Annotated in this window: 49 protein-coding genes (1 of these 49 only partly in view); 25 read left to right on the forward strand and 24 right to left on the reverse strand. The window is 69.7% G+C overall.

Going from position 1 to position 57671, the window contains the following annotated elements; genetic code table 11:
- Window positions 1-316 precede the first annotated feature (316 nt).
- Both AQI94_RS33180 and AQI94_RS33185 read right to left on the reverse strand, forming a co-directional pair.
- Window positions 317-1249 carry a M56 family metallopeptidase gene (locus AQI94_RS33180; RefSeq protein ID WP_031037845.1) on the reverse strand — a complete coding sequence of 311 codons (933 nt, stop codon included), beginning with the start codon at window positions 1247-1249 and terminating at the stop codon, window positions 317-319.
- Window positions 1249-1617 (reverse strand): BlaI/MecI/CopY family transcriptional regulator, encoded by a 369-nt coding sequence (locus AQI94_RS33185; RefSeq protein ID WP_031037848.1) that lies wholly within the window; start codon window positions 1615-1617, stop codon window positions 1249-1251. Before AQI94_RS33185 ends, AQI94_RS33180 begins: the two co-directional genes overlap by 1 nt.
- A gap of 118 nt (window positions 1618-1735) precedes the next feature.
- Here AQI94_RS33185 and AQI94_RS33190 point away from each other — a divergent pair, with 118 nt between their 5' ends.
- From AQI94_RS33190 to AQI94_RS33200, 3 genes are read left to right on the forward strand one after another with little or no spacing between them, the layout of a single operon-like run.
- The gene (locus tag AQI94_RS33190) at window positions 1736-2404 is read left to right on the forward strand and encodes a DedA family protein (RefSeq protein ID WP_037941102.1); all 669 of its coding nucleotides are present in this window, start codon (window positions 1736-1738) and stop codon (window positions 2402-2404) included.
- Window positions 2401-3006, forward strand: coding sequence for a phosphatase PAP2 family protein (locus AQI94_RS33195; protein ID WP_031037853.1), 606 nt, complete (start codon window positions 2401-2403; stop codon window positions 3004-3006). The genes AQI94_RS33190 and AQI94_RS33195 overlap by 4 nt, the downstream gene beginning before the upstream one ends.
- Window positions 3003-3731, forward strand: a complete 729-nt coding sequence (locus AQI94_RS33200; protein ID WP_031037856.1) for a phosphatase PAP2 family protein — start codon at window positions 3003-3005, stop codon at window positions 3729-3731. Before AQI94_RS33195 ends, AQI94_RS33200 begins: the two co-directional genes overlap by 4 nt.
- Before the next feature lie 197 nt (window positions 3732-3928).
- Here AQI94_RS33200 and AQI94_RS33205 read toward each other — a convergent pair whose 3' ends face one another.
- Complete coding sequence (locus AQI94_RS33205; RefSeq protein ID WP_031037858.1) at window positions 3929-4945, reverse strand: LacI family DNA-binding transcriptional regulator; 1017 nt, start codon at window positions 4943-4945, stop codon at window positions 3929-3931.
- Between the two features lie 281 nt (window positions 4946-5226).
- Here AQI94_RS33205 and AQI94_RS33210 point away from each other — a divergent pair, with 281 nt between their 5' ends.
- The 4 genes from AQI94_RS33210 to AQI94_RS33225 all read left to right on the forward strand — a co-directional run bounded on the left by AQI94_RS33210 (window position 5227) and on the right by AQI94_RS33225 (window position 10112).
- Window positions 5227-6537, forward strand: coding sequence for an ABC transporter substrate-binding protein (locus AQI94_RS33210; RefSeq protein ID WP_031037862.1), 1311 nt, complete (start codon window positions 5227-5229; stop codon window positions 6535-6537).
- A gap of 102 nt (window positions 6538-6639) precedes the next feature.
- Window positions 6640-7611 (forward strand): carbohydrate ABC transporter permease, encoded by a 972-nt coding sequence (locus AQI94_RS33215; protein ID WP_031037865.1) that lies wholly within the window; start codon window positions 6640-6642, stop codon window positions 7609-7611.
- Between the two features lie 13 nt (window positions 7612-7624).
- A complete protein-coding gene (locus tag AQI94_RS33220) occupies window positions 7625-8566 on the forward strand; it encodes a carbohydrate ABC transporter permease (RefSeq protein WP_031037868.1) in 942 nt (313 codons plus the stop codon).
- Window positions 8567-8651: 85 nt separating this feature from the next.
- Window positions 8652-10112, forward strand: coding sequence for a GH1 family beta-glucosidase (locus tag AQI94_RS33225; protein ID WP_031037870.1), 1461 nt, complete (start codon window positions 8652-8654; stop codon window positions 10110-10112).
- A gap of 912 nt (window positions 10113-11024) precedes the next feature.
- Here AQI94_RS33225 and AQI94_RS33230 read toward each other — a convergent pair.
- From AQI94_RS33230 to AQI94_RS33250, 5 genes are all read right to left on the reverse strand, one after another.
- Complete coding sequence (locus tag AQI94_RS33230) at window positions 11025-12245, reverse strand: MFS transporter (RefSeq protein WP_031037874.1); 1221 nt, start codon at window positions 12243-12245, stop codon at window positions 11025-11027.
- Between the two features lie 602 nt (window positions 12246-12847).
- A complete protein-coding gene (locus AQI94_RS33235; protein WP_031037876.1) occupies window positions 12848-14062 on the reverse strand; it encodes a cytochrome P450 in 1215 nt (404 codons plus the stop codon).
- Window positions 14063-14119: 57 nt separating this feature from the next.
- Entirely contained in the window at window positions 14120-15079 is a 960-nt protein-coding gene (locus tag AQI94_RS33240; RefSeq protein WP_031037880.1) for a PDR/VanB family oxidoreductase, read from the reverse strand.
- Between the two features lie 81 nt (window positions 15080-15160).
- Window positions 15161-15916, reverse strand: coding sequence for an IclR family transcriptional regulator (locus AQI94_RS33245; RefSeq protein WP_031037882.1), 756 nt, complete (start codon window positions 15914-15916; stop codon window positions 15161-15163).
- Between the two features lie 119 nt (window positions 15917-16035).
- Window positions 16036-16689 (reverse strand): TetR/AcrR family transcriptional regulator, encoded by a 654-nt coding sequence (locus tag AQI94_RS33250; protein WP_031037885.1) that lies wholly within the window; start codon window positions 16687-16689, stop codon window positions 16036-16038.
- Here AQI94_RS33250 and AQI94_RS33255 point away from each other — a divergent pair.
- Complete coding sequence (locus tag AQI94_RS33255) at window positions 16688-17188, forward strand: beta/alpha barrel domain-containing protein (protein ID WP_225890354.1); 501 nt, start codon at window positions 16688-16690, stop codon at window positions 17186-17188. The genes AQI94_RS33250 and AQI94_RS33255 overlap by 2 nt on opposite strands.
- 118 nt (window positions 17189-17306) lie before the next feature.
- Here the strand turns inward: AQI94_RS33255 and AQI94_RS33260 are convergent, their stop codons facing one another.
- The gene (locus AQI94_RS33260) at window positions 17307-17954 is read right to left on the reverse strand and encodes a TetR/AcrR family transcriptional regulator (protein WP_031037890.1); all 648 of its coding nucleotides are present in this window, start codon (window positions 17952-17954) and stop codon (window positions 17307-17309) included.
- Window positions 17955-18127: 173 nt separating this feature from the next.
- On the opposite strand from AQI94_RS33260, the gene mhpA reads away from it, so the two are divergent.
- From mhpA to AQI94_RS33290, 6 genes are all read left to right on the forward strand, one after another.
- The gene (mhpA, locus tag AQI94_RS33265) at window positions 18128-19738 is read left to right on the forward strand and encodes a bifunctional 3-(3-hydroxy-phenyl)propionate/3-hydroxycinnamic acid hydroxylase MhpA (RefSeq protein WP_037941104.1); all 1611 of its coding nucleotides are present in this window, start codon (window positions 18128-18130) and stop codon (window positions 19736-19738) included.
- Window positions 19735-20823, forward strand: coding sequence for an alpha/beta hydrolase family protein (locus AQI94_RS33270; RefSeq protein ID WP_031037895.1), 1089 nt, complete (start codon window positions 19735-19737; stop codon window positions 20821-20823). The genes mhpA and AQI94_RS33270 overlap by 4 nt, the downstream gene beginning before the upstream one ends.
- A 9-nt stretch (window positions 20824-20832) precedes the next feature.
- Window positions 20833-21696, forward strand: coding sequence for a dioxygenase family protein (locus tag AQI94_RS33275; RefSeq protein WP_031037897.1), 864 nt, complete (start codon window positions 20833-20835; stop codon window positions 21694-21696).
- Between the two features lie 23 nt (window positions 21697-21719).
- On the forward strand, window positions 21720-22748 hold the full coding sequence (locus AQI94_RS33280) for a maleylacetate reductase (protein WP_051831910.1): 1029 nt from the start codon (window positions 21720-21722) through the stop codon (window positions 22746-22748).
- 173 nt (window positions 22749-22921) lie between these two features.
- Window positions 22922-23365: a hypothetical protein gene (locus AQI94_RS33285; protein WP_031037902.1), complete on the forward strand. Its 444-nt coding sequence runs from the start codon at window positions 22922-22924 to the stop codon at window positions 23363-23365.
- 312 nt (window positions 23366-23677) lie between these two features.
- Entirely contained in the window at window positions 23678-24865 is a 1188-nt protein-coding gene (locus AQI94_RS33290; protein WP_031037904.1) for a fumarylacetoacetate hydrolase family protein, read from the forward strand.
- Between the two features lie 30 nt (window positions 24866-24895).
- On the opposite strand, the gene AQI94_RS33295 is transcribed toward AQI94_RS33290, so the two are convergent.
- From AQI94_RS33295 to AQI94_RS33310, 4 genes are all read right to left on the reverse strand, one after another.
- Window positions 24896-27277, reverse strand: a complete 2382-nt coding sequence (locus AQI94_RS33295; protein WP_031037905.1) for a beta-xylosidase/alpha-l-arabinosidase — start codon at window positions 27275-27277, stop codon at window positions 24896-24898.
- A gap of 62 nt (window positions 27278-27339) precedes the next feature.
- A complete protein-coding gene (locus tag AQI94_RS33300) occupies window positions 27340-28239 on the reverse strand; it encodes a carbohydrate ABC transporter permease (RefSeq protein WP_031037906.1) in 900 nt (299 codons plus the stop codon).
- Window position 28240: 1 nt separating this feature from the next.
- Window positions 28241-29143, reverse strand: a complete 903-nt coding sequence (locus tag AQI94_RS33305; protein ID WP_031037907.1) for a carbohydrate ABC transporter permease — start codon at window positions 29141-29143, stop codon at window positions 28241-28243.
- Entirely contained in the window at window positions 29140-30447 is a 1308-nt protein-coding gene (locus tag AQI94_RS33310; protein WP_031037908.1) for an extracellular solute-binding protein, read from the reverse strand. The genes AQI94_RS33305 and AQI94_RS33310 overlap by 4 nt, the downstream gene beginning before the upstream one ends.
- A gap of 533 nt (window positions 30448-30980) precedes the next feature.
- On the opposite strand from AQI94_RS33310, the gene AQI94_RS33315 reads away from it, so the two are divergent.
- The gene (locus tag AQI94_RS33315) at window positions 30981-32015 is read left to right on the forward strand and encodes a LacI family DNA-binding transcriptional regulator (protein WP_031037909.1); all 1035 of its coding nucleotides are present in this window, start codon (window positions 30981-30983) and stop codon (window positions 32013-32015) included.
- 39 nt (window positions 32016-32054) lie between these two features.
- Here AQI94_RS33315 and AQI94_RS33320 read toward each other — a convergent pair whose 3' ends face one another.
- The 3 genes from AQI94_RS33320 to AQI94_RS33330 all read right to left on the reverse strand — a co-directional run bounded on the left by AQI94_RS33320 (window position 32055) and on the right by AQI94_RS33330 (window position 35196).
- The gene (locus tag AQI94_RS33320) at window positions 32055-32939 is read right to left on the reverse strand and encodes a helix-turn-helix transcriptional regulator (protein ID WP_199814284.1); all 885 of its coding nucleotides are present in this window, start codon (window positions 32937-32939) and stop codon (window positions 32055-32057) included.
- A 39-nt stretch (window positions 32940-32978) separates the two neighbouring features.
- Entirely contained in the window at window positions 32979-33785 is an 807-nt protein-coding gene (locus AQI94_RS33325; protein WP_031037911.1) for an SDR family oxidoreductase, read from the reverse strand.
- 472 nt (window positions 33786-34257) lie between these two features.
- Window positions 34258-35196 carry a helix-turn-helix domain-containing protein gene (locus AQI94_RS33330; RefSeq protein ID WP_031037913.1) on the reverse strand — a complete coding sequence of 313 codons (939 nt, stop codon included), beginning with the start codon at window positions 35194-35196 and terminating at the stop codon, window positions 34258-34260.
- 141 nt (window positions 35197-35337) lie between these two features.
- On the opposite strand from AQI94_RS33330, the gene AQI94_RS33335 reads away from it, so the two are divergent.
- Both AQI94_RS33335 and AQI94_RS33340 read left to right on the forward strand, forming a co-directional pair.
- Window positions 35338-35733, forward strand: coding sequence for an MmcQ/YjbR family DNA-binding protein (locus AQI94_RS33335; RefSeq protein ID WP_031037915.1), 396 nt, complete (start codon window positions 35338-35340; stop codon window positions 35731-35733).
- Complete coding sequence (locus AQI94_RS33340) at window positions 35730-36131, forward strand: MmcQ/YjbR family DNA-binding protein (RefSeq protein ID WP_051831909.1); 402 nt, start codon at window positions 35730-35732, stop codon at window positions 36129-36131. Before AQI94_RS33335 ends, AQI94_RS33340 begins: the two co-directional genes overlap by 4 nt.
- 144 nt (window positions 36132-36275) lie before the next feature.
- Here the strand turns inward: AQI94_RS33340 and AQI94_RS33345 are convergent, their stop codons facing one another.
- A complete protein-coding gene (locus AQI94_RS33345) occupies window positions 36276-38489 on the reverse strand; it encodes a S1 family peptidase (RefSeq protein ID WP_031037920.1) in 2214 nt (737 codons plus the stop codon).
- 55 nt (window positions 38490-38544) lie between these two features.
- Complete coding sequence (locus AQI94_RS33350) at window positions 38545-39021, reverse strand: hypothetical protein (protein WP_225890355.1); 477 nt, start codon at window positions 39019-39021, stop codon at window positions 38545-38547.
- A 696-nt stretch (window positions 39022-39717) separates the two neighbouring features.
- On the opposite strand from AQI94_RS33350, the gene AQI94_RS33355 reads away from it, so the two are divergent.
- Entirely contained in the window at window positions 39718-43251 is a 3534-nt protein-coding gene (locus AQI94_RS33355; RefSeq protein ID WP_225890356.1) for an ALF repeat-containing protein, read from the forward strand.
- Window positions 43248-43646, forward strand: coding sequence for a hypothetical protein (locus tag AQI94_RS33360; RefSeq protein WP_158806373.1), 399 nt, complete (start codon window positions 43248-43250; stop codon window positions 43644-43646). The genes AQI94_RS33355 and AQI94_RS33360 overlap by 4 nt, the downstream gene beginning before the upstream one ends.
- A gap of 107 nt (window positions 43647-43753) precedes the next feature.
- Here the strand turns inward: AQI94_RS33360 and AQI94_RS33365 are convergent, their stop codons facing one another.
- Entirely contained in the window at window positions 43754-44692 is a 939-nt protein-coding gene (locus AQI94_RS33365; RefSeq protein ID WP_031055558.1) for a serine protein kinase RIO, read from the reverse strand.
- Between the two features lie 1035 nt (window positions 44693-45727).
- On the opposite strand from AQI94_RS33365, the gene AQI94_RS33370 reads away from it, so the two are divergent.
- The 3 genes from AQI94_RS33370 to AQI94_RS33380 all read left to right on the forward strand — a co-directional run bounded on the left by AQI94_RS33370 (window position 45728) and on the right by AQI94_RS33380 (window position 48310).
- Window positions 45728-46006 (forward strand): hypothetical protein, encoded by a 279-nt coding sequence (locus tag AQI94_RS33370; RefSeq protein ID WP_031055561.1) that lies wholly within the window; start codon window positions 45728-45730, stop codon window positions 46004-46006.
- On the forward strand, window positions 45999-47051 hold the full coding sequence (locus AQI94_RS33375) for a polyprenyl synthetase family protein (protein ID WP_031055563.1): 1053 nt from the start codon (window positions 45999-46001) through the stop codon (window positions 47049-47051). The genes AQI94_RS33370 and AQI94_RS33375 overlap by 8 nt, the downstream gene beginning before the upstream one ends.
- Before the next feature lie 98 nt (window positions 47052-47149).
- Window positions 47150-48310: an oxygenase MpaB family protein gene (locus AQI94_RS33380; protein WP_031055566.1), complete on the forward strand. Its 1161-nt coding sequence runs from the start codon at window positions 47150-47152 to the stop codon at window positions 48308-48310.
- 68 nt (window positions 48311-48378) lie between these two features.
- Here the strand turns inward: AQI94_RS33380 and AQI94_RS44825 are convergent, their stop codons facing one another.
- On the reverse strand, window positions 48379-48735 hold the full coding sequence (locus AQI94_RS44825) for a DcrB/PsbP domain-containing protein (protein WP_158806375.1): 357 nt from the start codon (window positions 48733-48735) through the stop codon (window positions 48379-48381).
- A 614-nt stretch (window positions 48736-49349) separates the two neighbouring features.
- Here AQI94_RS44825 and AQI94_RS33395 point away from each other — a divergent pair.
- The gene (locus AQI94_RS33395) at window positions 49350-50789 is read left to right on the forward strand and encodes an MFS transporter (RefSeq protein WP_051832681.1); all 1440 of its coding nucleotides are present in this window, start codon (window positions 49350-49352) and stop codon (window positions 50787-50789) included.
- A 40-nt stretch (window positions 50790-50829) separates the two neighbouring features.
- Here the strand turns inward: AQI94_RS33395 and AQI94_RS33400 are convergent, their stop codons facing one another.
- The 4 genes from AQI94_RS33400 to AQI94_RS33415 all read right to left on the reverse strand — a co-directional run bounded on the left by AQI94_RS33400 (window position 50830) and on the right by AQI94_RS33415 (window position 55652).
- The gene (locus AQI94_RS33400) at window positions 50830-52677 is read right to left on the reverse strand and encodes a glycoside hydrolase family 15 protein (RefSeq protein WP_031055579.1); all 1848 of its coding nucleotides are present in this window, start codon (window positions 52675-52677) and stop codon (window positions 50830-50832) included.
- 502 nt (window positions 52678-53179) lie between these two features.
- Window positions 53180-54025 carry an RNA polymerase sigma factor SigF gene (locus AQI94_RS33405; protein ID WP_031055582.1) on the reverse strand — a complete coding sequence of 282 codons (846 nt, stop codon included), beginning with the start codon at window positions 54023-54025 and terminating at the stop codon, window positions 53180-53182.
- 236 nt (window positions 54026-54261) lie between these two features.
- Window positions 54262-55053 (reverse strand): hypothetical protein, encoded by a 792-nt coding sequence (locus AQI94_RS33410; protein WP_031055583.1) that lies wholly within the window; start codon window positions 55051-55053, stop codon window positions 54262-54264.
- The gene (locus AQI94_RS33415) at window positions 55050-55652 is read right to left on the reverse strand and encodes an ABC transporter ATP-binding protein (protein ID WP_037944908.1); all 603 of its coding nucleotides are present in this window, start codon (window positions 55650-55652) and stop codon (window positions 55050-55052) included. The genes AQI94_RS33410 and AQI94_RS33415 overlap by 4 nt, the downstream gene beginning before the upstream one ends.
- 345 nt (window positions 55653-55997) lie before the next feature.
- Here AQI94_RS33415 and AQI94_RS33420 point away from each other — a divergent pair, with 345 nt between their 5' ends.
- Both AQI94_RS33420 and AQI94_RS33425 read left to right on the forward strand, forming a co-directional pair.
- Window positions 55998-57203: a flavin-containing monooxygenase gene (locus AQI94_RS33420; protein ID WP_051832684.1), complete on the forward strand. Its 1206-nt coding sequence runs from the start codon at window positions 55998-56000 to the stop codon at window positions 57201-57203.
- Between the two features lie 308 nt (window positions 57204-57511).
- Window positions 57512-57671: the 5' portion of a hypothetical protein gene (locus AQI94_RS33425; protein ID WP_031055589.1), read on the forward strand. Its footprint extends 1982 nt past the window's final position; only the first 160 of its 2142 coding nucleotides appear in the window; it begins with the start codon at window positions 57512-57514; its stop codon lies off the right edge, out of view.

The following is a 57671-nucleotide window of genomic DNA, read 5'->3' on the forward strand; positions in this document are numbered from 1 at the left end:
TAGCCCATAACCGATAGCCCACCAAGCAGCAGTATGTCTGGGGGCCCCGGAAACATCCGGGGCCCCCAGACATGTCTTGGACCACGATGTTTCTCCGGACCAACGGTGTGACTCCACTTTCCCGGGAACCCGGCCTCATGGCTGGGGCCCGGTGAAGCAGCGGAACCTGCGCCTCCACCCACCGGACCCCAGCCGGTCCGACACCCTCGTATGCGCGCGGGCACAGGGTTCTGGGACTTGGAGGGCGGGGGTGCGCCGGGTCGGACGGAGCACAACCCGTCATCAGAATGACGCCACAGCGGGGTACGGGAAGCGATCAGCGGGGCTCTTCGCCCTGGGCGACCTCGACGTCATGGTGGAAGGCGATTGCGCCGGTCGTCGCGGCGGTGGCGGACAGGACGGCACAGGCAGCGAGGAGGAGGGCGGCCCAGCACACCGACCACCGGGCGTGTCCCGCGGGAGCGGCGAGGAGCGCCGCCACGCGCCGGGGAACCGGGCCGGTGGTCGCGGCCGGAGCGAAGTCCGGACGGTTGGAGCGCGCGGCCTGGCCGGCGAGGGCGGCACGGGCGATGGCGCGGGCCAGCAGGCGGCGATCACCCACGGCAGTGGCGGCGGACTCGTCGGCGGCACGTTCCGCGGCCAGCCGGATGGCGGCGCGGGCCGGACGCAGTGCGGGATGGCAGTGGGCGGCGAGTTCGGCGGCGGCCAGGAAGTAGTGGTGCCCGCCCCGGTTGTGGGCCCGCTCGTGGGCGAAGAGCGCCTCTCGCTCGTCCGGACCGAGACTGCGCAGCATGGCGGTGGTGACGACGATTCGGTGCGGGCGCCCAGGCAGGGCGTACGCGTCCGGCTCGGGCGAGTCGACCACGCACAGGTCACCCGCGGGAGGCTGCCGGTCGGCCTCGGCACGGGCGGTGCGGAAGGCACGCGTCTGGCGCAGGGCCGAGCGGGCGAGGGTCCCGGCGCCGATGGTGAGCAGTCCGGTGGCGATCGCGGCCACGGGCAGGACCAGGTAGCCGGACGGCGTGCGCAAGGGGTGCACGAGTTCACCGAGCGACGCGAACGCCGGCAGCTTGAGCAGTCCGGTCAGCACGAGGGAGCCCAGGGCGGCCACACAGGCACCCGCCAGCACCAGGGCTGCGGCGGTGAGCGTCCACAGAGCGGTGACGGGGGCCAGCCGGTCGAGGGCTCGCCGGGCGAGCAGCGGCATCGCGCAGGGCAGCAGGAGCGGGATCAGCAGCAGGGTCGTCATCAATCGTCGGCCTCCAGCAGTTGACGCAGAAGCTGTTCGTCGTCCGGATTGAGCTGGGCGACGAAGCGGGCCAGGACGGTCTCCCGGTCACCGTCACGGTCGAGTTCGGTGTGCATGCGCCGCGCGGTGAGCCCTTGTGCGTCCTGCACGGGGTAGTAGGCGTAGCCGCGCCCCTGTTGGCGGCGGTCGACAACACCCTTGTCGTGCAGGCGCGACAGGATCGTGGTCACCGTGGTGCGGGCCAGGTCGGCGGCGAGTTCGGACTGCACCTCTCCTGGAGTCAGAGCCGCGTCGGCGGCCCACAGGGCGGCCATGACGGCTGCTTCCAGCTCGCCGGCCGGACGGCGTTCGTCCTTCGCGTCGGTCATGGGAACGATCTTCACCCCATCTTCGTCTACAGTTGAGTAGACCGTCTACAGAATTGTAGTCATCCGGGCGGCGTCTTCGCGCGCCGCCCGCACATCCAGTATGAGAGGGCCCGGGTCCATGACCGCACCCTTGTTCACAGCGTCCCAGCTCGCGGTGAACGTCCTGAGCGCGCAGTCCCTGCTGGCCGCCTTCGGTGTGCTGGGGGTCGGCGCGGTGCTGTTCGCGGAGACCGGGCTGCTGATCGGTTTCTTCCTGCCCGGCGACTCGCTGCTGTTCACCGCGGGGCTGCTGTGCACGGGGAGCGGCCAGCATGGGGTGAAGCTGTCGCTCGCCCCACTGCTGGTGGCCGCGGCCGTGGGTGCCCTTGCCGGTGCGCAGTGCGGCTACCTGCTCGGCCGGAAGGCGGGCGGGGCGCTCCTGGCGCGCAACCGCTCGGTCCGCCTGCATGAAGGTGCGGCCAGGGCCGAGGAGCTGTTGGAGCGGTACGGGCATGCGAAGGCGATCGTCCTGGCCCGGTTCGTGCCAGTGGTACGCACAGTGCTCAATCCGATGGCGGGCGCGCTGGGAGTTCCGGCGCGGACCTTCACCGTCTGGCAGGTCGTCGGCGGTCTCGTGTGGAGTCTGGGACTGGTGCTGGGTGGATACGCGCTGGGCTCCTCCATCCCCAGCGTGGACCGCTATCTGCTGCCCCTGGTCGCCGTGATCGTGGCCGTGTCGTTGGTTCCGCTCGCCGCCGAGCTGTACCGCTCCCGGCGCGCGGCCAAGGCGAAGGAGGCACACGGATGATCCTCGCCCTCGACGGCTCGTCGATCGACGGATCCGCCTACACGGACGTGGTCAATCTCGCTCACCGCTCGCCCGGCTGGCTGGACGACACGGTGTCGGCCTGGTCGACGTACGGTCTGGCGGTGTTCGCCGTCCTGATGGCCGTGGTCTGGTGGCGGGCACGGCGGGTGAGCGCCACGACCGCGCTCGTCGCACTGGCCGTGCCGGTGACCGTCGGAGCGGCGTACGCGGTCGATGCCGCCGTCAAGCTGCTGGTGCGCGAGGATCGGCCTTGTCAGAGCCTTCACGTGGCCACCCTGGAGGCGTGTCCGGCGCCGGGTGACTGGTCCTTCCCCAGCAACCACGCGGCCATCGCCGCCGCGGCCGCGGTGGCCCTGCTCTTCGTGTCCCGGCGGCTCGGTGCAGTCGCGGCCGTGGCCGCCTGCGCGATGGCGGTCTCGCGGGTCTGGGTCGGCGCACATTACCCGCACGATGTCGCCGCCGGAGTCGTCGTGGGAGCCCTCGTGGCGGCGCTCGGGATGACCGCCGTGCGCCGCCGTTCGGACCCCCTGGTCCGGCGGATAACCGGCACACGGCTGCGCCCACTGGTCCTGGCGTCATGAGGCGCGGCGACCTCGGCGACCTGGCCGGCAGCGTCGGCCTGGGCGCGTGGACGGCGTTCGGCGTACTGACCATGACCGTGATCGGCAACGGAAAGCCGCTGTACGGGGACGAGGACCTGCTGTCCTGGTCCGTCGGCCATCGCCCGGATGTGGTGGTTGCGCTGGCGCGCGGGCTGACCGCCACGGGAACCGGCGTCATCCCGTACGTCCTCTGCGCGCTTGCGGGGATCATCGCCGGGCGCACCCTGCGTCGACGGGCCGTCACCGCCGCTCTCTGTCTCGGCTGCCTCGGTGCCGGGCAGGCGGTTCGCTACGGCGTGATGGAGTTCGTCGCCCGGCCCCGCCCCTCCCGCGCGGAGTGGTCCACGCACGCCTCGGGGTGGGCCTTCCCCTCAGGCCACGCCTCCACGGCCGCCCTCACCGCAGGACTGCTCGTCATCGCCGTGTACTTCCGCGCCCCCCGCGGCAGGACGGTGCTCGCTCTCGTCTTCGGCTGCTGGGGCGCGCTGGTCGGGCTGACCCGTGTCTACCTCGGGGTGCATTGGTTCACCGACGTCGTCGGCGGCTGGCTCTTCGCCACCGGCTGGCTCGGGATGTGCCTGTGCGGCGCTACCTGGTTGCTGCCCAGGGGGTTCATCGCAGGTACGACGCACCCCGATCAAGAGCCGCCGGAAGACCATGCGCCACAAGTCCCTGGTCGTCGAGGACGATCACGGCCCGCGTGACATCCTGTTGCGCGGCCTGCGCGACGAGGACTTCGACTACCAGTTGCGGCAGAGGGTGGAGCTGAGCGGAGCCCCCGCAATCGCGACGCAGTTCCCCGAGTGCGTAACGCCGGCGGCGCCGGCACACTCTGACCGGACAGAGCAGCCCGACGATCCGTACACTCGGGAAGGGCCCTCACCAACACCCCCTCGTCGACTCACGACGAGTCGCGTACGACGAGCTCTGTGGGAAGCGTGACGCGCCGGCGCGGCCTCTCGGGATCGCCGATCTCCTCCAGAAGGATCTGGGCGATCATCGCGCCGATCTCCTCGACCGGCTGACGCACGGTGGTGAGGGGCGGATTGGTGTGCCGGGCGATGATGGAGTCGTCGAATCCGACCACGGCCACGTCGTCGGGGACCCCCCTCCCCTGCCTGCGCAACTCCGCCAGAGCCCCCGCCGCCATGACGTCCGAGGCGACGAACAAGGCGTCGAGCTCGGGAACCCGTTCAAGGAGTGAACGCATCGCCGCCGCGCCGCCCTCCTCGGTGAAGTCGGCCGAGGTCACGAGCCGGTCCGTGGCCCGGTGGCCCGCCCTTTCGAGCGCCTCGCGCCAGCCCTGGAGCCTGCTGCGCGCCACGTCCATGTCGAGTGGCCCGCTGATGGTGGCGACGGTGCGCCGCCCCCGCGCGAGGAGGTGGGTGACGGCCGCCTCGGCCCCGCCGGCGTTGTCGGAGTGCACGTGACTGAGCGACTCGTCGGAGGAACGGCGTCCGGCGAGCACCGTGGGCAGCCCCATGTCCTCCAGCAACCCCGGCAGCGGGTCGTGCTCGTGCACCGAGACCAGGAGCACGCCGTCGACACGCCGTTCCGCGACGGACTGGGTGAGTTGGTCCCGCTCGGCCTGGTCGCGCACCAGTACCAGTTGGAGTTGCGTACGGGTCTCCGCGAGAGCGGTGCTGACACCGCGGATGACCGCCGAGAAGTAGGGCTCCGCGCCCAGTCTGCTCTCCGACTCGGGGATCACCAGGGCCACGGAGTTCGTCCGGCTCGTCTTGAGCCCGCGGGCGACCGAGTTCGGGACGTAGTTCAGCTCGGCGATGGCGGCGAGCACGGCGGCCCTCGCCTTCTCGCTGACGAGTTCGGAGCCGTTGATGACTCGTGAAACCGTGGTGCGTCCGACACCGGCGCGCGCGGCCACGGTGATGATGGTCGGACGCTGCCTGTCCCCCATGACGCCTCCCTCGCTCGGCGATGCCCAGACGGCTTTCACCTGCGCATTGTGCCAGACCTGAGGAGAGTGGCTTCCGGGTCCCGGTGCGGGCCCGCGACATCTTTCGGCAACGAAGTGGATTCAACTTCTTGACAGAGGCCTTACGTGGCGGCGAGGCTGCGGGCTCCTGGGTGGGCACGTTCCCACCATCGATTGGGAACGTGCCCACCGGACAAATCTCCCCTTCGGGCGAGCTGTGGGCTCGAACTCCGGTGCGTCAGCGCCGCCGCTAGGAGGACGAAATGGACAAGTTCCGAAGGAAGTTGCGTACGAGGGTCGTGGCCGCCGTTTCGGCCGCGTCGGCACTGGGTCTGGTCGTGGGCTGCGGAGGCAGTGACGGGGGAACCGGTGGGGGCAAGAAGGACGGCAAGGTCACCATCACCATGGGGCTCTTCGGCGTCATGGGCTTCAAGGAGACCGGTCTGCTCGACAAGTACATGAAGGAACACCCCGACGTCGTCATCAAGGCGGACGTCGCGGGCGACGAACAGACCTACTACACCGCCCTGCAGACCCACTTGGCCGCAGGCAGCGGACTCAAGGACATCCAGGGCATAGAAATTGGTAGGGCCAAGGAACTGTCCGACACCCAGAAGGACAAGTTCGTCGACCTGGCCGGCGTGGCCGGGACGGACCACTTCCTTCCGTGGAAGCAGAGCCAGGTCACCACCACCGACAAGAAGGTCATCGGCCTCGGCACCGACATCGGCCCCATGGCGGTCTGCTACCGCAGGGACCTCTTCGAACAGGCCGGCCTGCCCACCGACCGCGACGAGGTCGCCAAGCTGTGGGAGGGCGACTGGTCGAAGTACGTCGACGCGGGCAAGCGGTTCAAGCAGAACTCGAAGGACGACCAGGTCGCCTTCATGGACAGCTCCAGCGGACTGTTCAACGCCATGATCTACGGCAACTCCCAGCAGTTCTACGACAAGCAGGGCAAGCTGATCTACGCCACCAACCCCGTCGTGAAGGACGCGTGGAAGCTGGCCTCCGAAGCGGCCACCTCCGACCTGACCGCCAAGCTCCGCCAGTTCCAGCCCGGTTGGGACCCCGGACTGGCCAACAGCACCTTCGCCAGCACCGTCTGCCCGGCGTGGATGCTCGCGCACATCAGCGAGAAGGCGGGACCCAAGAACAAGGGCAAGTGGGACGTCGCCAAGGCACCCAAGGGCGCCAACTGGGGCGGATCGTTCCTCGGCGTGATGGAGAAGAGCCCCGTCAAGAAGGAGGCGCAGGACCTCGTCGCCTGGCTGACCGCCCCCGAGCAGCAGGCCTACCTCTTCGAGAAGATCGGCAACTTCCCCTCGTCGCAGACCGCGTTGAAGATGCCCGAAGTCGTCGATGCCAAGTCGGACTACTTCAGTGGCGCCCCCATCGGGAAGATCTTCGGCGCCGCGGCCCAGGAGATCCCCGACGAGCAGGTGCTCGGCCGCAAGGACGGCACCATCAAGGACATCTTCTCGCAGGGCCTGACCTTGATCGAGGCACAGCACAAGAGCCCGAACGAGGCGTGGAAGACCACGGACGAGCGCATCAAGAAGGCCGCCGGCTGACCTGAGGCCCCTGCCCGCCACCGCCCGGCGCCCCACGCACCGCCCCTACGGGTCGCCGGGCACCGCCCGCCCTCTCCATCCCTCCAGGAAGGACGCCTTCCGGTGGCCATCTCCACCTCGACACCCCCAGACGGTGCGACCGACATCGCCGCGGAGCATCAGCGGCGCCGTACGCTGCTGCACCGCCTCGACGTCCGGGGTGCGCCGTACGCCTTCGTCGCCCCGTTCTTCATCGTGTTCGCCGCCTTCAGCTTCTACCCGCTCGTCTACACCTCGTGGATCTCGCTGCACCGCGTCGAACTGTCGACGCTGAACCTCATGGAGTGGGTCGGCTTCGACAACTACACGGCGCTGTGGAACGACGACCGGTTCTGGAACGCGCTGTTCAACACCTTCACCATCGGCGTGCTGTCGACCGTGCCCCAGCTGCTGATGGCGCTCGGGCTGGCGCACCTGCTCAACTACCAGCTGCGCGGCTCCACGTTCTTCCGCGTCGCCGCCCTGACGCCGTACGCCACGTCGGTGGGTGCCGCGGCCCTCGTGTTCACGATGCTCTTCGAACGTGACTTCGGCATGATCAACTGGATGCTGAGTCTCGTCGGTGTCGACAACATCGACTGGGAGAACAACAAGTGGGCGGCCCAGAGCGCCATTTCCTCCATCGTGATCTGGCGCTGGACCGGCTACAACGCGCTGCTCTACCTCGCGGCGATGCAGGCGATCCCGCGCGACCGCTACGAGGCCGCGGCCATCGACGGCGCCTCGCGGTGGCAGCAGTTCCTGAAGGTCACCGTTCCCGGCATCCGTTCCACCATCGTGTTCACCATCGTCCTGTCCACGATCGGCGCCACACAGCTCTTCGGTGAGCCCCTGATCTTCGGCCAGGGCCCGAACGGCGTCACGGGGGGAGCCGACAACCAGTACCAGACGCTGGGTCTGCTGCTGTACGAGGAGGGCTGGAAGAACTACCAGATGGGCCGCGCCGCCACCGTCGCCTGGGCGATGTTCCTGCTGCTCATTCTCGTGTTCGTCGTCCAACGAATCGTCCAGCGCGTCCTCACGCGCCGGACCTGACCGGGAGATCTCCATGACCACAGACAGCATCCCGGTCCGGGCGACGGACGCAGGCCCCGGGACCGTGCGCAAGACCCGCAAGGCCACCCCGCCCGGAGAACGGCGCCGCCGGCTGTTCCGGCACCCGGGTGCCGGACGTCAGCACCACGCGGGCCCCGTCGCCTACATCCTGCTGGGGCTCGCGGCGCTGGTCTCCCTGTTCCCGCTGTACTGGACGATGGTGGCGGCATCGACCGACAACACGCGCGTCACCCAGACTCCCCCGCCCTTCCTGCCGGGACCGCATCTCCTGGACAACCTCGGCAAGGCCTGGCAGGACGCCGCGCTGGGCAAGGCCATGCTCAACAGCCTCATCGTGGCCGGCGCGATCGCCCTGTCCACGGTGCTGTTCGCCACCCTCGCCGGGTTCGCGTTCGCCAAACTCCGCTTCAAGGGCCGCAACATCCTGCTGATGCTGGTGATCGGCACGATGATGGTGCCGCCGCAACTGGGCGTCGTACCGCTGTTCATGATGATGACGGAACTGGGCTGGGGCCAGAAGCTGCCCGCCGTCATCTTCCCCACGCTCGTCAGTGCCGTCGGCGTGTTCTTCATGCGGCAGTACCTCGCCGAAGCGCTGCCCGACGAACTCGTCGAGGCCGGGCGGGTGGACGGTGCGCACTCGCTGCGCATCTTCTGGAGCATCGTGCTGCCGATCGCCCGGCCTCCCATGGCCGTGCTGTTCATGATCACGTTCGTGCACGCCTGGAACGACTTCTTCTGGCCCTTCATCGTGCTCGACATGACCAATCCGACGGTGCCGGTCGCCCTCACCCAGCTCAGCGCGGGATACGTGCGCGACCAATCGCTGATCATGGCGGGCGCGCTGCTCGGCACGCTGCCTCTGCTCGCCCTCTTCGTCGTCTTCGGCCGTCAGATCGTCGGCGGAATCATGCAGGGGGCGGTCAAGGGGTGAATGCCGTGCCGTCTCCCCCGCGCCCCCTCGACGGCCCCACACCCCTTCGCCTCTCCCGCCCCGCAAGTCACCAGGAAGGACCCACGTGAGCACCGTAACCCGACGCGTCGCGCCCGCCCCGCAGACCATCACCGTCCGCAGATTTCCGCGGGGATTTACCTGGGGCACTGCGACCGCCGCGTACCAGATCGAGGGTGCCGCCGCCACGGACGGACGCACGCCGTCGATCTGGGACACCTACGCGCACACGCCCGGCAGGGTGCGCAACGGCGACACCGGTGACGTCGCCACCGACCACTACCACCGCTGGCGCGAGGACGTCGAGATCATGGCCGACCTCGGCGTGAGCGCCTATCGGTTCTCCCTGTCGTGGTCGCGCGTGCAGCCGACCGGCCGCGGCCCGGCCGTCGAAAAGGGGCTCGACTTCTATCGGGCCCTGACCGACGCGCTGCTGGAAAAGGGCATCGAACCGGTCGTCACGCTGTACCACTGGGACCTGCCGCAGGAGTTGGAGGACGTCGGCGGCTGGCCGGAGCGCGCCACCTCCGACCGGTTCGCCGACTACGCGGCCCTGGCGGCTCACGCCCTGGGAGACCGGGTGAAGACCTGGATCACCCTCAACGAGCCCTGGTGCAGCGCCTTCCTCGGATACGGCTCAGGTGTCCACGCGCCCGGGCGCACCGACCCGGTCGCGGCCCTTCGGGCGGCGCACCATCTCAACCTCGCCCACGGCAAGGCCGTTCAGGCGTTGCGCGCCGAACTGCCCGCCTACGCGCGGGCGTCCGTCACCCTCAACATTCATCACGTCCGCGCGTTGACCGAGACAGCCGAGGACCTGAACGCGGCCCGGCGGATCGACGCGCTGGCCAACCGCGTCTTCACCGGCCCAATGCTGGAAGGCGCATACCCCCAGGACCTCCTGCAGGACACGGCGAACCTGACCGACTGGTCCTTCGTACGGGACGGCGACACCGCCACCATCCACCAACCGCTGGACTTCCTGGGCGTCAACTACTACACGCCGACGCTCGTCTCCGCCGCGACCGGCGAGGCCGGCCACGGTTCCGACGGCCACGGCGCGAGCGAGCACAGCCCCTGGCCGGGCGCCGACAACGTCGCCTTTCACCGGCCGCCGGGCAACACCACCGCGATGGGCTGGGCGGTCGACCCCAGCGGTCTGTACGACCTGCTGACGCGTCTCAAGGCGGACTTCCCCGCGATGCCTCTCGTGATCACCGAGAACGGAGCCGCGTTCGACGACTACGTGAACCCGGAGGGCGAGGTGTCCGACCCCGAACGCATCGACTACCTCCGCGGCCACCTGTCCGCCGTGCACCGGGCCATCGCGGACGGCGTCGACGTCCGGGGCTACTTCCTGTGGTCCCTGCTCGACAACTTCGAGTGGGGATACGGCTACAGCAAGCGTTTCGGTGCCGTCTACGTCGACTACCCGACCGGCAAGCGCATCCCCAAGGCCAGCGCGCGGTGGTACGCCGACGTGGCCCGCACCGGCACTCTGCCGGAGGGGAGCGGTCGAAGCCGGTGAACGCGGGGAGGCCGGATGGGCGCCCGATGAGCTCGCTGCACCCGATGGCTGACCGCCGGTCCAGGGCGACGGCTTCACGGTCGGACCGGACCTGCACCTGATTCGGAGGGAGCGCGCCCTCGGTCCCCGCACCCGGAGCACTGGCTGCGCCGCGTCCTTGCATCGCGCGCCCGGTGTCAGGAGGTGTGCGCGCAGGTGGAGGCGGGCCGCACGGAGGACAACGACCCGATCCGTGGGGGCCGCTGGTGCCGAACCACCGGCCCCCACGGCTGTCCGAACCGCTCGTCCCGGATGGCGGCCCCGCCGGCGCCTCGCTGTCATGAACGGTTACGGCTGGTAGGGACGCACCGTCTCGTTCGGCTGGGAGCGGAACTTGTGACCCCACAATTCGGGCCGCTTGCCCTTGCGCAGGTTGAGGTTGTGCGGAGAGCGGCGTTCGAGGTCGTCGATCTCCAGGCCCCCCAGCCGTACTCGATGAAGAATCCCGTGGCTTGGAGATGGGTGTGGCCGCGGACCACGGTGCCCGTGTCGGCATCGAGTCCGTCAACGACTTCCTCTCAGCGGTCGAAGCGGGAGTCGACCAGGACGACCCCCCTCGCCATCACGAGGGGTGGCATGGCAGAGCAGTACCTTTCCCGGGCCGTTTGCGGACAGGCAGAGTGATCGTGGAATCGAGGTGAGAAGGTCGAGATGGTCCTCGCGAAGCGGTTCGGCTGCCCAGGGGACTATCCGATCGGGATCATTTCGCGTTGCCCCGGCGGTATTCGGAAGTTCGGAGTCGGCGCTGCCACTGATCCATGGAGGCCAGATCGGGGCCCTCGGTCTGGTCCTCAACGTGCTGGCCGGTACTCCGCCAGGTCCCCGACCTGCCCAGCGGCCTGCGGACCCGCCGCTCACCCCGTCGTGGGAGCCCTATGCGCCGGCCGCCTGGACGCGTACGGCTCGGGCGTGGACCACGAAGGGCCGGGAGAAGACGGTGATGGCGATGGAGACGACGGCCACGAAGGTGATGGCCGTGCCAGGAGTGAAGTGCTGGGCAAGGCTGCCGGCGATCGCGGCTCCGATACCTTGCCACGTCATCCGGCCGGCGGACTCAACTCCCTGGACCTGGCCACGAACCGGATCAGCAGTCAGCTCCAAAAGCTGCTCCTGAAGTGGCAGGGTGGCGGCGAATCCGACACTGGCGACGAACACCGCGGCTGTCGCCACCAGAACGGGCGGGTGGACGGCGAACAGCAGGTAGGGGGTGGCGAGCAGCAGTCGCAGGGCGAAGGCGTAGCGGCAACGCTGCTCGGCGATGAACAGCCGCCCGACCGCGAGGTCACCGAGGAGCATGCCCGCTGATCCGGCGGCCAGGAAGACGCCGGCGTGATGGGGGGCGTAGGAGATGAACAGGGCCTCGCAGCCGACGATGAGACCGTTGGGGACCCACAGGTTCAGCAGCAGCGCACGCTGGCCGGAGTGGGAGAAGAGCTCGATGTTCGTCGTCCAGGTCTGGCGCAGTCCAGGGCGACGGGTCAGACGGATCGAACGCTCCCTGACGGTCACCGCAACGATGATCAATCCACCGCCGGTCAGGGCTGTCGCGACGGTGAAGACCTCCTGCGGGCTCAGGTACCGCAGCAGTACGGCGCCGATGGCGTAGCCGAGGACGGACATGCCTCCCGAGGTGATGTTCATCAGCGAACGTGCCAGTGCGTAGGTGGAGGTCGGCACCACCTCGGCGAGCAGCCCCATCCGTGCGCCCGTTCCCAGGGACTGGAAGAACCCCAGTACAAGGAGCAGACCGAACCGGGCGGCGAGCGGCAGCCCCGGAACCGCCTGGGCGCCGACCCCTACGAGCGAGACGTACTGGAGCGCGACGAGGGTCCGGCGAGGACGGCTTCCGTCCGCGACCGACATCAGTGTCAGCGCACCGAGTACCGTCGCGAAGGTGGCGCCGTACATGCTCACAGCGGTCAGGAACGGGGACTTGGTCTGCTGGTTGACCAGCGTGCCGAGCGCGAAGCCCGACAAGGTGCTCGCGGCGACCGACAATGTGAAGCTGGCGTACAGGCCGACGAATTCACGGTTGCGGAGCAGGTCGCGGTAGGTGGTGGGAGGGGTGCCGTAGGCAGATGTGTCGGAAGGCATGAAAAAAGCCTTCGCGCGCACCCAACTTGGGGCGCCGAAGGCCAACTGGCCGATTATAGCAAGTGCCTGAGTCCCCACCACGGCCCACCACGGCCCGCATCGAGCCGTGAGAGACGCGGACGCGGATCGCTCGGTCTCGGCAGCACTGCACATTCACCGGCGGCTGACGCCAGGTGCGAGCGGACTATTCAACTCCGATATCGCCTCTGGGACGGCTTGAAGTGGGTGTGCTCGCCGAGGAGGGCGCGGGCCCGGCCGTGCGAGAGGCGGGCCAGAACGGTGTCGAGGCATACGTCGCGAGGACCTGGGCATCGCCGCTCGCCGCCGTCCGGTCAAGGCCAAGAGGACTCGCGGCAAGGCTCGCTGCCGCGGAGAGCCCAGCCACGAGAGCGCCGCCGCCCGGCGGTCGGGCGTTCAAGGTGTTGACCGCCGAAGTGCCCCACGGCACTTCCAGGGGCTCGGCGGTCTTGCCGACCTCGCCCCCCAGATAGAGAACCGTGGTTCGGCACAAAGGGATGGCGGGATAGTCCATCCCTGCCGCGCAGGGAGATCGTTGCGGAGTCCCCCGGCCGCGTGAGGCGGCATCCCGTCTTCACAGTCGCTCAAGCGGCCCGATGCACGCGCACGGGCAGGGACTCCCAGGAGCGCAGGGTGTTGTTGGGGTGGCGGCGCGGTGCGCCGGTGAGCTCGATTCGGTCGATACGGCGGGCCAAGGCGGTCAGCAGGGCTTCGGCCTCCAGTCGGGCGACGTGCTGGCCGACGCACTGGTGGATGCCCATGCCGAAGCCGACGTGCCCGGACGGGTCGCGGGCGAGGTCGAAGCGGTCCGGGTCGGTCCAGTGGGCGGGGTCGCGGTTTGCGGCGCCGAGGAACATGAGGATCTTCATGCCTTCGGGGATGACGGTGTCGGCGATGGTCACGTCGGTGGTGGCGGTGCGGAAGAAGGTCTGCACCGGGGACTGCCAGCGGACCGCCTCGTCGAACGCGACCCGCGCCGACTCGGGCCGCTCCCGTAGCCGTTGCCACTGCTCGGGGTGGGTGGCGAACGCGTACAGACAGGCCGCCAGTCCGTGCACCGTGGTGTCGACTCCGGCCGTGAGCAGCGAGCGAACCACCAGCGGTGCCTGCTCGTGCGTGAGGTCGCCGCGGTCGGCGGCGGCCCAGATCCGCGCCCCGAATCCGTCCTCGGTCAGGGCCTCGCGGGCGCAGTTGGCGCTGACCCAGGCCGACAGCTCGGCCACCCGGTGCTCGTCAGCCTTCACCAGGTCGTTGACGGGTCCGAAGGAATTGAAGGCCATGTTGCCGTACGGCAGGAGGTTCTCCCGGCCGTCGGGCCCGAGGCCCACCGCATCGGGGAAGACCCGCAGCGGAAAGGCACTCGCCAGCCGGGTGAAGGCGTCGAACTCCGTTCCCTGGCTCAGCACTCGGTCGACCGTCTCCTCGGCCGCCGCGTGCCAGGTCCCGCGCAGGCGCCGCAGTGCGGGCGGGGCGAGGATCTCTTGCAGCACCCGGCGCGGGGCGTCGTGCCGGGGCGGATCGGCCTCCAGGAGCAGGCTCGGCGGGCGCCACGGCTTCTCGTGCCGGAAGTTGACCAGCCCCACCCCGGCCCCCGACTCGCAGTGCTGCCAGTCCACCAGGGCGGCGTGCACCTCCTGGTGGCGGGCCAGGGCGTGCACGTCGTAGCGGGAGAGGTAGACCACGGGCCCGGCGGTCCGCAGCACGTGGTGGAGTTCTTCCGGCTGTTCGAGGACGGCGGGCGAGAAGGGATCGGCGTCGCAGACGGGCACTGCCGGTGCGTGCTGGGCGGTTGCGGACATGGCGGCTCCTGGGCACGGTCGCGTACAGGGGGCGGACGTTGCAGAGGCTTGGGGGTCTCAGAGGTCGAGCACGAGGCGGTCGCCGCAGGAGCGGGACACGCACAGGAACATGCTGTCGTTCGCGGCCCTTTGGTGATCGGCGAGGACCGAGTCCCGATGGTCGGGGCGCCCCTCCAGGACCGGGGTGAGGCAGGTGCCGCAGGTGCCCTGTTCACAGGAGGAGAGCACCTCCGCCCCGGCTCGGCGCACGGCCTCCAGGACCGAGACGTCCGGGGTGACGGTGACCGTGCGTCCGGTGCGCCGCAGCTCGACCTCGAAGGGGGTGTCCCGCACCGGTACGGCCTGTTCGGCGGCGGTGAACCGCTCGGTGTGCAGCGCGTACGGCGGCCAGTCGGCGCAGGTGGCCTCCACGGCGGCGAGCAGCGGGGCCGGGCCGCAGCAGTAGACCTTGGTGTCCGTTCGCGGGGTGCCGAGCCAGAAGGCGAGGTCGAGCAGTCCGTGCTCGTCCTGCGGGGCGATGTGCACCCGCTCGTCATGGGCGGCCGACAGCTCCGCGGCGAAGGCCATGGAGTCCCGGTTACGTCCGCCGTACAGCAACTGCCAGTCAGCGCCGAGCAGTTCCGCCTGGTGGATCATCGGCAGCAGCGGGGTGATGCCGATGCCTCCCGCGACGAACAGGTACGTGTCCGACGGCACGAGCGGGAAGTGGTTGCGCGGCCCGCCGACGCCGACCCGGTCGCCCGCGCACAGCACGTCGTGCACGTACGCGGAGCCGCCCCTGCCCTGCTGCTCGCGCAGTACGGCGATCCGGTACGTGTAGGGGTCCCAGCGGTTCCCGCACAGCGAGTAGTGCCGGACCGTCCCCTCGGGCAGAACCAGTTCGATGTGGGAACCGGGTGTCCAGTCCGGCAGCCGCGCGCCCGTCGGATGGACGAAGGTCACCGCGGTCACGCCCTCGGCCACGGTCTCCTTGGCGGAGATCTCCAGCGTCACGACCACTCTGTCGCCTCCCGTCATTGGGTTGCAGGAAGAATGCGCCCGGGCATCCAGGAGACGCGACGGCACTCTCATCCAATGAGAGGGGAAAGTGTGGATCCTTCAGCCGGGCAGCCCGCGGGCGCCCCGAGCCGCCAGAACCCGGGAGAGGCCGCGCGCCGCGGTTTGCGCCACGGGCACGACGGAGGCGGCCCTGGAGTCGTTGGGGACGATCACCGACAGCGCGGCCACCACTGCTCCCCGGCCGTCACGGACCGGGGCCGCGATCCCGAGGGCGTCCTCGTGGAAGTAGCCGGGGCAGTACGCGTATCCCTGTTTCCGGACGCCGGCCAGGGTGGAGCGCAGGGCGGCGGCCGTGGTGATGGTGTGCGGCGTGAACCCGCGCAGGGGCCCGGCGAGCACGCGTTCCCGCAGATCGGCGGGCCCGTGGGCCAGCAGTACCAGGCCGCTGGAGGACACGTGCAAGGGCAGCCGGCCCGCGATGCGGGTGTAGTTGATGATCGCCCCCGGTGCCGTGAGCCGTTCCAGGAAGAGCACCTCGTCGCCCTCCAGCACACCGATCTGGACGTGATGCCCCACCACTTCGTGGACGCCCTCCATGAACGGCATCGCCGCGTCCCGCAGCGACAGGGTGGGCGAGGCCCTGGTCCCGAGCTCCCACAGACGTACACCGATCCGTACTCGGCGGTCGGCGTCCCGCGCCAGGAACCCGTGCGAGACCAGCTCGGCGACCAGCCGCGAAGCAGTCGCCAAGTGCAGCCCCGTGCGCCGGGAGATCTCGGAGACGGTGAGAGCCGGCTCGTCCGGCGTGAACGCCTCGAAGATCCGCACCGCCCGCGACAGGACCGACTCGCCCATGGATGCCCTCCCGGCACCATCATCGGCCCCCTGACAGCGCAGATCCATGGGGTACGGCGGCCGATTCGCCTGCGGCTGCCGTACCCCGTGGCAACGCCCGAGGTCCGGGCCCAGCGCTGTCAGGAGGACAGCAGGTAGCGCACCGCCGTCTCTGCCAGGTCGGCGATGAACACGTCGTCCTCGACAGGTGCCGGCCTGGCGAGTCCCGGCCCGTAGGCGACCCGGATGACCGACGCGGCGAAGACGGTGCTGAAGCAGGAGCGGACCGCGGTCTCGGCGTCGGGAAGTGTGATGGCGTCCGCCGCCCGAAGGACCACCCCGGCGAAACTGTTCCCGGGGTCCTGGCTGTACCGGGAGCCTCGGCGCCGGACTTCCGGATGTGAGGCGGTGGTCAGCACCACGGCCCGCAGGAACCGTTCGTGGCGCAGGAACGCGCGGCCCGTTTCGGCCACTGCCTCACGGACGAGTCCGGCCGCGGACAGGCCCGCCCGTCGGCTGTCGTCGGAGAAGACCCGCTGATCCACGCGCAGGCGCTGCATGCCGTGTTCGTACACGGCGAGGAAAAGGGCTTCCTTGCTGGTGGTGCGGGCGTAGATGGCCGGCGGCGCGACTTCGGCCCGCTCGCACACGGCCGCGATGGTGAACGCCTCGTACCCGCCGTCCTCCAGGATCGACACCCCGGCGTCGAGCACCCGGTTCCACGCCTCGCGACTGCGGCGTTGCTTGGGCGGCCGGATCTCCAGGTCGGCCGCCTGCGCGGTGTCCTCGCCCATGACCTCACGCCCCCGCATCCACCCGTCCGACATCCCCGTACGTCTGATCCGGCGTCTGCTCGACGACTGCCCCAACATCGTCGCCATCAAGGCCGAGGGCGGCTTCCCCAGCATCCAGAGCGTCGTCGAGTGCCACCGTCACTTCGGTGAGGAGGTCGTCATCTCGATGCCCATCGAGGGCGAGATGATCCCGCGCGTCTTTCAGCTCCTGCGCCAGGGCAAGTACGACGACGCGGCCGAGATCTACTGGCAGCTCCACCCGGCCCGCAAGATCAAGGCGGTGCTCGCCCCGGCTCTCAACGGAGGCGCGTTCATCAACCGCCAGGCATGGAAGTTCCAGGGCTGGCTCCAGGGCTACAACGGCGGACCGCTGCGCATGCCCACCCAGCGCATTCACGACGCCCAGATGAACGCCCTGCACAAGGGCCGCGTCGACGCCGGTCTCGCACCGAGCATGGACCCGTTCCGCGAGTTCTTCATCGGCCGCAACCCGGCGTGAGGCCGCCGTACGAGATGAAGGGCAGCAGGACACCGTCGGCCGGGACGGTGACGTAATGTGAACACGCGCTCACGTCGACGCCGAGCACGCGCTCACAATGAGCCCGCGCATCAAGAGGTCAGCGGCCCGCGGGAGTGCCGAGGAGGTAGGAGACGACCGCCGTCTGGAGGTGACTGCGCAGTTCGCTCCACGACAGCGGTCGGCCCGACTCCAGGAACTCGCCCTGGGTGATGCGGTGGGCGATCATGGCGTAGGTCATGCGGAAGGCGAAGTCCAGCGCCGCCGCCGGGTCCTGATGGGCGATCGGCGTGTGGCGCAGCGCCTCGGCGAAGTGGCGGTTGCCCTCGACGCTGACCCGGGAGCCTTCGGCCCGTACCGCTTCGTGCCGGGTGCCGAGCAGCAGGAAGACGCGCAGCAGGGCCTCGTGCGCCTGGAAGGCGTCGGTGATCGCGCCGACCGCCTCGGCGATCGCCACCGCCGGATCGCGCAGGAGGCGTAGGCGCTCGACGGCCATGCGCTCGGCGATCTCGGCCTGGAGGTTCTCGGTGAAGGCGTGCTGGATGGCCAGCAACAGCCCTTCCTTATCGCCGAACCTGCGGTAGATGCTGCCGACGGCCATGCCCGCCCGGTCCGCGACGGCGGCCACGGTGAGCGCGTCCGCGCCACCCTCTTCGAGCAGGGCGTACCCGGCTTCCAGGATGTCCTGCTGCGAACGGCGGCTGCGTTCCTGGAGGGCGGCGGGTCGGGCGGCGGCGGGTTCGGTCACCTGCGCATTTTATCCACCCGCCTCTTGACTTCCATGATGCCACCATGTGAATCTCGACTCACATTAGATGTGAATTCGACTTCACATATGGACTCCGGCGGGCATGGTCGCGCCCGCCCCTTCTTCCTTGCCTCACCCCTCGCAATGGCGCGGGAGCGGCTCCGGAGGTACTCATGACCCCGCTCTACGACATCGCCGTCGTCGGCTACGGACCGACCGGCCTGACCGCCGCGTCCCTGCTGGGCCGGCTCGGCCACAGCGTGGTGGTGGTCGAACGCTGGCCCGCCCTCTACGGCCTCCCCCGGCTGACCCACATCGACGACGAGACCGCCCGTACCATCCAGGCGGCCGGCGATGCCGACGAAGCCCTGCGCGACTCGTCGATGTGCGACTACGTATGGGTCAACGGCAAGGGTGAAACGCTGGTGACCATCCCGGCCCACCCCGACGGGCCGATGGGCTACCCGTCCCACATCTCCATGTACCAGCCGGACGTCGAGAACGCGATCGACAAGCGCCTGCGCGGCTACGGCACGGTCGACGTCCGTCAGGGCTGGGCGGTCACCGGCCTCGACCAGGACGACGACGGCGTCACCCTGAGCCTGGGCGGCTGGAACGCCGACGAGTGCCGCGCGGACGGTCCGCACGAGCAGGTCCGGGCGCGTTACGTCATCGCCGCGGACGGGAGCCGCAGCAAGGTGCGCGAACTGCTCGGCGTCCAGCGTCAGGACTTCGGCTTCAACGAACTGTGGATGAACGTGGACACCGAGTGGCTGCGCCCCCAGCCGCCGGAGTTCGCCCACGGCACCCAGTACTGCGACCCGGCACGCGGGCACATGACCATCAACATCGGCACCACGCGCCAGCGTTTCGAGTTCGCCCTGCTGCCGAGTGAGACACGCGAGGAGATGACCGCGCCGGAGGCCGCCTGGCGACTCCTGGGAGAGCACCACGGCCTGGGGCCGGACGACCTGCGCATCACGCGCCAGCTGGTGTACGGCTTCGAGGCCCGCATCGCCACCCGGTGGCGGACCGGCCGCGTCTTCCTGACCGGTGACGCCGCCCACACCATGCCTCCGTACCTGGGGCAGGGCGCGTGCAGTGGTGTCCGCGACGCCACCAATCTCGCCTGGAAGCTCCACCTCGTGCTCGCCGGGCAGGCCCCGGACACACTGCTCGACACCTATGAGAGCGAGCGCCGCCCCCACGTCACCGCCCTCACCCACGCGGCGATCGGCCTCGGCGAGGTCGCCAACACACACGACGCCGAGGCCGCGGCCGCCCGGGACGCGGCGTTCTTCGCAGGCGAGGTGCCCCCACCGCCGCCCTTCCCGCCTCTCGGGGAGGGAGTGCTGCGGCAGGGGGCGGGCGCGCCGGCCGGCACCCTCACCCCGCAGGGCCGCATCCGCCTGCCCGACGGGCGCACGGGGCGTTTCGACGACCTGACCGGATACGGCTTCACCCTGGTCGCCGCGGAGGACCCGACCGCCGCCCTCGGTCCGGGGCGGCTCGCCCGCCTGGAGAGCCTGGGCTGCGCCGTGGTCGCTCTCGACCGCGTCGACGACCTCGACGGACGGCACCGCGAGTACCTCCAACTGCTGGGAGCCGTCGCCTACTTGGCCCGCCCGGACTTCGTGCTGTTCGGAGCCGCGACCGACAGCGCCGACCTCGGCAGGCTCGTGGACGACCTCGACGCCGCGCTGGCCGGGGCGGGGGGAGCGGCCGGGAGGGTGGGAGCGGCCAAGGCGGCAGGGGCAGCCGGGGTGGCGGGGGCGGCCGTATGACGAGCGCGAAGCCTGAGGTGTCCCCGCTGGTCGCCGCCCAGCACCGGGCCATGCCCTTCACCCGGCTCACCGACTGCGGCATGGACCCCGCCGACGCCCGCCGCCTGCTCACCGACACCGCGACCGGAACGCCGTGGCAGGAGGCCGCGGCGGCCCTCGCGGACGAACAGCTGTCGCGAGCCGGGCGTGCGCGGGACGAGGGCCACCTCGTCACCGCCCGACAGGCGTACCGCTTCGCCTCGGCCGCCCTGATGTTCGCGCAGATGGCGTGCCAGAGCGACACCGACGAAAAACGCGAGCTGTACACCCGGCATACCGCGGTGACCGCCGCGCTCGCACCGGACTTGGAGCGCGTCGAGATCCCTCACCGTGCCGGGACACTCACCGGCTGGCTGTGCCTGCCGGCCTCGGGAGCACCCAGGGCCACGGTGATCGTGTGGGGCGGGCTCAGCGGCTGGGGAGCGGCCTACCTGCCCGTGGCCCGGGCGTACACCGCGCGCGGTCTGGCCTGCGTACTCGCGGAAGGGCCCGGCCAGGGCGAGTCGAGGCTGCGTCACGGGCTGTACGTCGACGAGCAGGTCACGGAGGGATTCGCTCGCTTCGTCGACTTCGCCGAGGCCGACACCCGCCTGCGTGGCCCCATCGGCATCCAGGGCATCAGCTTCGGCGGTCTCTTCGCCGCTCACCTCGCCGCCGCCGATCCGCGCGTGGCCGCGGTGGTCGTCAACGGCGCTCCGGCGGTACCGGCCGTCCCCGAGTTCCGCACCGCGCGCGAGCAGATGGCCGCCGTGGTCGGCACCGACGATCCGGACCGGGTGGCCGAGGTCATGGACGCGCTGCGCTTCGACCCGGACAAGCACCGCATCACCTGTCCGCTGCTCCTGCTGCACGGCGGCCTCGACCCGCTCGCCCGCTACGCGGACCAGGAACCCTTCCTGCGCGCCGCCGACCATCCGACGTCCGCCCTCCGTGTCTGGGCCGACGGCGAGCACACCCTCTACAACCACGCGGCCGAGCGCGACGCGCTCACCGGTGACTGGTTCACCGACCGGCTCGCCCGCCGCCACAGCACCCCGAAAGGTTAGGAACGCCCAGTGGACTTCACCGTCGAGACCGCCACCGACGCGGTGATGGAGAGCTTCCAGCAGACCGGGAACCCGCGGCTGCGGCAGGTCATGGAGAGCCTGACCCACCACCTCCACGACTTCGTCCGGGACATCGAACCCACGCTGAAGGAGTGGGAGGAGGCCATCGGCTTCCTCACCGCCGTAGGCCAGAAGTGCGACGACACCCGTCAGGAGTTCGTCCTGCTGTCCGACATCCTGGGCGTGTCCATGCTCGTCGAGACCCTGAACGGCTCGGAGGAGGGCACCGAGAGCACGGTCCTCGGCCCCTTCCACATGACCCAGTCCCCCAGCCGCGAACTCGGCGCCTCCATCGACCTGTTGGGCGGCAACCGCCCGTGTGTGGTCTCCGGCCGAGCGCTCGCCACCGACGGCACCCCGCTGCCGGACACCGAACTCGACGTGTGGCAGTGCGACGAGGACGGCTTCTACGACGTCCAGCAGCCCGACGTCCAGCCGCCGGGCAACGGACGCGGACTGTTCCGCACCGACGGCGAAGGCCGCTTCTGGTTCCGTACCGTGGTCCCCTCCCACTACCCCATCCCCACCGACGGCCCTGTAGGCGACCTCCTCAAGGCAACCGGCCGCCACCCCTACCGCCCCGCCCACATCCACTTCATCGCGCATGCCGAGGGCCACCGTCCGGTCACCACGCATGTGTTCGTCGCCGACAGCCCCTACATCGACTCCGATGCCGTCTTCGCCGTCAAAAGCGCCCTGATCACCGAGTTCACCGAGTCGGGCGACGAACAGGACGCCCAGCGCTACGGCGTGAGCGCACCCTTCGCGCACGCCAGGTTCGACATCGTGCTGGAGCCGGAGACCCCGCAGTGAACTTCACCTACGAGGCCCAGCCCATGCGGGTGGCCTTCGGCGCCGGAAGCCTCCGCCAACTGCGCGAGGAAGCGGACCGGTTGGGGCTACGACGGCTGCTGGTGCTGTCCACCCCCGGTCAGCGGTCCCTGGCCGAACAGGCCGCCACCCTGCTGGGCGACACGTGTGCCGGAATGTTCACCGAGGCCCGGATGCACGTACCGACGCAGGTGGCCGAGGCGGCCCGGGCAACCGCGCGCGACGCCGACGCGGACGGCTGCGTGGCCATCGGGGGCGGATCGACCGTCGGCCTCGGAAAAGCGATCGCCCTGACCACCGGCCTGCCCGTGATCAGTGTGCCGACGACCTACGCCGGCTCGGAGATGACACCCGTGTGGGGACTGACCGAGAACGGGCGCAAACGAACCGGCCGTGACCCGGCCGTGCTGCCGCGCAGCGTGGTCTACGACCCCGAACTCACCGTCGGGCTCCCCGCGCACGTGTCGATCACCAGCGGCTTCAACGCCATCGCCCATGCCGTGGAAGCCCTCTACGCGCCCGACACCTCGCCGATCGTGTCCATGATGGCCGAGGAGGGCGTACGCTCGCTGGCCGCCGCCCTGCCGGTCATCGCCGCCGACCCGGGCGACCTGGGAGCCCGCACCGACGCCCTGCGCGGGGCATGGCTGTGCGGGGCCTGCCTGGGCGCGACCACCATGTCCCTGCACCACAAGCTCTGCCACATCCTCGGCGGCACCTTCGACCTGCCCCACGCCGCTACCCACACCGTCCTCCTCCCCTACGTCACCGCCTTCAACCTCCCCTCGACACCGGCCGCCGAACAGGCGCTGCGCCGCGCCCTGACCACGGACGACATACCCCACCACCTCGCACGAGCCTCCACCGATCTCGGCGCTCCATGCTCCTTGTCCGAACTCGGCCTCACCGCACCGGACTTGGACGAGGTCCTCACACAGGCGCAGGCCCAGCCCTACGCAAACCCCCGCCCGGTCACGGCGGAAGCCCTCCGATCGCTGCTCACGCACGCTTTGAAGGGGACGCTCGCACCGTGACCGGCAGCTCTACCGAGCTCGAATGAGCGACAGGAGCGCCCCCACGGAGTCGAAGGAGCCGTTGGGGACCACCTGCTCCGACGGAGGTTTTACTCGTCGTGGATTGAACGACTCGTCGCGGCGTGATCACCTACGGCTGAGATGCCGCTTGCCAGCGCCGCCGGAGGCCCGCCGTGCCGTACTTCCTGCTCACCGTGACGGCCTCGCGGCGGACCAACCTCGGGTTGCAGGTCGAACCCGCTGTACGCATCAGGGAGTTGGCGTCACGGGTGAATGACGCCGACGTTCCCGTGCCCGGCGACCGCCTCCTGCTCCGCCGCCCCGACACGGGCACGTGGTGGATCGCCCCGCTGGCCTCCTTCGGACTGGAGGCGTGGCAGAAGGACGGCCTCGCCTACACCCGCAGCAACCCCGCCGACCCGGAGTTCACGCTGGCCATCGGCGGCCGAGGCGGCCCAGAGGCCCTCCCGGTGGGCACCGAGATCTGGCTCGACGACAACGCTCCGACCCGCGGTCACCGCACCAATGGCTGGCGTCGCATCATCGCCGACATCGCCTCGGGTGACTGGCATCAGGCGGCCCCGGACGCGGTCGACACCACCATCACCGACCGCTGATCGCTGATCGCTGATCGCTCGATCCCGGCAGCTGTAGTCCTTCGCGGCCTGCACCACGGTGGCCGCGTACGTGGCCGGGTCTGCCTTGGCGCTACAGCGCTTCGACAGAGCCGCCACCGGCCCTTCGGCCCCTTTCCGCATTCGCCCCCAGCCACCGGCCACCGGACCGCCCGCGCATAAACTGGCCACGTCTACGCCCAGAGCCACATTTCCACCCACACAAGCCACGTGCTCGCTCGGCCGCGGTGCCGGGGGCTCCTCCTGAGCCCGCCCCGGGCGATCACACCCCTCGCGTTCAGGAGAGCATCGATCGTGGAATCGGCAGCAGCGCGCCCCGGTCTGGTCCTCACGGCCGCCTCCGTTCTGCCGGAGGACGCCGGCCGAGCGGCGCTCGTCGCGCGCGTGCACGACCCGGAGGTCGACGGACCGTGTGTGGCCGCGGTCCGTGGCGAGCAGGTCGTCGACCTGACGGCCATCGCGCCCACCGTCTCCGACCTCATGGAACGCGACGACGCGGTGACGATCGTCCGCGAGGCCGAAGGCCGACGTACCTGGCGCCTGGAAGAACTGACGCGGGCGCCGAGCGGCCGCCGTGACATGCCGCATCTGCTCGCTCCGATCGACCTCCAAGTGATCAAGGCCGCGGGCGTCACCTTCGCCCGGAGCCTGCTGGAACGCGTCATCGAGGAGCGAACGGGCGGCCGTCCGGAACAGGCCGCGCAGGTGCGGGCCCGGGTGCAGGAGCTGGTGGGCGGCGCGCTCGACGGCATCCGTCCCGGATCACCGGAAGCGGACAAGGCCAAGGAACTGCTCGTCTCCGAAGGACTGTGGTCGCAGTACCTGGAGGTCGGGATCGGGCCCGACCCGGAGGTGTTCACCAAGGCCCCCGTCCTCTCCTCGGTCGGCACCGGCGCCGACGTCGGAGTGCTCGGCGCCTCGGTGTGGAACAACCCCGAGCCCGAGGTCGTCCTCGTCGTCGACTCGCGCGGCCGGGTCCGGGGCGCGACGCTCGGCAACGACGTCAACCTCCGCGACATCGAGGGGCGCAGTGCCCTGCTGCTGTCCCGGGCGAAGGACAACAACGCCTCCTGCGCGATCGGCCCGTTCATCCGGCTGCTCGACGACGGCTTCGACCTCGACACCGTACGCAGTCTCGACATCGACCTCCGTGTCGAGGGCATGGACGGTTACGTACTGCACGGCAGCAGCTCCCTGCGCGAGATCAGCCGTGACGTGCTGGACCTGGTGGGCGCCGCCTACGGTCGGCATCATCAATACCCCGACGGCTTCGTGCTGTTCACCGGAACTCTCTTCGCCCCCACCGAGGACCGCCGGACACCCGGTGAGGGCTTCACCCACGAGTACGGCGACATCGTGCGGATCTCCAGCCCGCTACTCGGCACTCTGGTCAACACCGTCGTCACCAGCGAGCAGGCGACACCGTGGACGTTCGGCGTGGGAGCGCTGATGCGCAACCTCGCCCGGCGCGGCCTGCTTTGAGTCGGCCACCCACGGGGAGGCACAACCGATTCAGGCTCGGGCGACCGGCTCCTGGTGGAACGAGGCGTGAAAGCGCCGCATGTGATCCACGAGGCGCTCGGGTCCGGTCAGCATGACGGTGGCCGTCAGGCGCGGGTCCGCGCTGGAGGCCGCCAACCGCAGTTCCAGCGCGCCTGGTTCGACCGTGCGCCGTCCGTCTCGTCCGGTGAAGGAGGCGAGGTCGGCCGGCACCGTGACCCGCATGCGGCGGGCCTCGCCCGGCTCCAGCTCCACCCGGGTGTAGCCGACGAGGCGCTGTGCCGGCTGGACGACGGAGGCGACCGGGTCATGGAGATAGAGCTGGACGACTTCGGTTCCGGGTCGTTCGCCGGCGTTGCGGACGGTGAAGGAGAGGGTGAACTGGCCGTCGGTCGGGGCTTCCGCGGCGTCCACGGCCAACTCCGCCCAGACGAAACACGTATAGGAAAGGCCGTGGCCGAAGGCGAACGCGGGGGTCGGGTCGATGGTGGACACCTCGCTGGCGTGCGCGAGGCGTGCCCCGAGGTAGGTGGCCGGTTGGGAGCCCGGTCCGCGCGGGACACTGACGGGCAGACGCCCTGATGGGTTGGTACGACCGCTGAGGACCCCAGCGATCGCGTGTGTGCCCTCCTCCCCGGGAAAGAAGGACTGCACGATCGCAGCGGACTCCTCCACGGCTCGGCCGAGGGCGTACGGTCGTCCCGCGAGCAGCACGGTGATCACCGGTGTCTCCTGGTCGAGCAGGGCGTCGAGCAGGTTCTGCTGCGCACCGGGGAGCGCCAGCGTCTCGGCGTCGCATCCCTCGCCGCTGGTGCCCCGCCCGAAGAGCCCGGCGCGGTCGCCGAGCACGAGCACGGCTACGTCGGCCTCGCGTGCCGCCCGGGCGGCCTGGCCGATGCCGGAAAGGTCCCCGTCGTCGATTCCGGTGCCGCGGGTGAACGTGATCTCGGCGTCGGGGAACTCGGCGGCGAGCGTGTCGCGCAGCGTGGGCAGCTGGAGGCCCAGCGGTGTCCCGGGGTTGCGGACGCCGATGTGCTGGGGGAAGGAGTAGCAGCCCAGTACGGCGGTGGGTTCGTCGGCGTTGGGACCGAGCAGGGCGATGCGGCGTGGCCTTGCCAGCGGCAGGGTGCCGTCGTTGCTCAGCACTACGACCGCTTCCTCGGCGAGCGTCCGGGCCAGCGAGCGGTTCTCCGGTCCGTCGAGGTCGATCCGGCCGCGCAGGGCGGCCGGGTCGTCGAGGTCGGCCCCGTCAAGGGCTGCCGGTACGGGATTCCAGTCCTTGTCGAGCAGTCCGAGCATCGCCTTCTGGGTGAGGACCCGGCGCAGGGCACGGTCGACCAGCGTCTCCGGGATGCGCCCGTCGGTGACGGCCTCGGCCAGCGGTGCGCCGTATGTCTTGACGTTGGGCAGTTCGACGTCGATGCCCGCGTGGAGCGCTGTGCCGGCGGCGTGGGCCCAGTCGGCTGCGACTCCGTGCAGGGTCTTCAGGAAGGCGATGGCGAAGTAGTCGGCGACGACGGTGCCCTCGAAGCCCCAGGTGTCGCGCAGCAGCCCGGTGAGCAGTTCCTCGTCGGCGGCGGAGGGCATGCCGTCGGTGTCGGTGTAGGCGTTCATCACCGAGCGGGCGCCGCCCTCGCGGATCGCCATCTCGAAGGGCGGCAGCAGTACGTCGGCGCGCTCTCGCGGGCCCAGGGAGGAGGGGGCGAGGTTGCGGCCGGCACGGGAGGCCGAGTAGCCGACGAGGTGCTTGAGGGTGGCGATGATCCCTGCGGATTCGAGGCCCTGCACATATGCCGTCCCGATGGTGCCGACCAGGTAGGGGTCCTCGCCGATGGTTTCCTCGACCCGGCCCCAGCGGGCGTCGCGCACGACGTCCAGGACGGGCGCGAGTCCCTGGTGCACGCCGACGGCGCGCATGTCTCGGCCGATGGCTGCGGCCATGCGCCGTACCGTGTCCGGATCGAAGGTGGCGCCCCAGGACAGCGGAACGGGGTAGGCCGTCGCGCCCCAGGCGGCGAAGCCCGCAAGGCACTCGTCATGTGCGAGGGCGGGGATGCCGAACCGGTTCGTGGCGGCGATACGGATCTGGGTGCGGGCCAGGGACAGCGCGCCCAGGGCGGGGTCGACGGGGACGGTGCCGAAGGGCCGGGTCAGTTGCCCGAGACCGGTCGGCAGGAGTGCGTCGAGATCGACGGCTTCCTCCATGTCGTGCTGGTGGGGGGCCACTTCACCGCCTTGGTCGGAGGCGCCGACCCACACCCCGTACAGCTGGGCGGTCTTCTCCTGAAGGGTCATCGCGTCGATCAGGGCGTCGACTCGCGCGGGCAGGGAGAGGGCGGGGTCGTTCCAGACGGGGACGGCGGAGGTGTCTTCTGCTGGCACGGTGGCGTTCACATTCCTCCCACACCCGTCAGCCCAGGGCCAGGGCGTGACGAGCGAACAGGTGGCGGCGTCTGTCAACGGCTGAATCCCGCGGTCAGGCCGCTCAGCAGCTGGCGGCGGCCGAAGGCGTACAGGACCAGGACGGGCAGTGTGGTGAGGACGACGGCAGCGAGAACGGCCGGGACATTGACTCCGTACTGGCCCTGGAACGTCCACAGTGCGAGCGGCAGTGTCCGGCGCTCAGGGCTCTGCGTGAGGATCAGCGGCAGCAGGAATCCGTTCCAGATGGTCAGCGCGTTGAAGATGGCAACGGTGATGATGGCCGGCCGGGTGAGCGGCGCCGCCAGCCGCCACAGGGTCGTCCATTCGCCGGCGCCGTCGACCCGCATCGAGTCGAACAGCTCTTTGGGCACGTCGCGGATGAAGTTGGTGAGCACCAGCACCGACAGCGGGATGGCGAAGGCGATCGACGGAAGGATCAGCGCCAGCAGACTGTCGTACAGGTGCAGTTTGATGATGATGAGGTAGACCGGGATGACCGTCGCCTGCAGCGGGATGGCCAGGCCCATCAGGAACAGTCCGTTGATCGCGCGCAGGACCCGCATGCGCCACCCGCGCACGATCGCGTAGGCGGCCATGAAGGAGAACACGACCGCGGGCACCACGGCACCGGCGGTGACGACGACGCTGTTCACGAAGTAGCGGACGAAGTCGGACTCGATGACCATCCGGTAGTTGTCCAGGGTGGGGTCGCTCGACGGCACCAGCGGGTTGCTCGCGTAGTAGCCGCTCCGGGCCTTCAGGCTGGTGATGAGGGCCCAGTACAGGGGTACGGTGACGACGGCGAGCCACAGCAACCCGGCCAGGCCTCCGCCCCAGTTGCGCCGGCCGCCCGCCCGACGGGGGTGGCGTTGCCGCTCGTGCTGGGTGGCCTTCTGAGGTCGTCGTCGCGGCTTGGTGAGCGTGGTGGTCATGTCAGACCCCCTCGAGTTGGCTCGCACCGGCGTCCCGTCCGCCGAGCCGGCGCAGCAGCAGGGCGAGGCTCAGTCCCAGCAGGACCAGGATGACCGCGATGGCGCTGGCCGGACCCATCAGGCTGGCCTGGAATCCCCGCTTGTACATGTCCAGTGCGAGGACGCGGGTGGCGTCGCCCGGGCCGCCCTCGGTCAGGACGAAGATGAGGTCGAAGAAGGTCAGCGACCCGACCACCATCAGCGTGGACGAGGTGATGATGGTGTATTTCAGCTGGGGCAGCGTGATGCTGAAGAACTGCCGGATCCGTCCTGCTCCGTCCAACTGCGCGGCTTCGTAGAGGGATTTCGGGATCTGCTGGACCCCGCCCTGGTAGATCAGTGAGTGGAACGGGATGAACTGCCAGGAGACGACGAAGACGACGACCCCGAACGCCAGCCCTGGCCGCCCCAGCCAGTCCTGGCTGAGCGCGTGGATCTTCAGTCCGGCGCCGAGCCCGAAGTTGGGGTCCAGCAGGGCCTTGTAGGCGATCGCGATCGCCGCGGAGCTGAGCATCAGCGGGATGAAGTACACCACGCCCAGCACCGCCCGGTAGCACTGGCGGCCGGCCAGGAAGGTGCCGAGCAGAATGCTCAGCGGCGTCTGGACGGCCCAGGACACGGCCATCACCAGGAACGTCACCCAGAGGGCGTGCGGCAGCCCGGGGTTGGTGAGCACCTTGCGCCAACTCGTCAGCCCGGAGGGGCGGATGGCGCCGATCCCGTCCCATGTGGTGAAGCTCAGCGCGAAGACACCGAAGAGCGGAATCACGGCGAAGCCGACGAAGAGCACCAGCGCCGGAGCGGCCAGCCACGGCAGGACGCCGCGCGCATCGCGAGGCCGCGGATGGCCGGTGAGTGCGCTCATTTGGCGGTGACCGCGTTGAGGTTGCCGGCGAACTGCTGTGGTGAGATGGACAGTTGGAACAACTTCACGATGTTGTCCAGGAGCGTCTCGGCGGCGGTCGGGCTGAGCGCCTGGTCCCAGGACTGGGCGAACACCTTCGCCTTGCTGGCGATGTCATAGGTGAACTTCAGGAAGTCGGCGCTCTTCGAGGCGGCCAGCAGCTTCTCCGTGCCCAGCCGGATCGGGACCGAGCCGTTGTCGATCCACTTCTGCACCTCGGCGTCCTGCAGGACCCCCTTGGCGAAGAAGTCCTTCGCGGTCTTCTTCTGCTCGGCGCCGGCCTTCGAGGAGATGGACAGGTACTGCGCGGGGTTGCCGACCGTGTCACTCGGATCACCCTTGCCGCCCTCGACGGGCGGGAAGGTCATGTAGCCCAGTCCGCCGCTGGAGACGAAGTCCCCGCCGTCGGCCTGCTGGATGCCGTAGGACCAGGCCCCGTGCAGCATCATCGCGGCCCGGCCGGTGTACAGCAGCGCCTGGTCGGCGTTGGAGTCCGCGGTGATCGAGGAGAAGCCCTTGACGAACCCCCGGGCTTTGACCAGTTCCTGGACCTTGGTCAGCGCGGTGATGGCGGCCGGGTCGGACCAGGCGTTCTTCTCGCCCTCGGCGATGGCCTGGAACACCTCGGAACCGCCGATGCGATCGAAGAGGAACTCCAGCCACATCATGTTCGTCCACCGGGACTGACCGCCGAGGGCGAAAGGCGCTATCCCCTTCGCGTTGAATCTGGGTACCAGCGCCATGATGTCGTCCCAGGACTGCGGCGGTTTCACCCCGACCTGCTCGAACACCTTCCTGTTGTAGTAGAGGATGATCGGCTGCACTGCCTCGCACGGCATCGCGTAGATCTTGCCGTCGACGGTCGCCGCGCCGAACGAGGACGGGAAGAGCCCCTTCTTGATCTCGGAGTGCTCCTCGAACCACGGCGTGAGGTCCTCGACCTGGCCCGCTTCCACGTAAGTGCGCAACGTCCCGCCGCCCCAGCCCCAGATGATCGTGGGTGCCCGTCCGGCTCCGATGGCCGTCTTGATCTTCGTCTTGTACGCGTCGTTCTGGTAGGTGGTGTCCTTGATCTGCTCCTTGGGGTGGGCCTTGTTGAAGGCTGCCACCGCGCTTGCCCTGACGCCTTCCTGTGGCTGGCCGTTCAGGTACCAGTACGTGGCTCCTCCGCTCTTGCCTGGACCGGATGAGCCGCAGGCCGCCAGTGCCGCGGAGACCGGCACGCCGGCGGCCAGGCCGAGGAGGGTACGTCGGGAGAGCGCCATGTTTTCTCCGCACTCGAGAGCCGTCGGCTTCTCGTGAGTCGTCGTGAGTCATGGTGAAAGGTTTTCGTAACAGCGTCCTTCGAGCTCTACTCTGGCAAGTTAGGTTTCGATCTGATGCCCTGTCAAGACGTGTGCAGACCGGTCGAGGAGCAGCACCGAAAGGCCTGATTTCAGGCGAAGATGGCTCTTGTGGTACTCGGAGATGAAGACCGAAACTATTTCGAAGAGCTTTAGCCACAGACGAAAGGCCATAAGGCGGCAACGGCTGGCACCCTGTTGGTGCAGGTCATGTCGCGCCGGCGGCGGCCGGTACCGCCCGAGACGGACCGTGCCGACAACTGAGGCCTCTGACGAAGGTGTTGGTGCATGCCGTCGGCAGGAATCACGACAGTGGTTGCCCCGACAGGACCGGACGGCCCGCCGGTGGTGCCGCTCCGCCCCCGCGCCGCCGGAACCGGGCGTCCGTTGCCGTACGGTTGACCGGTTCCACCGGCGTCTCACCGCACCGATGGACATACAGCAGAGAGGAAGCGATGCGACCGAACACCAGGCGCACCACTTTGGCGGACATCGCACAAGCGGCCGGGGTCTCCGTCGCGACCGTGTCCAAAGTGGTCAACGGTCGCGTGGACGTGGCACCGCAGACCCGCGCCCGGGTGCAGGAACTACTGCACCAGCACCACTACCTGGCACCGGTGTTCCGCCACACCGAGGTCATGGAAAGCGCCACCATCGAAGTGCAGTTCAGGGGCGGCCTGAAGTCGTACGTGGCAGAGACCCTGGAAGGCATCGTCGACTCCGCCGCCGAACTGGGCGCCTCAGTGGTGCTGAGCAAGTCGTCCCACGCCCCGCACTGGGCCCGCGACCTGGTCTCAGCCGGACGCCGTGCCGTCATCGCGATCACCAGCGTGTACAGCACGGCGCACCTCGACGAACTGGCCCGCGCCGGGCTGCCGCTGGTCGTGCTGGACCCACTGCACCTCCCGGACAGCCGGGTCAACAGCGTCGGGGCGACCAACTTCGCCGGGGGCCTGGCCGCGACGCAGCACCTCCTCTCGCTGGGGCACCGCCGTGTCGCCTATCTCGGCGGTCCGGCGATGGCCGTGTGCAACCAGGCACGCATGCACGGCTACCGCGCCGCCATGGAGGCACACGGAGCACAGGTGCCCGGCGCCTACGTCCGGCCCGGGGAGTTCACGTACGAGACCGGGTTGCATGGCGCCACCGCACTGCTGGAGCTGCCGGAGCCACCGACCGCGATCTTCGCGGGCAACGACGAGATCGCCCTCGGTGCCATCGAGTCCGCCCGCGCCCGGGGCCTGCGCGTCCCCGAAGACCTGAGCGTGGTCGGCTTCGACGACACGAGCCTCGCCCAGATGGCTTCGCCGCCGCTGACCACCGTGCGACAGCCCCTGCGGGAGATGGGTGCCGCCGCCCTGCGGATCGCCCTTCAACTGGCCAACGGCGAGAAGACCGAGTCGCACCACATCGAACTCGCCACCGAACTGGTGGTCCGGGCCTCAACGGCGCCGCCCCGGGAACCGACGTCGGCGCGTGAGCGACCGTAGAAGAGGGCTGCCCCAGGAGGCGTTCCTGAGCGGGGTGAACTACCCGTTGTGTGCTCCGGGTTCGGTCGTCGGCGTCTGTTGGGTGGCCGCCCACGACGCCAGGAGCGCCAGATTGTCAGCGGTCGGTGTGCCCGCAGCTGCGGTGTACACGTTGAGACGCAGGCCGGGTTCAGCGGGCAGTTCCAGGGTCTCGACGTCCAAGTCGAGCCGGCCCACGACCGGATGGCGCACGCGCTTGCGGCCGGATCGGTGCAGCCGCACGTCCTGCGTCGCCCACCGCTGCCGAAACAGCTCACTGCGCGTCGACAGTTCGCCGACCAGGGCGATCAGCCCCTCGTCGTGCGGATTGCGGCCCGCTTCCATGCGTAGCTTCGCTGCCACGTCACCGGCAATTCGGTCGTGGTCGACAAAGAAATCCCTGGCCGCCTCGGCGTTGAGATAGACGAACCGTGCTGTGTTCGCGGGCCGTCGCGGCTCGGCCAGCACCGGTGAATACAGCGCGCGAGCGAGTTGGTTCATGGCGAGCACGTCATAACGGCCGTTGCCGATCCAGGCCGGCGCATCGGAGATCGCGTCGAGCACCTGCTGCAGCGTCGAGCGCACCGTCACGGCGGGCCTGCGCCGGCGTGGACGGCTGGGCGCCCTGGACTGGCGGGCGAGGTGGAACAAGTGGTCGCGCTCGGCCTCGTCGAGTTGCAAGGCGGAGGCCAGCGCGTCGAGCACGCCATCGGAGGCACCGGCGAGGCTGCCGCGCTCCATGCGCACGTAGTAGTCGACCGATACCCCCGCAAGGAGCGCCACTTCCTCGCGGCGCAGGCCTTTGACCCGACGGTTGCCGCCGTAAGCGGGCAGGCCCGCCTGCTCGGGTGCGATGCGGGCACGACGCGAGCTGAGAAACTCCCGGATCTCGGTCCGTGGATCCATCGTGGTCATCGTCCCCTCCCCATCTGCGCGTCCCGCAGCCTACGGCGTACCCGTCGCCGTGGTCGCGACGCCGCCGTCCACCGGGATGATGGCGCCCGTGAGGTAGGACCCGGCGCGGCCGGCGAGAAACACGGCGACACCCGCCATGTCGTCGTCGCGGCCGAGCCGGCGCAGAGGGGCAGCCGCCGCGATCGTGTCGCCGATGGCATCGAGCGTGGAGGCCATCATCTGCGACGGAAACACTCCCGGTGCCACCGCGTTCACCGTGACGTGCTGGGGGCCCAGTTCCCTGGCGAGCACTCTGGTGAGTTGATGGAGTGCCGCCTTGCTGCTGGCGTACGAGTAGTTGGGCGCCTGGGCGACGTGAATGGCGGCGATACTGCCGATGTTGATGATCCGCGCGGGGTCGTCGGCGGTGCCCGCCCTGCGAAGTGCGGGGAGTAGCGCCTGCACCAGCCAGAACGGCGACTTGAGGTTGAGGTCGATCACCGTGTCCCAGGCCTCGTCCGGGAAGGTCGCCAGCGGCTCGCGCCACATCGCTCCCGCGTTGTTGACAAGGATGTCCAGGCGTTCCCAGTCGACCTCGACGAGATCAGCGAGGCGCTGACACTCGTCGCGCCGGGACAGGTCGGCCGGAATTGCCCGGACGTCGCCGAATTCGGACAGTAGACGCTGCGCCTCCGCGCACGCGTCCGCCTTGCGTGAGCTGACGACGACGCGAGCGCCCGCCTGGAGAAGGCCGCGCGCGATCATCATCCCGATACCCCTGGTGCCACCGGTGACAAGGGCGTACTTCCCACTCAGATCGAAGAGTCCTGTGTGAGCGGTGTATTGGCCGTCCGCCATTGAGCTTCGTCCCTTCTGCCATGGAGTGACGCGCCGAGCTGGTCAGGGCGAAGCCGCAGTGCGTTTCCATGGGGTGTTGTCGGTGCTTCCGACGCGACCAGGCTGACAGGCGTTCGGGACGTCCGGGAGACCCTGGTGATCCAGGTACTGTGAGAGCCCCCCTCACTGTGAGTGTCCCCCTGCCTGGTGCGCTGACTCCCTCAGCTGAGGCCGGCCCGTCGCCGAGGCGCCGGTAGCCGAAGAGCGGTCACGTGCGGGGGCTGAGGCATTCGGCGACGGCCCGGCGCAGCGTTCGCCCGCCGGGCGAGCACTCCCCCGCCCGTCGCGGTCGCGGTGCACCCGCCCGACGGATTCGGCGCCCGCTACGCCGAGGAGCACATCCCCGACTGGGTCTGACTCCAGCCCGAGCGGACCTCCGCATCGATCGGCAGTCCCTCACGGTCAAGGGCCGCGGGCTACCGCCGCCCTCTGCTCACGGGTCGGTCGTGGTGTCGCGGGGCGCGTAGGCGGCCGGGGTGAGACCGGTGCGGTCGCGGAAGAAGCGGCCGAAGTTCGCGGGATCGGTGAAGCCGAGGTGGCCGGCCACCGTCCGAGCGTCCCACCGGGCACCTCCCAGCAGGCGCCGGGCTTCCAGGAGGCGCCGCTCGTCGATGAGTTCGCGTACTCCCTTGCCGGTGGCGTCCCGGGCTGCGCGGCTGAGGGTCCGGACCGAGCAGCCGAGCAGCTCGGCATAGTCCGCGGCTTGGTGCAGTTCGCGGAAGTGCAGCTCCAGGGCGTCCAGGAAGCGCCGGTACCGGTCGGCGCGGCCGGTGCCGACGGTGGCCGTGCCGGTGGGGGCGATGCCCGGGGAGTTGGCCAGGCGCAGCAGGAGCGATTCGAGCAGGCTGCGCCGCAGGGCGTGGTGGATGGCGAGGGGACGGCGTCCCAGTGCGCGGTGTTCGTCGAGGAGTTGGAGTGCCGTCTGCTGGAGCCAGGCGGTGTCCTCGGGGTGCGGGCTGAGCACGGCAGGGGCCTCGTGCGCGGTGAGCGGGGCCAGGAGACGGGCGAGGTCGGGCCGCAGCACGTCCGGTTCGAAGAGGATGAACGTGCCGCGGGCCGCGCCGGGCGGATGCCAGCACTGCGCGTGCCCGGGACGCACCCACAGCCACTGGCCGGGGGCGACGGTCCGCGTGACGTGGTCGACGTCGTGCCGCAGCTCACCCTCGGTGACCGCGATGAGGTAGTGGAAGGTGGCACGGCCCGGACGGGGCGGATTCCACGGCCAGTCGTCGTGCTGGGCGAAGAAGTCCTCGACGGTACTCACCTCAAGGCCGTAGGGAGTGCCGACCGGGGGCTGGAAACCGTAGAGCGGGACCGCGGCCGGTCCGGACGGGGTTCCACTCGGGTCGGGGTGTCGCCTGTCGACCATCATGTGTCCGCAGCCTACAGCCCTACTCGTCGGCTTCGACGGAAGGATGAGACGTATCGCCGCGACCGCGCGCCCCGCATGACCGCGCGCCCTCCGCGTCCTTCGATGCCACAGTCCGTCACCACCTGAGGAAGGCAACGCCCCATGAACGGATCGGCCCTGCACACGACCGCCGCCGACTGCGCGGAGGAACTCCCCGGAGCCCGGTTGGAGCACCCCTTCGGCCCCGACTGGGAGGTCTACAAGGTGCGTGGCAAGGTGTTCATGCTGATGACCGAGGTCCCGGGGCGGCCCGTCGTGATCCTCAAGGCGGACCCCGACGAGGCGCATGCCCTGCGGGAGCAGTACAGCCACATCACACCCGGCTACCACATGAACAAGAAGCACTGGATCACCCTGGAGGGCGGAGAAGGCGTCGACGAGGAACTCGTCAGGGAACTCGTCACCGACTCCTACCGGCTCGTCGTCGCCCACCTGCCCAGGGCCGAGCGGCCCGTCGACCCGCACACCTACGGCACCGGCAGGCGGACGGGCCGGTGAGCCTGGCCGGTGACCGGCTCCAGGAGACCGCCCGCCAGGCGGCCCTGGCCCTCCCCGACATCAGTCACGGACACCCCTTCACCCCGAAACTCGATGTGTACAAGGTCGCGGGCAAGGTGTTCCTGATCGTCACCGACGACCCGGACGAACAGATCATCACGGTCAAGTGCGAACCCGAGCACGCGCGAGCACTGGAGCGCGGCTACGCCTCGATCACCCCGGGCCGCTACCTCCACAGGAGGCACTGGATCTCGCTGGGGCCGGGGCAGGGCATCACCAAGCAACTGATCAACGATGTGGTCGAACATTCCTACGATCTGGTTCTCGACGGTCCGCCACAGAGCGAGCGCCCGCCGCGAGCCCCTGGCCCGGCCGCGCCCGCCCTCCACCGCACTTGAGCTCATACGGTCTCCGCACGGCCCGCACGGCGTGCCGGTCACACCCTGAAGTACCCGCAGGGGAACACCCCATGACGGCTGTACGGCAGAGGGCCCCCGACCTGAGTCGAGGGCCCTCCGTTGCCGCGTAGAACGCCTCGGTGGTTACCGCGCCGCGTAACCGAAGCGGTCGCCCACTGCCGGGAGGCCGCCCGTGCCGGGCTGGTACGTGGTCACCGGTGCGACCGTGCCGCCGGCGGTGACGTTGGACAGGGGCAGGGCGTACAGGGTGCCGTAGGTGGACGGGCCCAGGGGCAGGCCGACGTACAGCTTGGTGCCCGTGTAGTGGATGCTGGTGCCGAGCTGCTGGTTGGCGCCGGGGGCCGTCGGAATGCCGTCGCCGTCGCCCGCCTCCAGCCAGCGGTCGTTCGCACCGGGGGTGCCGAGGAGCGAGAAGGTGTGCACCGCGCCCGCGTTGTCGGCCGTGTCTATGGCCTCGTTGGGGACGCCCACGGCGAGTTTCATCGTCGCCGTGGTGCTCAGAGCGCGCGGCGCCGTGTTGATCGCGGTCAGGGCCGCGCCCATGCGGTCGCCGGCCTCCGCGGTGCCGGTCACGTCGTCGTCGGCGGTGCCCTGGGAGATGCTGTGAAGCTGGGTGACGGTGCCCGTGGCGGTGATGCGGAAGGTCAGTGCGGTACCCGCGTCGGCCTTGGCGACGCCGTCGATGTCGAGGTCCTCACCAGGCGCGCCGACCGCGAGGATCGAGTCGGTGGCGGCCGCGGCGCCGGAGGGGCGGTACGGGGCGAGGGCCAGGGCATAGCCGAACTGGTCGCCCGCCTCGGCGCCGCCGGAGACGGTGTCGAGGTCCTGGTCGAGTCCGAACTTCGGGGTGGGCAGGCCCGCGGAGGTCAGGGAGTGGCTGAAGACGGCCAGGTTCCCGGCGTTCGCGTCGTCACCGATGGTCTCGCCGGGGGCGCCGACCGCGAAGAAGTTGGCGTCGGCCGCGACCGAGCCGCCGAAGCCGTCGTTCGCCTCCGCCGCGCCCGGCACGTCGGTGCTGTCCTGGTGGAAGACGATGTTGGTGGAGGGGCGAACGTAGAAGGCCGCGCCGGCCTTCGCCAGGCTGTTCACGCTCTCGCCCGGCGCTCCGCTGACCACGAAGGGCTCACCGGCGGCGGTGACGCCCGCGGCGATGGAGTCGCCGAAGCGGTCGCCGGCCTGGATGACGGAGGTGGCCAGGGAGCCGGTGCCGGAGGCCTCCTCGAAGTGGGCGTTCTTGGCCGAGCCGGAGCCGAGGCCACCGGCGGCGCCGTACAGGACGTCGAGCATGCCCGCGTCGGCCACGGAACCGAGGTCCTCGGCCGGGGTGCCCACCACGAGGTCGGTGCAGCCGTCCTCGTTCCAGTCGACGGTGTCCAAGGACTCGCCGAACCAGTCGCTGGCCTCGGCGGCGCCGGGAATCCAGTCGAGGTCCTGGTTGAGTTCGGCGGTGCCCTTGCCGCCGCCGTAGACGATCCGCACCAGTCCGGCCGCGGCGACGCCGCCGACGGTCGCCCGCGGGTCGGAGATCGCGATGTCCTCGACGCCGTCGCAGTTGAAGTCGGTGACGCGCACCGCGCCGGTGGTGGCGCTCACCCAGGAGGCGAGGTCGTCCACCCGTGTGACGACGCCGTCGGTACGGGTCTCGGTGCTCTCGATGCCGTAGCACCCGCCCTGGTACGACTGGCTGGCGAGGGCGGCCAGTTGGGCGGTGCCGCCCGTCCCGCGGACCAGGGGCCCTCCGGTGTCGCCCATGCACGCGGCCGTGCCGCCGGCGCCGGTGACCGAGGCAGTCGTGGCGGCGGCGGAGTTCACCGAGAAGCCGCCGGTGTGCAGGCTGAGGGGTGACCACTCGGTGGCGGTACGGCCGTAGCCGGCGAGGGTGAGGGTCTCGCCGGCGGTGGGCGCGGCGGTGGACAGGGCGATCGGGCTGACGTTGGTGACCGGGCGGTTGAGGCGGGCCAGGACGGCGTCGCGGTCGGTGCGCGGGACCAGCTGGACGATTTGGCGGGCGGCGCCCGCAGTGCCCGTGAGGTCCGAGCGGCCGATGACCGCGGTGGTCTCGGTGGCGGGCTTGCCCGCGGGCACGGTGAGGCTGGTGGCCGGGTCGGCGGCGAAGCAACTGGCCGCGGTCAGCAGCCATTCGCGGTCGACGAGGACGCCGGAGCAGCCACGGTCGTGGTCGCCGACGGTGATCTGGGCGGTGTAGGCGTAGGTGGTGTCGGCGGCGCTGACTGCGGGGCCGGTGACGGCGGCGGCGGGGCCTGCCGCGAGCACGGCGGAGCCGAGGGTCAGGGTGGCGGCCAGCGCGGTGAGGCGCATGGGTCTGGCGTATGTCATGAAGTCGTTTTCCTGGTGGGTGATGGTGGATCGGAGGACAGGGTGCGGCGGGGCGCTACTTGGAAGCACGCAGCTCCAGCAGCGTCCACTCCCGGGCCTGTTCGTCCGCGCTCTCACCCACCGGGGTCCAGGCGTTCTTGGCGATGTCGTAGGACTGCTCCTCGGTGCCGACCGTCATGTCCGCCTCGGTGGTGTAGTCGTTGCCGCGGATCAGGTAGACCGACGGCAACTCCAGGGTCAGCCAGCCGGAGTTGCCCTTGACGTCGAAGCAGACCTTGCTCTTGTCGCGCGCCTGGACCTCCAGCTGTCCGGTCCCGCTCACGCAGTCCGCGAGCGTGATGTGGCCGTCACCGCGCTTCAGCAGGACGTTCTTCTCGGCAAGGATCTTGTCGGCCTGCGGGTAGTCGAAGTCCTCGACGGCGTAACCGGGGGCCTCGCCGGCCACCGACACCGTCCCGGTGGAGGCACCGCTCCCTGTCATGGCGGTCCAGGCCAGGGCCCCGGCGGCCAGGGCGCACACGGCTGTGCCCATGAGTCTTTTGCGGTATGGCCTCGACGGCATGGGAAAACGTCCCTTCATCACATTATTAATTCCGGGCAGGGAACGCTTGAGAACGCAATTCGCGCACGGGTGTGAAGGCACAAGGAATACAGGTGCAGCCCCCCACCCCGGCGATGAAATAGCCCCCAGAACACCTGCCGGAAAACTGCTTGTGAGGGCTATGCAACATCGACCTCCTCGCCATGTCCACTTCGTGAAATCTCACAAACCGGACTAATTTTGACAGGCGGATATGAGCTGCCTCACAGCGAAGAAAGGTTGCATCGCTCGATATAAAGAAAAGGTAACGAACGGAATGAGGCGTTTGTCCGAAGTGATGAGCAAAGGCGACGCTTTGGTGGTCCGATTCGGTCGTGATCGGACGAAAAACCATCGTGTGGGCAGGTCAGGAACGGTTCGGTTCCTTTATCAGGACTGCCTGAGAAATTGCCACGGGACGACCGTGGAACTGGTGTGAAAACTGTAAGGTTCGGTTAAGCATTGTTGACGGCGTCGGGAGCGTTCGACGGCCGGCACGGGGGATGCCTGGGTGGCTTACGGAAATCTGTCACTCGTGTCATTTCCTGCGCTCGTGCCTGTCTCGAATACGAGATGCCGATCCAGTTGGCGACTACAGCCATCGGAAACGAGCAAGGGAGCGACACGTTGAGTGTCAGATTGCGAGCCGTGCCGGGGAGGCGCGGCTTCGTGGTGATGCTGATAGCCCTGGTAATGGTCCTGGGCATCAATCCAGGCCCGGCGTCCGCCGAAGACGAGACCTGGGTCTACTACCGGTCCGATGTGCTGGAGGCGTGGCAGTACGGCGGCCCGGGCGTACGCGCGGCCGCCGCGGTGGCGCTCGCGGGCTCGGACACGGACATCCAGACGTTCATGAACGTGGACATGCCGAGGCTGGAGGTGGAAGACCTCCGGGTGCAGGCGGCCACCTTCCTGGCCTCCGGCGGCCCGGCGGTCCAGGGCGCGGCCGACACCGCCCTGAGCGGCGGCGAGGAGGAGCTGCACGCCTTCCTGGACAACGGCTTCACCGCCGCCTACGAGGAGGACCAACGGGTCCAGGTCGGCCAGATCATGGCCTTCGGCGGTCCGGGCGTGAAGAAGGCCGGCAACGCGGCGCTCAGCGGCACGGCCGACGACGTGAGCGCGTTCATCGAGAAGGGCCAGTACACGGCGCGGGCCGATGACAACCGGGTCCGGGTCGGGAAGCTGCTCTACACCGGCGGCCCGAACGTGAAGCTGCTCGCCGGACAGGCCCTGGACGGCACCGATGAGGACGTCCAGGAGTTCCTGGACGACGGATGGGCCGTCGCGGCCGCGCGTGACCAGGAGACGATCACGGTCGCGCAGCTGGCGGAACTCGCCGACACGGCGCAGAAGCGGGCCAAGGAACTGACCGAGACCGCCAAGGACGAGGCGGCCAAGGCGGCGAAGGCTACACAGGAGGCCAAGGCGGCGGCGCAGGTCGCCGCGGCGGAGGCCCAGGAGGCCAAGGACTCGGCCGGACGGGCCGCGGCCGCCGCGTCCCGGGCCGCGGCAGCGGCCGATCGGGCGGCTCAGGCGGCCCGTACGGCGGTGTCCGCGGCAGCGGCGGCGAACGCGACCGCACGTGTGGCTGCGACCGCGGCCGCGCAGGCGGCCTACGCCGCCAGCCGGGCGGGTGGCGCGGCGTCCGCGGCCAGGTCCGCCGCGGCGGCGACGGCCAGTGACGCCGGCCGGGCCGAACAGGCCCGTATCGCGGCGCAGAAGGCCCGTGATGCCGCCGCCGGCGCGGACAAGGCGGCGGACGCGGCCGACCAGGCCGGAATCGCCGCCGACAACGCGGCGACGGCGGCCTCGGCCGCGGCCAGCGCGGGGGTCAACGCGGCCGCCGCGGCCGCCGCCGCTGCCGACGCGGGCCGCTGGGCGGGCGAGGCCGGTGCCAAGGGTGAGCAGGCCGCCGCCGCGGCGGCCAAGGCGAAGCGGCTTGCCGACCAGGCCACGCGCGCGGCCGCCTCGGCGCAGTCCAACGCCCGGCAGGCCGCCACCGCGGCCCGTCAGTCGCGGGACGCGGCCAAGGCCGCGGCGACGCACGCCAGGGCCGCCGCCGTGGCGGCCGATGCCGCGGCCGACGCGGCGGGTGAGGCCGTGGACGCCGCAGCGGCGGCCACTGAGGCCGCGAACGCGGCGACTCAGGCTGCCAACCAGGCCACGACGGCCGCCGACCAGGCCTCGACCGTCATCGAGCTGGCCCGCAAGGCCGACGCCGAGCGACTCGCCCAGCAGCAGGAGGAGGAGGTCCTGTCGGCCGAGGAGGCGAGCCTGGCCTACGACACCCGGGTGGCGGCTGCCCAGCACGAGATCGGACAGCAGCAGGAACTCCAGGCGCAGACACGCCAGTTGCTGGCGGAGGCCGCGGCGGCTACCGATCCCGCGGTCAAGGCCGCCAAGGGGCGCCAGGCCGCGGTCAACATGCTGCCGGGCGCCGGGACCTGGGTGAAGCAGGCTGCCGGGATGGCCCTGCAGGGCACCGACGAGGACGTGGCGGAGTTCACGGACACCACACTCGCCGTGGCCATGGAACAGGACGACCGGGCCAGTGTCGGTCACATCGCCGCCACCACGAAGATTCCGGCGCAGCAGCAGGCCGCACTGGAGGTGATGGACAAGCCGATCGACCAGGTCCGCGACTGGCTGGCCACACGCGCCTACCCGGGCAAGGCGGACGACGACCGGGTCGCCGTCGCCAAGATCGCCGCCGAGGGCGGCCCCGGAGTGAAGGCCGCCGCGAGCAAGGCCCTCGACGGGACCGCCGCCGACCTGGCCGAGTTCCTCGACACCGGGCAGTACAAGGCGCGGGAGGACGACGACCGCGTCGCCGTCAGTGAGGCCGTCGCCACCGGAGGGCCGGAGGTCAAGGCCGCCGGGCAGGCGGTCCTGTCGGGTCCGCCGACCGGGCTGCGTCCCTTCCTGGAATCCGGTCTGCACAAGGCGCGCCAGCGGGACGCCAACGCCGCCGCCCACATGGCCGAGGTCAACATCCTGCTGCAGGCCGCCTACAAGTCGGCGGCGCTCGCGCAGAAGGACGCCGCCGACGCGCAGAAGGTCGCCGCGCAGGCCCGCAAGGACGCCGAGAAGGCCACCGAGTGGGCCACCGAGGCCAACGAGTCGGCCAAGCGCGCGAACGCGTACTCCGAGCAGGCCGAAAAGTCCGCCGACCAGGCCGAGGAATCCGCCGCGGAGGCGGCCGAGTCGGCCAGGACGGCCAGGAACGCGGCCGCGTCCGCGCGGCAGGCGGCCCAGTCGGCCGCCCGCTCCGCGCAGGCCGCGCAGCACTCCGCCGGGGTCGCCCGTGGCTACGCCGCGCAGGCGGACCAGTCCGCCTACCAGGCGAAACTGTCGGAGATCGCGGCCGGGAAGGACGCCCTCGCGGCGGCCAAGGCCTACGGCGACGCGCTGACCATCGCGGCGGAAAAGCTCGTCACCGAGCTGAAGGAGCAGATCGAGCAGGAGCTGCAGGAGGCCAGCAAGCCGATCACGGACCAGGAGCTGCGCGAGGAACTGGAGAAGCGGCTGGTCACGTACCGGCACGCCAACTGGGGTGACATCAAACCGGGTGAGACGCTCCTCGTCTGCGGTTCCGACGGAGCCGGCGGCATGGGCTGTATCACCAGCACCTACCTGGATCGCCTCATCGCCTGGTACGTCGGCGCGGACGAGATCGAGAAGTGCCTGACCAAGCCGGACGTCTCGTGCTTCGAGGGACTCGCGATGTCGGCCCTGCACCTCAAGCTGCGAGGCTTGAAGGCGCCCTGTGTGAAGAGCCTGAGCGGCATGTCGACGATGTCGCTGTCCACGTCGTCCGACAAGTGCAAGGTGTGGGACAACCTCGAACCGGATGACAAGATCATCCCGTTGGAGAAGGTGCCGCTCGAGAAACTGGACGACCTGCACGAGGCGACCGGACGATTCGTCTACGTGGTGCTCCCGGGCGGTGAGCTGCGGGTCACCCGGCTCGGCAGCATCTACGGCCACATCGACCTCGCGCAGGGCCAGCAGGTCGTCGCCGCCGGCGAGCTGAAGCTGTACCAGGGCAGAATCAAGTCCATCGACAACCGGTCCGGTCACTACCAGCCGAAGGGCGCGGAGGCACGGGCCGCCGCCGAGCAGGCATTCCGTGACGCCGGGTTCGACGTCAGTGACAAGAGCTACAAGGAACGGTGGTGACAGTGCCTGAACCGGAGCGGTTGGACGATCTGCTCGTCGACGGGTTCCGTCAGGTGTCCGACATCCTCGACGAGCGAAAGTCGACCCTCGCCGCCGATCCGGTCCTGGCGGAACTGGCCGACCTGGTGGCGGCGGCGCCGGATCCGGAGTCCGACGAGGTGAAACGGGCGCTGCTCCACGCCGTCGACTCCCGGGAACTGTCCGGAGCCGCCGAGGCCGTGCAGTACTTCGCTCACCGGTTCCGGTGGACCTGGCTGCGCGAGGAGGTCGAACGGCGTCATCTCGACAGCCTCACCCGCGTGGACCACCGGCTCATCCGCCATTACGAGAGGATGCTGGAAGCGTTCTCCCCGGAATGGGAGGACAGGGACCTGTTCCCGAGCCTGAACAGCTGAGCGCAGGAAGGGGCCGCGCCCGATCACGCAGATCGGGCGCGGCCCTGTGCGCACTGGACCGCGAGGTCATGGCGCTTGCCGTCAGAAATGGGTATGGCCCGGTCTTTTCAGAAAGCGTGCGCCATCAGGTCCGCGAACAGCGCGTCCTCATCGGCCTCAAGGCCTCGCGAGCGGAACCAGGCGCAGATGTTGGCGCAGTCCCGCTGGAGGAAGTTCATCCCGTTGAGGTTGCCGACCAGATCGACGATCTGTGGTAGGTCGATGATGACCAGCCGCTCCCCCGCCGCCAGGATGTTGTACGCCGAGAGGTCGCCGTGTACGACCCCGCTCTGCACCATCGTCGCGAGCGCATCGGTCAGCTGCTCGAAGTACGCCGACAGCAGCTCGCGTGAGGGTCGAACCTGGGCGAGCCGGGGCGCGGTCGCGACGACACCGTCCTCGTCGGCGACAGTGATCCACTCCATCAGGATCTCGGTGCCGTCGATCTGGACCGGGTAAGGAACGGGCAGCCCGAGATTCCAGAGGCGCACCAGCGCACCCCACTCGGACACCGCCCATTCGCCGGCCGCGACCTGCCGGCCGAAGGTGCTCTTCCGGTTCACGGCGCGCTCGTCGCGTGAGCGCTTCATCGAACGGCCCTCGGTGTAGGTGGCGGCACGGTGGAAGGACCGGTGTTCGGGAGAGCGGTACCGCTTGGCCGCCATGACCACGCCGCCGGAGGGGTCGAGCGGGTCGGCGCGCTCGACGAGGTGGACGTCGGCCTCCTTGCCGGTCTTGAGGATGCCGAGTTCGGTGTCGATCGCGCCCTGCGAGGTCACCACCCAGTCCGGGAGCGGCTCGGGGCCCCGGCAGAGGGGTTCGACGCTGCCCCAGGTCGACCAGCGCTGGCCGTCCTCAAGGTCGTCGTAGGCATGGAAGTCGAAGACGAACCGGTCGTCGATGCCGTCCAGGTCGCCCGACGGCGGGACGGAGCGGTTGACGTCGGCGCTGAGAAGTTCAGGAAATGCCAGGTGTTGAGAGTGCTGCGAGAGATCGTCGTGAGACATCGCTGGAGGTGCTCCATGAGGCGAGAGAGGGGCGGTCTGTGGGCAGGCCGAAGACAGTCCTGGTCACGGTCGAGCCTCCTCTCGTGGAGCACCGGGCGGCTCCCGGTGGCTCGCCCATGGTGATGGTCGGACCCGGGGCGCGGCAACCGAATAACGCCGGCCCGCGTCGAGCTGACGGTCTGCCGGATTCCGGCGTGCTTCTCTGCACCGGCTCGAACTGCTGCTCTTCGTAGGACGCCCCATGCCCCGATTCCCCGATGCCCGGACGCGGGCCGCCGTGGTCGACATCTGCAGGGTCAAGCAGTGCTGTCCCGCCGCCCGACGACGCTCGTGACCGGGGCGCCTCTTCGGCCCACCGAGCAGACGAACCATGGGACTGCCGTCCCGACTGGACCATGCCGCGGACCTTGCCGAGCCGTTCCCTTTCGTACCCGGTGAGGGCCTACGCCACAGCCGATCCACGCACACCCACATGCGCGGCATCTCCCACGAGGGCAAGACGCCCGTTGACGAGCTTGTCGGGGACCTACCCGTCGAGAGAGGTGCCGATGACGGCACGTCGTCGTACCACGCCCAGCCGACCTGGCGGGAGCCCAGGTCGGACGATTGCCCGTCTCAGGACCGAATGTCATCCGATCGGCCCACACGAACTCTGCCCCGAGGTGCGTCATACCCCATTCGGCCGCACGGTGGGGTTGACCAGGTTGCCCCTGAGCAACGGTTGTGATCACTGATGCGGGGAGGCGTCATGCTCGTGATCGCTCTGCTTCTCCCCGTGATGCTGCTTCTCATGCTCTTCGGACTGCCGGCTCTGGAGTCCCGATTGTTCCCGCCGCCCCAGCCCGCCCCTCCAGAACAGGCGCCCCCGGAAGAGCCCTCGGCGCACTGACGCTTCGGCCCCTGATCGCACATCCATCCGGTGTGATCGCTCATTGGTGAGTTCCCCCCACTTGCCACGTGCTGGGACGCGAGGCTGGGCAGGGCCGGCGCAAGCAAGGCGCCTTGAGGCGTGCGCTCTACGGGTGGGGAGAAAGTGTGACACAGCAGTCGGAACGCCCCGAAGGCCTGGAACAGCAAGCGGTGCTGCTGGTGGCGGGACTGGCCGATCTGACAGTGAGCACTTTGGGCTCGGCTCTCGGGACGATGCGCGGGCTGCTGCGTCGTTCCGACAAGGCCGCGCTGGCGGCCGAGGCCGAACGGGAACTCCTCACGCGCGGGCGCCTGGCACTCGACCGGCACGCTGCCGTACCACCGGCGCACCTGGAGATTCTCGCGCGGCGCACCATGGCCCGACAGGTCGACGAAGGTGTCTGAACACTGGGATCCGGCCGCGTTCAGGGCACAGGTCGACGAGGTGCTGCAACATTTCGTCGCCCACGAAACCGACCAGCTCGCGGTGATCGATCCCGCCCTGGCCCCGATTGCCCGGCAGGTGGAACAGGCGGTCACGGACGGAAAGCGGCTGCGAGCTGCTTTCTGCTACTGGGGATGGCGCGCGGCCGGGCAACCCAACAGTGACGCGCTGGTGCGGGCGGCGGCCTCCATGGAGTTGGTCCACGCGGCCGCAATGGTGCATGACGACCTCATCGACGACAGCGCGATGCGGCACGGCCGCCCCACCGCACACGTGGCCCTGCGAACAACGCTACGACGCCGCCCACGGGCGGCACACGCGGCCCGGTCATTGGCGATGCTGGTGGGGGACCTACTGATGTCGTTGGCCGGGCAGCTGTTCGCCACCAGCGGCCTGCCCGCCGCCTTCCTCGGCCGGGCCCGTCCGCTATGGGCGGCTCTCGCCCGCGAGTTGATCGCCGGCGAGTGCCTGGAGATCCTGCACTCCGGAACCACTCCCGACATCACCGCGTCGCTGAAGGTGATCCGGTACAAGACCGCCAAGTACACCGTCGAGCAGCCCCTGCTGATCGGCGGAGCTCTGGCCGGCGCCGACGAGCGGCTGCGTGAGGGGTACTCGGCGTACGGCCTGCCGCTCGGCGAGGCGTTTCAGCTCAGGGACGACCTGCTGGGTCTGTTCGGGGATCCGGAGCGCACCGGCAAGGCCAACCTCGACGATGTTCGCGCCCACCGACCCACCGCTCTGCTGGCGGAAACATGGCGCATCGCCGGTGAGGGAGAGCGCGAACAGCTGCGCGCCCTGCTGGGCCGACGCGACCTGGCCCACAACGGCTTGGAAGCCGTGCGCGCGGTGATGCTCCGGCTGAAAGCGCCGGACCGCGTCGAGGACATGATCACCGCTCGGGTCCAGGAGGCCACGGTCTGCCTGCACGAGCTGGACATCCCCGCGGACGCCACCGCGGCTCTGACCGCGCTGGCCCGGTCGGCGACAGCCCGCCACCACTGACGGCCGCGGTGGGGCGCGCCTCGCACAGGGGACCGGCCACACCGCCTCATACCCACGAACAGCACTCCACTCGCCCCGCCCGCTCAAGGAGCCCTGTGATGCCCCACACCGACGCGTCCATGGACGCCCTGCGCCTCGCCGGTGACGAACTCGCCGACGCCACCGTCGCCGCGCTGTTCGAGCGTGGTGAGGTCGGCGCGTTCAACACACTCATGCGGTACGTGTCCACCGCCGGAGCTCCCCTGCCCGACGGACTGCCCGCCGTCGCCCGTGAATACCTCCAGGCCACCAACGCCCCGCCTGGCTGGGTGGACTGGGAGGAGATGGAGAAGGCCCGTTTGTTCTTCATCGACAACAACGTGCACATCTCCACCGCGCTGTCGTTCGCCTCCATGCCGGCCTGCTACCTCGTCCCGCACGTGGCCCGGCTGCTGTCGACCACCCATGGGCTGAAGTACCCCTCCAAGCGGATGGCGGAGACCGGCCAGTTCACCGTCTACCTGATGCAGCCCGACGCGTTCGAGGCCGGCAGCCGCTTCATCCCGGCCGCACAGAAGGTCCGCCTCCTGCACGCCTCCATCCGTCACCACCTCAAGCGCGAGAACCGCTGGGACGCCACCACACTGGGCGTACCGATCTGCCAGGAGGACATGATCGGCGGCCAGATGTTCTTCTCGCTCCTCGTACTGGACTCGCTGCACCGCCTCGGCATCCACATGTCCACCGAGGGCGCAGAGGCCTACTACTACGCATGGCGGGTGGTGGGAGCGATGCTCGGCGTCGACCAAGACGCCGTCCCCAGGACCTTGGAGGAGGCCCGCCACTTCCTGGACCTGTACATGATCCGGCACATGGGGCCCTCCCAGGAGGGCGCGCACCTGACGCAACAGCTGGTTCACCTGTACGAGGAAGTCGTGCCCGGCACGTTCTTCGACCCGCTCGTCTCCGCGCTGATCCGCCATCTGATCGGCGACACCTGTGCCGACTGGCTTCAGCTCCCCCGCACCGCCTGGGACACCGCCGTCAAGGCTGTCCCCCACCTGCTGGGCGTCCTTGAGACCATCGAGGACCGCTCACCGCTGGGCGCCTGGGCACTGGACCGCCTCGGCCACCTCACCACCATCCTTGAGCTGTCCTCCCTCACCCGCGGACGCGTCATGCACTACGCCATCCCCGAACAGCTCAGGAGCGAATACGGCATCACCGACACCGTGCCCCGCTCACACCGATGGACTCCGCCCGCTCCCAGCATCATCTGACCGTCAGCATGACGCGCGGCGGGTACCGAACGGTCGGTGATCTGCGTCGGCGAAGAGCCAGGAATCGCTTACGAAGGCCAGTCGGAGGGAAGTCCGTCGTTCTCGTCGTAAAAGTCTTCCCCCGCTTTGGCGATCGCCGCCACGGCGCTCTCGTAGGCGTAGCCGTATTCGGTGACCGACAGCGACTCGCAGCCGGGCGGCCGGGTCTTCGGCGGGGCCGTCTCCCCGGCGTAGAGCGAGGTGACGCCCGTCATACAGGCGCGGATGGCCTCGGCGTCGGCCGGGGGCGCGGTGGCGGCCGTGGACGTCGGGGAGGAAGCCGTAGCACTGTCCGCCGGGCTGTCGGAGCCCTCAGATCCGTCCGAACAGGCGGCAAGTGTCATCAGTAGGGCTGCCGTGGATATGAGCGCTGCCGTGGTCCGCATGGCCCTTGCCCCCAAGTGATGTTGAAGACGAGATCACATAGTGTCAGATACGGGCAGGTGCTGCGCTGGTGAGCGCTGAGGAGGCAGCGGCCACGGCCGTACCGGGGTCCGCCGGATCAAAGCCGCCACCGTGAAGAGCCGCCTCTTCCCCCGAGCCCGTCAGCCCGTCCAGATCAAGCGCCCGCGCGCCGACCGCAAGACCTGCGGGACCACCGTCAAAACGGTCTGCGCAGTCACCAGCCCGAACGCCGTGCGGGGCACCGCGGCCCGGCTCGCCGATGCTGGTGGTTCCGGCTGTCGGAAGGTGTGCAACCGGTGCCGTGTACCACGACAGTTGTGACGGGCGCGCTTGACCGCGGAGACGAGTAGGACCACGGTCGGCAGCGGAACCAGCACCAGTTCCAGGAAAAGCCCCAGAAGCGGGAGGCCAGCACCGCGCCGGCGATGGAGCCTGCGGCCATGATCGTGGCGATGGCCACTGCTGCGCGCCTTCGGCCCCGCGGCAGCCGTCCGTGCGACGGTCGTGGCGGCTGTGGGTTCCGTCAGCGCCGGGCCGGCGGAGACCAGGCCGCAGTTCCTCAGGTCAGGAAACCCGGCAGACGGGCAGGTGGCGCATGGCAGGGACGGCAGCGGCGGGAGCCAAGGGAGGTGCGGCCGGGGCACGTCGAGTGCTCGCCCCACTGGCGTTGGCGCAGTTCATCTGCAGTTTCGCGGGTTCGAACATGAACGTGATGATCAACGACATCAGCGAGGACCTGGACACCACCGTGCAGGGTGTGCAGGTCGCGATCACGATCTTTCTGCTGGTGATGGCCGCGTTGATGATCCCGGGCGGGAAGCTGACCGACAAGTGGGGACGCAAGCGCTGCCTGCTGGCGGGGCTCGTGGTCTACGGGGTCGGGGCGGTGCTCAGCGCGGCCGCGCCAGGGCTGGGCGTGCTGATCCTCGGCAACTCGATCCTGGAGGGTGTGGGTACGGCGTTGCTGATCCCGCCGGTCTACATCCTGACCACGCTGCTGTTCACCGACATGGCCTCCCGGGCGCGGGCGTTCGGCGCGATCATGGCGATGGGCGGGATCGGTGCGGCCGCCGGTCCGCTGATCGGCGGGCTGATCACGAGCGCGATCAGCTGGCGGGCCGCGTTCGTGTTCCAGGCGCTGGTGATCGTGTTGATCGTGGTGCTCAGCCGCCGAATCACCGATCCGCTGCCGCCCGACCCCGCCCGGTCCTTCGACACGGTCGGGGCGGTGCTGTCGGCGGCGGGCCTGGTGCTGCTGGTGACGGGCATCCTGGCCGTCGACAACAACGGGTGGCTCGCGCTGGGCCTGCTGCTGGCCGGTGCGCTGGTGCTGGTCGGCTTCTTCTTCTGGGTGCGCGGCCGCGAGCGCGCCGGCCGAGAGGCGCTGCTGTCGACGGGTCTGTTCCGCAACCGCACCTCCAACCTCGGTCTGGTCACCCAGAACACGCAGTGGCTGATGCTGATGGGCGTCTCGTTCACGGTTGCCGCCTACCTGCAGGTCGTGCGCGGCTACGACGCGATCGAGACCGGTGTCATCTTCACCGCCGCGACCCTCGGCATCCTCGCCTCCTCACTGGCTGCCGAGAAGCTGGCCCGGCGCCGGGCGCAGCGCACCCTCATCATGGCGGGCTTCGTCGTGACGACCGCCGGCATCGCGGTGCTGCTGGCCCTGGTCGCCTGGAAGCCCGGTGCCTGGGCGTTCGCCCCCGGCCTGCTGCTGATCGGCCTGGGGCTGGGGGTGATGCTCACGCCGTCGGTGAACGTGGTCCAGTCGTGCTTCCCCGAGACGCAGCAGGGCGAGATCTCCGGCCTGTCGCGCAGCATCTCCAACCTCGGCTCCTCACTCGGCACTGCCGTCGCGGGAACGATCCTGGTGTCGGGGCTCAGTAAGGGCGCGTACGCGGCGGCCATGGCGGCGCTCGCGGTCGTCGGCCTGGGCGGGCTGACCGCCGCAGCCCTGCTGCCGCGTGCCGGCCGGGCCCCTGCCACCGGGGCCGGGACGACGCCGCCAGGGGCGCCGCAGCAGTGGCCGTGACACGTCGTGTGCCTCGGCTGACCGCCGACGGTTCCCGCGGTCAGCCGGTCCGTCCCTCGGCGCGGTCGAGCTCTTCGTCCAGGGCGAGGGCGGCGTCGATGAGGGCCAGGTGGGTGAACGCCTGCGGGAAGTTACCGAGCTGCTCGCCCGAGGGGCCGATCTCTTCGGCGAACAGGCCGACGTGGTTGGCGTAGGTGAGCATCTTGGAGAAGGCGTACCGGGCCTGGTTGAGGCGTCCGGCGCGGGCGAGTGCCTCCACGTACAGGAAGCTGCACAGGTTGAAGGTGCCTTCCGAGCCGCGCAGGCCGTCCGGGGAGGCGGCGGGGTTGTAGCGGTAGACGAGGCTGTCGCTGACGAGTTCGCTGTCCATGGCGTCGAGGGTCGTCAGCCAGTCGGGGTCGGTGGGGGTGAGGAAGCCCACCTTGGGCATCAGGAGCAGGGAGGCATCGAGAACGTCGGTGTCGTAGTGCTGGACGAACGCCGCTCGTTCTTCATTCCAACCGTGATCGACGATCTGCCGCAGGACCGCGTCGCGTGCCTGCGACCAACGGGTCAGGTCGCCGGGCCGGGAGTGCGCGGTGGCGAGTTTCACCGCACGGTCGAAGGCGACCCAGGTCATCAGCCGGCTGTAGGTGAAGTTCTGCTTTCCGCCGCGGGTCTCCCAGATGCCCTCGTCGGGGCGGTCCCAGTGGTCGACGAGCCAGTCGATGACGCCTGCGAAGACATGCCAGCCGCGGACGGCGCCGATGTCCTCCGCCTGGGCGAGCGCGTAGGCGGCCTCGCCGTAGATGTCGAGCTGGATCTGGTCGGCGGCGGCGTTTCCGGCCCGTACCGGGGAGGAGCGGCGGTAGCCCTCCAGGTGGTCCAGCACCTCCTCGGTCAGGTGCGGTTCGCCGTCGACGCGGTACATGATCTGCAGTGGCTCTCCGGAGGCGGTACCTCCGGCGTCCAGACGCTCGCGCAGCCACCGGCGGAAGGCATTCGCCTCCGCGGTGAAGCCGAGGTCGATCAACGACCGCACCGACAGGGAAGCGTCACGTACCCAGGTGTAGCGGTAGTCCCAGTTCCGTTCCCCGCCGATCTGTTCGGGCAGGCCCATGGTGGCGGCAGCGATCGGGGCGCCCGTGGGAGCGTAGGTGAGGAGCTTGAGGGTGATGGCCGAGCGGGTGACCATCTCGTGCCAGCGGCCGCGGTAGCGGGAGGCCCGCAGCCAGTCCAGCCAGAAGGCGGTGCACGCCTCGAACTCGGTGCTGACCGTGTCGACGGTGAGGCTCGTGCTCCCGGGCCGCCCGCTCAGCGCGCCCGGTTCGCCCGACTCGCTGGTGAGCACCACGGCGGCACGCTCCCCGGCATGCAGCGTGAATCGGGCGGACACGTCCGTACCGTCCGGATGCAGGTCGACCGGCGCGGTGGCCTGCAACTGCAGATCCGCGCCAGGACCGCGGAACAGCATCGATCCGTCGTCGAGACGGGTCAGGTCATGTGCGGCCCGGCCGTAGTCGAAGCGGGGCCGGCAGATCAGCTCGAACGGCATGCTCCCGCGCACCACCCGCGCGACCCGGATCAGCCGGTGCCGGGCAGACGGCGTCGGCGACGTGTCGGGCGGCATGAAGTCGACGACTTCGCCGACGCCGCTCGGCGCCATGAAACGGGTGATCAGGACGGCGGTGTCGGGAAGGTAGAGCTGGCGGACGGTGGCGTCGCCCCCGACGTCGGCGGCCAGACGGCAGAAACCGCCGCGGTCGCTGTCGAGCAGCGAGGCGAACACGCTGGGCGAGTCGAACCGGGGCGTGCACCACCAGTCCACGGTGCCGTCGGCGGCGATCAGCGCTGCCGTCTGCAGATCGCCGACGATGCCGTGGTCCGCGATCGGGGGGTACTCGTTCACAGCGCCTCCTCGGGCATCTGCACCAGCGAGAGACCCGCGGAACCCTTCGCACCCGCTCCGCCAGTGGTGCATCCTGCGTGCGGCCGACAGCGCCTGCGCCCCGACCAAACGCCCGCATCTGCCCATCATCGCGACGCCGGGCGCCCCTGGCCACCTGTGGCCGGAGCGGTCCCCTGCGGCCCTGCGCTCCCTCGTCAACGCTCGGGGCCGCTGCCCTTGGGGGTTGCACCGGCTCAGGTGTTGTCCTGGCCGCCGACGCGTTTGCCGGTACCGGCGGTGGTCTGGCGGACGCCGAGTAGGCGACCGACGACCACGGCAGAGACAACCGGCGCTCGGCCCCTCACTCGGGTCGGTCAGCGTCGCGCTGCGCGCATCACGCTGATCGGGCTGCCGCCCTTCGGGAATTCTCCGATCCGCTGATCGCACAACGCCAACGGGCGCCACGCTCCGGCCAACACCCGTCGGCGAATCTGCAGAACGCGAAGCGCTTTCGCCGGTGGCCTCACCGCTGGGCGAACATGCCTTCACGCAGGCGGCCCAGGGTCCGTGACAGGAGTCGGGAGACGTGCATCTGGGACACGCCCAGGTGTTCGCCGATCTGTGCCTGGGTGAGTTCTTCCACGAACCGCATGTGGATGATCTGCCGGTCTCGCTCGTCGAGTTCGGCGAGCAGCGGGGCAAGGGTGTGGAAGTCCTCCACCAGTTCCAGCGCCTGGTCTTCGGCACCGATGAAGTCCTGCAGAGCGCTCTCGCCGTCTTCGCTTCCGCTGATCGCGGCGTCCAGGGAGGAGGAGTTGTAGCCGTTGGCGGCCAGTCGGGCTTCCCGCACCTCGTCCTCGGGCAGGCTCATCAGCTCCGACAGTTCCTTCACCGTCGGCGTGCGCCCCAGACGGCTGCGGAGCTCTTCGGTGGCGCGGGCGAGCTGGACGCGGGCCTCCTGCAGACGGCGCGGCACGTGCACGGCCCAAGTGGTGTCACGGAAGAACCGCTTGATCTCACCGACGATGTAAGGAATCGCGAACGAGGTGAACTCCACCTCACGGGTCAGCTCGAACCGGTCGATCGCCTTGATCAACCCGATCATGCCGACCTGGACGATGTCCTCCATCTCCTCCGGACCGCGGCTGCGGAAACGGCCGGCCGCGAAGCGGACGAGGGACATGTTCATCTCGATCAGTGTGTTGCGCGCATAGCTGTACTCGGGCGTGCCCTCTTCCAGGACCGCCAGCTGGTCGAAGAACAGCCTTGTGAGCTCGCGAGCATCCTTGGGCGCCACCCGGGAGGGATCGGCGATCTCCGGCAGCTCGCTCGTCAGCCTGTCCCCTGCACGAATGCCCGTCAGCGTCATATCGCCCCTCCCAAGAATCGAGCCAACCGCTACTGCCTGCACAAGCGGCCGACGCCCGACCGCTTACCCCCACATCCTGTACCTATGCCCGCGCCTCTGTGAATCCTCCGCGCAGTGGCCGTGCGGGCGGCAACCGAACGAACGCGCCGCTGACGAGGACCGGGCCACAGGGAAGTTCGCATCCACAGCTCCTGGGCCGGCAACTGATCTCCGACGGAAGACGATCTTCGCCATGGTCACGGTGTCCGGACCCCCGCCCTGCGCGGCAGCGGGGAGCGGGAAGGGCGCTGGGCGTGAAGGACGAGCAGCGCCAGGGCGCCGGTTGCTGTGGACCAGGTGAGCGAGAGGAGGCCGTGGGACCAGGGGATGTGCGGAGTGAGAGCTGAGCTGAGCGCCAGCTGGGTCACGCCGTAGAGGGGAAGCGCGGACACGCCGGTCACATCCATGTGTGTGTTGAAGACGGGATTCTGCAGGCCGGTGTCGACCAGGCTGAGCATGATGATGAGAAAGAAGCCCTCCAGTTCTCCACGCACCAGGGAGCCGAGCAGAAGGCCGATTCCGCCGTAGGTCAGCCCGGCACCCGCGAGGGCCAGCGCCAGGGGCCCTACGTGCCGTACGGGCAGGGACATCCACAGCAGGATCGCGGTGTAGATGGCCAGCAGTGCGGCGGTGAGGCTGACGGCAGCAAGCTTGGCCAGGAGCATCGGCAGCCGCGGATAGCCGGCAAGCAGCAGACGACGGTCCATCTGCTGGGATCCAAAGGTCTCCGTGAAGGTGATGAAGCCGACGACCGGGGTGACAGCCCCCAGCGCGCTGGCCACCTGGCCCACCTGGCTGGCCGGGGCGGAGACAGGGGCGCTCACGGCGTCGAGCCAGACGCGCACCACTTCGTCGGAGGTGCACAGGCGTGCCACGGCGATCCAGACCGGGATGAACGCCACCGCCAGGGCCAAGGCCAGCCGGTTGCGCAGGTGGCCCAGCAGAGTGCACCGCAGCAGCTCGGTGAACGCCGTACACAAGAGCCTCACCGGTTGGTCTCCTCGAAGTGCAGACGCCCCTGGCGCAGATGAGCGATCGCATCGAAGTGATGCAGGTCGTGCAGCAGATGCGAGACCACGATGATCGAGCGGCCTTGATCACGCAGACCGGCGGCCAGGGTCCAGAACCGCTGGTGGGTGTCCCAGTCGAAGCCCTGGTACGGCTCGTCCAGGACCAGCAACTGCGGATCGTGCATGAGAGCGATCAGCAGGTTCAGCTTCTGTCGCGTTCCACCACTGAGTCGGCCGACCTGCTGTCGCCGGCAGTCGGTGAACGCGAGCAGCCTCATCAGTTCGTCGGCGCGCTCAAGGGTGGGCAGCCGGTAGGCCATCTGGAACAACCGCAGATGCTGCCCGACGGTGAACGCGTCGTTCAGTACCGCTCGCTGCGGGCAGTACCCCACCGGCCCGGTCCGTGTCACTGTTCCGCGATCGGGTGCGAGGTGTCCTACGGCGATCCGCAGCAGAGTGCTCTTGCCCGCCCCGTTCTCGCCGACGACCCCCACCAGCGTCCCGGCAGGCACATCGAGGTCCACATCCCGCAGGACCGGTCTGCCGCCGTACGCCTTGCACACTCCGCTGATCCGCAGCCGTGGCCGCTGGCACGTCGTCACTGCCTGCACAACAACCCCTCGCAAGGCGGATGGAGGTAGCCGGCCCACCGCGGGACCAGCGCGGCACAGGGAACCGGGGTCGCGCAGGCTCATGTCCCCGCCTCGTCCGGCTCCTGACGCCCAGCTGAGTGCGGCCCGGATGTCGGTCCTGTGCGGACCGGGCGCCCCTGTGCGCGGCGGCACGCCGCCGCCCCGTGTCAACGAGTTCGTACCGCCGATGTAACGGCGGCCACCGCTGGTCCCGTCAGCCGTCGGCATCACGACTCCACAGGCCATGTTCCCGCGCGTGACGTGAACCGTGGCCTGCCGTTGAAGGAAGCGATGACCCTCACACCACAGCAAGACGTCTACGCTCCCACGATCGTGATCGGGGCCGGCCCCTACGGCCTGGCAACCGCCGCGCTGCTGCGGCGCTCCGGCACGCCCACCGTGATCCTTGAACGGTCGGAGCGAGTAGGAGCCAGCTGGGCGCACCGGTACGAGCATCTGCGCCTGCACACCACCCCCGGCACCTCAAAACTCCCCGGCTTGCCGTTGCCGCGTCAGGCCGGCCCGTGGGTGAGCCGGGACGACTACGTGCGCTACCTGGAGAGCTATGCAGCCCACCACCGTCTCGACGTTCGGCTGACCACTCCGGTGCTGCGCATCGAGCGCGCCGAGCCCGGCTCGGGTCCCATGTGGCTGGTCCACACCCCGGACGGCCCGGTCCCCACTGATGCGGTCGTGGTGGCCACCGGCCGCTGCCACAGCCCGTACGTCCCCCACTGGCCCGGGCGCGCGACCTTCACCGGCACGCTGCTGCACTCGGCCCACTACCGGTCTCCGGCCCCTTACCGAGGAAGACACGTCCTGGTGGTCGGCGCCGGGAACAGCGGTACCGAGATCGCGGACGTCCTGGCCGGAGCGGGAGCCGAACCGGTACGGATCGCGATTCGCACCCCACCCAACATCCTGCCCCGCTCCAGCTCCCGATGGCACGCGGTCGGCCGGCTGACGGAAGCCCTTCCGCTGCCGTGGCGCGACCACACCTCCCTGCTCACGCAACGTATCGCGGTGCCCGACCTGACCTCACGGGGACTGCCGCGCCCCCGGACGGGCCTCTACACCCGCAATGTGCTCGAAGGTGTCAATCCTGTGCTCGACCACGGCTTCGTGGACGCCGTGCGGTCAGGGCGGGTCGAGCCGGTCGCCGCAGTCCAGGGGTTCGACGGCCCCGACGTGGTTCTGGCCGACGGCACCCGGCTGCGGCCCGACACGGTCATCGCCGCCACCGGGTACCGGACCGACCTGCACGACCTGGTGGGGTCCCTGGGCGTACTCGACGAGGACGGGCTGCCTCTCGCCGGAGGACCACAGCCCCATCCCGAAGCTCCGCGCCTGTACTTCGCCGGATACACCAATCCCCTCACAGGAGTGCTCCGCCAGGCGGGCATCGAGGCGCGCGCCATCGCCCGGGCGCTCCGCCGCGAGACCGCGCATGTCGGCCTTCAGCCACGTTCCCCGCGGTCCGAGCGGACACCGCGGTAGCACTCGGGAGCAACGGCGGATCGCTGGTTCAGGAACCTGCGCACCAGCAACGAACAGCACCTCCGACTCCCCGTAGGAAGACGCACGGTGTTCAGCGGCACCGCATTCGCGGCCGAGCTGCATGCCCCGGTCGAAGCCTGGCCGGGGCCGGATCGCCGCATAAGGCTCGCTTCGCGCCAGGGCGACCGCACTACCAATTTCTCTTCACATAACAGCCGTTGTCCAGACTGAAGGTCTCGTGTTCCACTGATCTCCGTCCACCACTCGATCACCCGCTCCCGGGCGGGAGGGCATCACGGGGGAGATGCGTGTATGAGGACCTGGGATTCGAGAAACTCCTCGACGCGGACGGTTTCTTCGCGCGCCTGTTAGGGCGGTCGCCGTCGGGCGCCGAACGCAAATTGCTGTACGGCCCCGACCTGCCCGTGGTACTGCTCACCGGCGGCCCGGGGATGGGCAAGGGGCGGC

Origin of the sequence: Streptomyces pseudovenezuelae, assembly GCF_001513955.1 — a bacterium.
Taxonomy (GTDB): domain Bacteria; phylum Actinomycetota; class Actinomycetes; order Streptomycetales; family Streptomycetaceae; genus Streptomyces; species Streptomyces pseudovenezuelae.

What these genes read in the sequence shown, in the direction of transcription:
- AQI94_RS33180 (WP_031037845.1), bottom strand. Translation starts at nt 1,249, where the DNA reads ATGACGACCCTGCTGCTGATCCCGCTCCTGCTGCCCTGCGCGATGCCG.
- AQI94_RS33185 (WP_031037848.1), bottom strand. Translation starts at nt 1,617, where the DNA reads ATGACCGACGCGAAGGACGAACGCCGTCCGGCCGGCGAGCTGGAAGCA.
- AQI94_RS33190 (WP_037941102.1), top strand. Translation starts at nt 1,736, where the DNA reads ATGACCGCACCCTTGTTCACAGCGTCCCAGCTCGCGGTGAACGTCCTG.
- AQI94_RS33195 (WP_031037853.1), top strand. Translation starts at nt 2,401, where the DNA reads ATGATCCTCGCCCTCGACGGCTCGTCGATCGACGGATCCGCCTACACG.
- AQI94_RS33200 (WP_031037856.1), top strand. Translation starts at nt 3,003, where the DNA reads ATGAGGCGCGGCGACCTCGGCGACCTGGCCGGCAGCGTCGGCCTGGGC.
- AQI94_RS33205 (WP_031037858.1), bottom strand. Translation starts at nt 4,945, where the DNA reads ATGGGGGACAGGCAGCGTCCGACCATCATCACCGTGGCCGCGCGCGCC.
- AQI94_RS33210 (WP_031037862.1), top strand. Translation starts at nt 5,227, where the DNA reads ATGGACAAGTTCCGAAGGAAGTTGCGTACGAGGGTCGTGGCCGCCGTT.
- AQI94_RS33220 (WP_031037868.1), top strand. Translation starts at nt 7,625, where the DNA reads ATGACCACAGACAGCATCCCGGTCCGGGCGACGGACGCAGGCCCCGGG.
- AQI94_RS33230 (WP_031037874.1), bottom strand. Translation starts at nt 12,245, where the DNA reads ATGCCTTCCGACACATCTGCCTACGGCACCCCTCCCACCACCTACCGC.
- AQI94_RS33235 (WP_031037876.1), bottom strand. Translation starts at nt 14,062, where the DNA reads ATGTCCGCAACCGCCCAGCACGCACCGGCAGTGCCCGTCTGCGACGCC.
- AQI94_RS33240 (WP_031037880.1), bottom strand. Translation starts at nt 15,079, where the DNA reads ATGACGGGAGGCGACAGAGTGGTCGTGACGCTGGAGATCTCCGCCAAG.
- AQI94_RS33245 (WP_031037882.1), bottom strand. Translation starts at nt 15,916, where the DNA reads ATGGGCGAGTCGGTCCTGTCGCGGGCGGTGCGGATCTTCGAGGCGTTC.
- AQI94_RS33255 (WP_225890354.1), top strand. Translation starts at nt 16,688, where the DNA reads ATGACCTCACGCCCCCGCATCCACCCGTCCGACATCCCCGTACGTCTG.
- AQI94_RS33250 (WP_031037885.1), bottom strand. Translation starts at nt 16,689, where the DNA reads ATGGGCGAGGACACCGCGCAGGCGGCCGACCTGGAGATCCGGCCGCCC.
- mhpA (WP_037941104.1), top strand. Translation starts at nt 18,128, where the DNA reads ATGACCCCGCTCTACGACATCGCCGTCGTCGGCTACGGACCGACCGGC.
- AQI94_RS33270 (WP_031037895.1), top strand. Translation starts at nt 19,735, where the DNA reads ATGACGAGCGCGAAGCCTGAGGTGTCCCCGCTGGTCGCCGCCCAGCAC.
- AQI94_RS33280 (WP_051831910.1), top strand. Translation starts at nt 21,720, where the DNA reads ATGCGGGTGGCCTTCGGCGCCGGAAGCCTCCGCCAACTGCGCGAGGAA.
- AQI94_RS33300 (WP_031037906.1), bottom strand. Translation starts at nt 28,239, where the DNA reads ATGACCACCACGCTCACCAAGCCGCGACGACGACCTCAGAAGGCCACC.
- AQI94_RS33305 (WP_031037907.1), bottom strand. Translation starts at nt 29,143, where the DNA reads ATGAGCGCACTCACCGGCCATCCGCGGCCTCGCGATGCGCGCGGCGTC.
- AQI94_RS33310 (WP_031037908.1), bottom strand. Translation starts at nt 30,447, where the DNA reads ATGGCGCTCTCCCGACGTACCCTCCTCGGCCTGGCCGCCGGCGTGCCG.
- AQI94_RS33315 (WP_031037909.1), top strand. Translation starts at nt 30,981, where the DNA reads ATGCGACCGAACACCAGGCGCACCACTTTGGCGGACATCGCACAAGCG.
- AQI94_RS33320 (WP_199814284.1), bottom strand. Translation starts at nt 32,939, where the DNA reads ATGGATCCACGGACCGAGATCCGGGAGTTTCTCAGCTCGCGTCGTGCC.
- AQI94_RS33325 (WP_031037911.1), bottom strand. Translation starts at nt 33,785, where the DNA reads ATGGCGGACGGCCAATACACCGCTCACACAGGACTCTTCGATCTGAGT.
- AQI94_RS33330 (WP_031037913.1), bottom strand. Translation starts at nt 35,196, where the DNA reads ATGATGGTCGACAGGCGACACCCCGACCCGAGTGGAACCCCGTCCGGA.
- AQI94_RS33335 (WP_031037915.1), top strand. Translation starts at nt 35,338, where the DNA reads ATGAACGGATCGGCCCTGCACACGACCGCCGCCGACTGCGCGGAGGAA.
- AQI94_RS33345 (WP_031037920.1), bottom strand. Translation starts at nt 38,489, where the DNA reads ATGACATACGCCAGACCCATGCGCCTCACCGCGCTGGCCGCCACCCTG.
- AQI94_RS33350 (WP_225890355.1), bottom strand. Translation starts at nt 39,021, where the DNA reads ATGGGCACAGCCGTGTGCGCCCTGGCCGCCGGGGCCCTGGCCTGGACC.
- AQI94_RS33365 (WP_031055558.1), bottom strand. Translation starts at nt 44,692, where the DNA reads ATGTCTCACGACGATCTCTCGCAGCACTCTCAACACCTGGCATTTCCT.
- AQI94_RS33380 (WP_031055566.1), top strand. Translation starts at nt 47,150, where the DNA reads ATGCCCCACACCGACGCGTCCATGGACGCCCTGCGCCTCGCCGGTGAC.
- AQI94_RS44825 (WP_158806375.1), bottom strand. Translation starts at nt 48,735, where the DNA reads ATGCGGACCACGGCAGCGCTCATATCCACGGCAGCCCTACTGATGACA.
- AQI94_RS33395 (WP_051832681.1), top strand. Translation starts at nt 49,350, where the DNA reads ATGGCAGGGACGGCAGCGGCGGGAGCCAAGGGAGGTGCGGCCGGGGCA.
- AQI94_RS33405 (WP_031055582.1), bottom strand. Translation starts at nt 54,025, where the DNA reads ATGACGCTGACGGGCATTCGTGCAGGGGACAGGCTGACGAGCGAGCTG.
- AQI94_RS33420 (WP_051832684.1), top strand. Translation starts at nt 55,998, where the DNA reads ATGACCCTCACACCACAGCAAGACGTCTACGCTCCCACGATCGTGATC.